The organism is Agromyces binzhouensis (genome assembly GCF_042672355.1).
Classification (GTDB): Bacteria; Actinomycetota; Actinomycetes; order Actinomycetales; family Microbacteriaceae; genus Agromyces; species Agromyces binzhouensis.
Genome location: NZ_JBHXVJ010000007.1, coordinates 165,999 through 221,889, shown reverse-complemented (window position 1 = coordinate 221,889; position 55,891 = coordinate 165,999). Strand labels below are relative to the sequence as shown.

Annotated in this window: 49 protein-coding genes, 2 tRNA genes and 1 pseudogene (2 of these 52 only partly in view); 22 read left to right on the top strand and 30 right to left on the bottom strand. The window is 72.7% G+C overall.

All coding sequences use genetic code 11. The features are described 5' to 3' along the window. On the top strand, positions 1 to 337 hold the 3' portion of the coding sequence (locus ACFVHK_RS13885) for a hypothetical protein (RefSeq protein ID WP_376929303.1). Its footprint begins 353 nt before the window's first position; 337 of the gene's 690 nt are visible here — the last part of the coding sequence; its start codon lies beyond the left edge, outside the window; the stop codon is at positions 335 to 337. A 36-nt stretch (positions 338 to 373) separates the two neighbouring features. On the opposite strand, the gene zwf is transcribed toward ACFVHK_RS13885, so the two are convergent. Continuing rightward, positions 374 to 1,777, bottom strand: a complete 1,404-nt coding sequence (gene zwf, locus ACFVHK_RS13880; RefSeq protein ID WP_376929302.1) for a glucose-6-phosphate dehydrogenase — start codon at positions 1,775 to 1,777, stop codon at positions 374 to 376. 111 nt (positions 1,778 to 1,888) lie between these two features. Between zwf and ACFVHK_RS13875 the strand changes: the two genes are divergently transcribed. Continuing rightward, a tRNA-Leu gene (locus ACFVHK_RS13875) sits at positions 1,889 to 1,970 on the top strand. A 55-nt stretch (positions 1,971 to 2,025) separates the two neighbouring features. Here ACFVHK_RS13875 and ACFVHK_RS13870 read toward each other — a convergent pair. Further along, positions 2,026 to 2,244, bottom strand: a pseudogene (locus tag ACFVHK_RS13870) (tyrosine-type recombinase/integrase); the annotation flags it as partial. Positions 2,245 to 2,421: 177 nt separating this feature from the next. Between ACFVHK_RS13870 and ACFVHK_RS13865 the strand changes: the two are divergent. The 4 genes from ACFVHK_RS13865 (at position 2,422) to ACFVHK_RS13850 (ending at position 4,745) form a co-directional block, all read left to right on the top strand. Continuing rightward, a complete protein-coding gene (locus ACFVHK_RS13865) occupies positions 2,422 to 2,754 on the top strand; it encodes a hypothetical protein (protein WP_376929301.1) in 333 nt (110 codons plus the stop codon). A gap of 386 nt (positions 2,755 to 3,140) precedes the next feature. Further along, on the top strand, positions 3,141 to 3,377 hold the full coding sequence (locus ACFVHK_RS13860; RefSeq protein WP_376929300.1) for a DUF1653 domain-containing protein: 237 nt from the start codon (positions 3,141 to 3,143) through the stop codon (positions 3,375 to 3,377). A 157-nt stretch (positions 3,378 to 3,534) separates the two neighbouring features. After that, the gene (locus ACFVHK_RS13855; RefSeq protein WP_376929299.1) at positions 3,535 to 4,347 is read left to right on the top strand and encodes a DedA family protein; all 813 of its coding nucleotides are present in this window, start codon (positions 3,535 to 3,537) and stop codon (positions 4,345 to 4,347) included. A gap of 149 nt (positions 4,348 to 4,496) precedes the next feature. Beyond that, complete coding sequence (locus ACFVHK_RS13850) at positions 4,497 to 4,745, top strand: hypothetical protein (protein ID WP_376929298.1); 249 nt, start codon at positions 4,497 to 4,499, stop codon at positions 4,743 to 4,745. 13 nt (positions 4,746 to 4,758) lie between these two features. Here ACFVHK_RS13850 and ACFVHK_RS13845 read toward each other — a convergent pair whose 3' ends face one another. From ACFVHK_RS13845 to ACFVHK_RS13815, 7 genes are all read right to left on the bottom strand, one after another. Next, positions 4,759 to 5,661: a hypothetical protein gene (locus tag ACFVHK_RS13845; protein WP_376929297.1), complete on the bottom strand. Its 903-nt coding sequence runs from the start codon at positions 5,659 to 5,661 to the stop codon at positions 4,759 to 4,761. Beyond that, positions 5,661 to 6,026 carry a PadR family transcriptional regulator gene (locus tag ACFVHK_RS13840; protein WP_376929296.1) on the bottom strand — a complete coding sequence of 122 codons (366 nt, stop codon included), beginning with the start codon at positions 6,024 to 6,026 and terminating at the stop codon, positions 5,661 to 5,663. The genes ACFVHK_RS13845 and ACFVHK_RS13840 overlap by 1 nt, the downstream gene beginning before the upstream one ends. A gap of 89 nt (positions 6,027 to 6,115) precedes the next feature. After that, positions 6,116 to 7,045: a cation diffusion facilitator family transporter gene (locus ACFVHK_RS13835; protein WP_376929295.1), complete on the bottom strand. Its 930-nt coding sequence runs from the start codon at positions 7,043 to 7,045 to the stop codon at positions 6,116 to 6,118. A gap of 71 nt (positions 7,046 to 7,116) precedes the next feature. Next, positions 7,117 to 7,737, bottom strand: a complete 621-nt coding sequence (gene rdgB / locus ACFVHK_RS13830) for an RdgB/HAM1 family non-canonical purine NTP pyrophosphatase (protein WP_129234784.1) — start codon at positions 7,735 to 7,737, stop codon at positions 7,117 to 7,119. 14 nt (positions 7,738 to 7,751) lie between these two features. Then, positions 7,752 to 8,528 (bottom strand): ribonuclease PH, encoded by a 777-nt coding sequence (gene rph / locus ACFVHK_RS13825; protein ID WP_129234783.1) that lies wholly within the window; start codon positions 8,526 to 8,528, stop codon positions 7,752 to 7,754. After that, a complete protein-coding gene (gene murI / locus ACFVHK_RS13820) occupies positions 8,525 to 9,418 on the bottom strand; it encodes a glutamate racemase (RefSeq protein ID WP_376929294.1) in 894 nt (297 codons plus the stop codon). Before murI ends, rph begins: the two co-directional genes overlap by 4 nt. A gap of 16 nt (positions 9,419 to 9,434) precedes the next feature. Further along, positions 9,435 to 10,325 (bottom strand): LysR family transcriptional regulator, encoded by an 891-nt coding sequence (locus ACFVHK_RS13815; protein ID WP_376929293.1) that lies wholly within the window; start codon positions 10,323 to 10,325, stop codon positions 9,435 to 9,437. 68 nt (positions 10,326 to 10,393) lie between these two features. Between ACFVHK_RS13815 and ACFVHK_RS13810 the strand changes: the two genes are divergently transcribed. After that, positions 10,394 to 11,332, top strand: coding sequence for an EamA family transporter (locus ACFVHK_RS13810; protein WP_376929292.1), 939 nt, complete (start codon positions 10,394 to 10,396; stop codon positions 11,330 to 11,332). 22 nt (positions 11,333 to 11,354) lie between these two features. Next, the gene (locus ACFVHK_RS13805; protein ID WP_376929291.1) at positions 11,355 to 12,674 is read left to right on the top strand and encodes a nicotinate phosphoribosyltransferase; all 1,320 of its coding nucleotides are present in this window, start codon (positions 11,355 to 11,357) and stop codon (positions 12,672 to 12,674) included. A 22-nt stretch (positions 12,675 to 12,696) separates the two neighbouring features. On the opposite strand, the gene ACFVHK_RS13800 is transcribed toward ACFVHK_RS13805, so the two are convergent. The 3 genes from ACFVHK_RS13800 to ACFVHK_RS13790 are packed head-to-tail and all read right to left on the bottom strand — an operon-like array spanning position 12,697 to position 16,589. Further along, entirely contained in the window at positions 12,697 to 12,984 is a 288-nt protein-coding gene (locus ACFVHK_RS13800) for a DUF3039 domain-containing protein (protein WP_129235326.1), read from the bottom strand. A gap of 21 nt (positions 12,985 to 13,005) precedes the next feature. Next, on the bottom strand, positions 13,006 to 14,580 hold the full coding sequence (locus ACFVHK_RS13795) for a hypothetical protein (protein ID WP_376929290.1): 1,575 nt from the start codon (positions 14,578 to 14,580) through the stop codon (positions 13,006 to 13,008). Next, positions 14,556 to 16,589, bottom strand: coding sequence for an ABC transporter ATP-binding protein (locus ACFVHK_RS13790; RefSeq protein WP_376929289.1), 2,034 nt, complete (start codon positions 16,587 to 16,589; stop codon positions 14,556 to 14,558). The genes ACFVHK_RS13795 and ACFVHK_RS13790 overlap by 25 nt, the downstream gene beginning before the upstream one ends. A 330-nt stretch (positions 16,590 to 16,919) precedes the next feature. Here ACFVHK_RS13790 and ACFVHK_RS13785 point away from each other — a divergent pair, with 330 nt between their 5' ends. The 4 genes from ACFVHK_RS13785 (at position 16,920) to ACFVHK_RS13770 (ending at position 20,498) form a co-directional block, all read left to right on the top strand. Further along, on the top strand, positions 16,920 to 17,612 hold the full coding sequence (locus ACFVHK_RS13785) for a phosphocholine cytidylyltransferase family protein (protein WP_129235602.1): 693 nt from the start codon (positions 16,920 to 16,922) through the stop codon (positions 17,610 to 17,612). Positions 17,613 to 17,749: 137 nt separating this feature from the next. Beyond that, on the top strand, positions 17,750 to 18,562 hold the full coding sequence (locus tag ACFVHK_RS13780) for an ABC transporter permease (RefSeq protein ID WP_376929342.1): 813 nt from the start codon (positions 17,750 to 17,752) through the stop codon (positions 18,560 to 18,562). Then, a complete protein-coding gene (locus ACFVHK_RS13775) occupies positions 18,562 to 19,302 on the top strand; it encodes an ABC transporter ATP-binding protein (RefSeq protein ID WP_376929288.1) in 741 nt (246 codons plus the stop codon). The genes ACFVHK_RS13780 and ACFVHK_RS13775 overlap by 1 nt, the downstream gene beginning before the upstream one ends. A 74-nt stretch (positions 19,303 to 19,376) precedes the next feature. Continuing rightward, positions 19,377 to 20,498: a hypothetical protein gene (locus tag ACFVHK_RS13770; protein WP_376929287.1), complete on the top strand. Its 1,122-nt coding sequence runs from the start codon at positions 19,377 to 19,379 to the stop codon at positions 20,496 to 20,498. A gap of 6 nt (positions 20,499 to 20,504) precedes the next feature. Here ACFVHK_RS13770 and ACFVHK_RS13765 read toward each other — a convergent pair whose 3' ends face one another. From ACFVHK_RS13765 to ACFVHK_RS13740, 6 genes are all read right to left on the bottom strand, one after another. Further along, a complete protein-coding gene (locus ACFVHK_RS13765) occupies positions 20,505 to 21,098 on the bottom strand; it encodes a hypothetical protein (RefSeq protein ID WP_376929286.1) in 594 nt (197 codons plus the stop codon). Between the two features lie 51 nt (positions 21,099 to 21,149). Further along, entirely contained in the window at positions 21,150 to 22,454 is a 1,305-nt protein-coding gene (locus ACFVHK_RS13760) for a CDP-glycerol glycerophosphotransferase family protein (RefSeq protein ID WP_376929285.1), read from the bottom strand. A gap of 42 nt (positions 22,455 to 22,496) precedes the next feature. Continuing rightward, on the bottom strand, positions 22,497 to 23,342 hold the full coding sequence (locus ACFVHK_RS13755) for a glycosyltransferase family 2 protein (protein WP_376929341.1): 846 nt from the start codon (positions 23,340 to 23,342) through the stop codon (positions 22,497 to 22,499). 49 nt (positions 23,343 to 23,391) lie between these two features. Continuing rightward, positions 23,392 to 24,204: a CDP-alcohol phosphatidyltransferase family protein gene (locus ACFVHK_RS13750; protein ID WP_376929284.1), complete on the bottom strand. Its 813-nt coding sequence runs from the start codon at positions 24,202 to 24,204 to the stop codon at positions 23,392 to 23,394. A gap of 2 nt (positions 24,205 to 24,206) precedes the next feature. Then, positions 24,207 to 25,262, bottom strand: a complete 1,056-nt coding sequence (locus tag ACFVHK_RS13745; protein ID WP_376929283.1) for a glycosyltransferase family 2 protein — start codon at positions 25,260 to 25,262, stop codon at positions 24,207 to 24,209. A gap of 137 nt (positions 25,263 to 25,399) precedes the next feature. Continuing rightward, complete coding sequence (locus ACFVHK_RS13740; protein ID WP_376929282.1) at positions 25,400 to 27,037, bottom strand: S1C family serine protease; 1,638 nt, start codon at positions 27,035 to 27,037, stop codon at positions 25,400 to 25,402. A 153-nt stretch (positions 27,038 to 27,190) separates the two neighbouring features. Here ACFVHK_RS13740 and ACFVHK_RS13735 point away from each other — a divergent pair, with 153 nt between their 5' ends. Continuing rightward, complete coding sequence (locus ACFVHK_RS13735) at positions 27,191 to 28,390, top strand: aminotransferase class I/II-fold pyridoxal phosphate-dependent enzyme (protein ID WP_376929340.1); 1,200 nt, start codon at positions 27,191 to 27,193, stop codon at positions 28,388 to 28,390. Positions 28,391 to 28,403: 13 nt separating this feature from the next. Here ACFVHK_RS13735 and ACFVHK_RS13730 read toward each other — a convergent pair whose 3' ends face one another. Both ACFVHK_RS13730 and ACFVHK_RS13725 read right to left on the bottom strand, forming a co-directional pair. Continuing rightward, positions 28,404 to 29,231 carry a carbon-nitrogen hydrolase family protein gene (locus ACFVHK_RS13730; protein WP_376929281.1) on the bottom strand — a complete coding sequence of 276 codons (828 nt, stop codon included), beginning with the start codon at positions 29,229 to 29,231 and terminating at the stop codon, positions 28,404 to 28,406. A 28-nt stretch (positions 29,232 to 29,259) separates the two neighbouring features. Further along, positions 29,260 to 31,143, bottom strand: coding sequence for a KUP/HAK/KT family potassium transporter (locus ACFVHK_RS13725; protein WP_376929280.1), 1,884 nt, complete (start codon positions 31,141 to 31,143; stop codon positions 29,260 to 29,262). Between the two features lie 158 nt (positions 31,144 to 31,301). Between ACFVHK_RS13725 and ACFVHK_RS13720 the strand changes: the two genes are divergently transcribed. Further along, complete coding sequence (locus tag ACFVHK_RS13720; protein WP_376929279.1) at positions 31,302 to 31,487, top strand: hypothetical protein; 186 nt, start codon at positions 31,302 to 31,304, stop codon at positions 31,485 to 31,487. 11 nt (positions 31,488 to 31,498) lie between these two features. Next, a complete protein-coding gene (locus ACFVHK_RS13715) occupies positions 31,499 to 31,780 on the top strand; it encodes a hypothetical protein (protein WP_376929278.1) in 282 nt (93 codons plus the stop codon). A 109-nt stretch (positions 31,781 to 31,889) separates the two neighbouring features. Here ACFVHK_RS13715 and ACFVHK_RS13710 read toward each other — a convergent pair. The 4 genes from ACFVHK_RS13710 to ACFVHK_RS13695 form a co-directional block, all read right to left on the bottom strand. After that, positions 31,890 to 31,966 (bottom strand) — tRNA-Met (locus tag ACFVHK_RS13710). An 88-nt stretch (positions 31,967 to 32,054) separates the two neighbouring features. After that, positions 32,055 to 32,915: a class I SAM-dependent methyltransferase gene (locus ACFVHK_RS13705; RefSeq protein ID WP_376929277.1), complete on the bottom strand. Its 861-nt coding sequence runs from the start codon at positions 32,913 to 32,915 to the stop codon at positions 32,055 to 32,057. After that, positions 32,915 to 35,878: a UPF0182 family membrane protein gene (locus ACFVHK_RS13700; protein WP_376929276.1), complete on the bottom strand. Its 2,964-nt coding sequence runs from the start codon at positions 35,876 to 35,878 to the stop codon at positions 32,915 to 32,917. Before ACFVHK_RS13700 ends, ACFVHK_RS13705 begins: the two co-directional genes overlap by 1 nt. Before the next feature lie 145 nt (positions 35,879 to 36,023). Next, positions 36,024 to 37,166: a YlbL family protein gene (locus tag ACFVHK_RS13695; RefSeq protein WP_376929275.1), complete on the bottom strand. Its 1,143-nt coding sequence runs from the start codon at positions 37,164 to 37,166 to the stop codon at positions 36,024 to 36,026. 200 nt (positions 37,167 to 37,366) lie between these two features. Between ACFVHK_RS13695 and ACFVHK_RS13690 the strand changes: the two genes are divergently transcribed. After that, on the top strand, positions 37,367 to 38,716 hold the full coding sequence (locus ACFVHK_RS13690; protein ID WP_376929339.1) for a zinc-dependent metalloprotease: 1,350 nt from the start codon (positions 37,367 to 37,369) through the stop codon (positions 38,714 to 38,716). A gap of 806 nt (positions 38,717 to 39,522) precedes the next feature. Here ACFVHK_RS13690 and ACFVHK_RS13685 read toward each other — a convergent pair. Both ACFVHK_RS13685 and nudC read right to left on the bottom strand, forming a co-directional pair. Then, complete coding sequence (locus tag ACFVHK_RS13685; RefSeq protein WP_449224252.1) at positions 39,523 to 41,433, bottom strand: ATP-dependent helicase; 1,911 nt, start codon at positions 41,431 to 41,433, stop codon at positions 39,523 to 39,525. Then, the gene (gene nudC, locus ACFVHK_RS13680; RefSeq protein ID WP_376929274.1) at positions 41,385 to 42,398 is read right to left on the bottom strand and encodes an NAD(+) diphosphatase; all 1,014 of its coding nucleotides are present in this window, start codon (positions 42,396 to 42,398) and stop codon (positions 41,385 to 41,387) included. Before nudC ends, ACFVHK_RS13685 begins: the two co-directional genes overlap by 49 nt. An 85-nt stretch (positions 42,399 to 42,483) precedes the next feature. Between nudC and ACFVHK_RS13675 the strand changes: the two genes are divergently transcribed. After that, complete coding sequence (locus tag ACFVHK_RS13675) at positions 42,484 to 43,731, top strand: phosphotransferase (RefSeq protein ID WP_376929273.1); 1,248 nt, start codon at positions 42,484 to 42,486, stop codon at positions 43,729 to 43,731. A 28-nt stretch (positions 43,732 to 43,759) separates the two neighbouring features. On the opposite strand, the gene ACFVHK_RS13670 is transcribed toward ACFVHK_RS13675, so the two are convergent. Then, positions 43,760 to 47,125: a UvrD-helicase domain-containing protein gene (locus ACFVHK_RS13670; RefSeq protein ID WP_376929272.1), complete on the bottom strand. Its 3,366-nt coding sequence runs from the start codon at positions 47,123 to 47,125 to the stop codon at positions 43,760 to 43,762. Then, a complete protein-coding gene (locus tag ACFVHK_RS13665) occupies positions 47,122 to 50,226 on the bottom strand; it encodes a PD-(D/E)XK nuclease family protein (RefSeq protein ID WP_376929271.1) in 3,105 nt (1,034 codons plus the stop codon). The genes ACFVHK_RS13670 and ACFVHK_RS13665 overlap by 4 nt, the downstream gene beginning before the upstream one ends. Before the next feature lie 93 nt (positions 50,227 to 50,319). Between ACFVHK_RS13665 and ACFVHK_RS13660 the strand changes: the two genes are divergently transcribed. Together ACFVHK_RS13660 and ACFVHK_RS13655 are read left to right on the top strand one after the other, a co-directional pair. Further along, complete coding sequence (locus ACFVHK_RS13660) at positions 50,320 to 50,544, top strand: DUF3107 domain-containing protein (protein ID WP_129235487.1); 225 nt, start codon at positions 50,320 to 50,322, stop codon at positions 50,542 to 50,544. Beyond that, positions 50,544 to 50,849: a hypothetical protein gene (locus ACFVHK_RS13655; protein WP_376929270.1), complete on the top strand. Its 306-nt coding sequence runs from the start codon at positions 50,544 to 50,546 to the stop codon at positions 50,847 to 50,849. The genes ACFVHK_RS13660 and ACFVHK_RS13655 overlap by 1 nt, the downstream gene beginning before the upstream one ends. A 21-nt stretch (positions 50,850 to 50,870) precedes the next feature. On the opposite strand, the gene ACFVHK_RS13650 is transcribed toward ACFVHK_RS13655, so the two are convergent. Then, positions 50,871 to 51,536 carry a ferritin-like fold-containing protein gene (locus ACFVHK_RS13650; protein ID WP_376929269.1) on the bottom strand — a complete coding sequence of 222 codons (666 nt, stop codon included), beginning with the start codon at positions 51,534 to 51,536 and terminating at the stop codon, positions 50,871 to 50,873. Positions 51,537 to 51,716: 180 nt separating this feature from the next. On the opposite strand from ACFVHK_RS13650, the gene ACFVHK_RS13645 reads away from it, so the two are divergent. Next, positions 51,717 to 53,222 carry a DEAD/DEAH box helicase gene (locus ACFVHK_RS13645; RefSeq protein WP_376929268.1) on the top strand — a complete coding sequence of 502 codons (1,506 nt, stop codon included), beginning with the start codon at positions 51,717 to 51,719 and terminating at the stop codon, positions 53,220 to 53,222. A 93-nt stretch (positions 53,223 to 53,315) separates the two neighbouring features. Here ACFVHK_RS13645 and ACFVHK_RS13640 read toward each other — a convergent pair whose 3' ends face one another. Continuing rightward, entirely contained in the window at positions 53,316 to 54,182 is an 867-nt protein-coding gene (locus ACFVHK_RS13640; protein WP_376929267.1) for a PHP domain-containing protein, read from the bottom strand. A 105-nt stretch (positions 54,183 to 54,287) separates the two neighbouring features. Between ACFVHK_RS13640 and ACFVHK_RS13635 the strand changes: the two genes are divergently transcribed. Further along, entirely contained in the window at positions 54,288 to 55,310 is a 1,023-nt protein-coding gene (locus ACFVHK_RS13635) for an endonuclease/exonuclease/phosphatase family protein (RefSeq protein WP_376929266.1), read from the top strand. A 47-nt stretch (positions 55,311 to 55,357) separates the two neighbouring features. Continuing rightward, positions 55,358 to 55,891 carry the beginning of an aminopeptidase P family protein gene (locus tag ACFVHK_RS13630; protein ID WP_376929265.1) on the top strand. Its footprint extends 1,044 nt past the window's final position, so only the first 534 of its 1,578 coding nucleotides appear in the window; it begins with the start codon at positions 55,358 to 55,360; its stop codon lies beyond the right edge, outside the window.

Sequence of the window (55,891 nt, the reverse complement as noted above, 5' to 3'; positions counted from 1 at the left end):
CTCGTGCAGGGTGTGCTGGCCGAACCCGACGGGCGGCGAGCCCCGACCGCTCCGTCGGTTGTCGGCCAGGAGTCTCGGGCCCCAGCACGTCGGCCACGTCCTCGCCAGGCCGGACGGCGAGCCGATCGGGACGATCGTCCGCTGGGGCGCCCGCACGGGCGCCGACCTGTTCGGGATCGAACACGACGAGATCGAGATCGTGACGTCGACGGGCGTCGAGACGGTCGGGCCCGACGACCACGTCACGATCTGGGACCTGCCGACCGACGAGCAGGCGATCCGCCGCAAGGCGCAGCTCGTCCAGCGGTTCGCGGGCGACGACCGCGCGGCGGGCTGAGGTCGGCTGCGGGTCGGAGTCGGCGGCCGGTCGGCGTCACCCGTCGAGCCAGGGCTCGCGCCATCCGCCCCGCCCTTCGACGAGTGCGTCGGCGGCCGACGGCCCCCACGTACCCGGCTCGTACGGATGCACCTCGGGCGGCGCATCGAGCAGGGGCTGGATGACGCGCCACTCGGCGTCGATCGTCCCCTGGCTGGCGAACCGCATCCCGCCGCCGGCGAGCGCCGCCTCGAACAGCACCTCGTACGGGGTCGGCGCCTCGCCGGGCGCCGCGGCGAACCCGACGTCGAGCTCCGCGAGCTCGGGGTCGGCGGCATCCACTCGTTGCGCCACGAGCGCGACGCGGACGCCGAAGGTCGGACCGAGCCGCACGACGAGCTCGTTCGACGGCGGGTGGTCGCCGCGCAACCCGAACCCCAGCGACGGAGCCTCGCGGAAGACGATGCGCACCTCGGCCTCGGTGACGTGGAGCCGCTTCCCGGTGCGGATGAAGAACGGCACGCCCGCCCATCGCGGGTTGTCGATCCGGAGCTCGAGCGCGGCGAACGTCTCGGTCGTCGAGTCGGCGGCGACGCCGTCGACGTCGCGGTAGCCGTCGTACTGCCCGCGGACGTACCGCGCCGGGTCCGCCGGCACGATCTCGCGCAGCAGCTCGGTCCGCCGTCGACCGATCGACGAGCGGTCGCCCGGGTCGGGCGCCTCCATCGCGACGGCGACGACGACCTGCAGCAGGTGGTTCACGACGACGTCGCGGAGCGCGCCGACGGGATCGTAGAAGTGCCCGCGATCGTCGACCCCGAACGCCTCGGTCATCGAGATCTGCACGTGGTCGACGTGGTCTCGGTTCCACGCGGGGGCGAGCATCGTGTTCGCGAAGCGCAGGAACGGGATCTCCTCGAGCCCGACCTTGCCGAGGTAGTGGTCGACGCGCAGCAGCTGCGACTCGTCGACGACGGAGTGCAGCTCGTCGGCGAGCGCCTTCGCGGAGGCGAGGTCGTGCCCGAACGGCTTCTCGATCACGAACCGCGCGTTCGTCGCGAGCCCCGCGCCCGCGACGCCCTTCACGACGGTCGCGAACAGGTTCGGCGGCACCTCGAGGTAGAAGAGCGGATGCTCCGCCCCGCCCATCGCCTTCCCCACGCCCTCGTACGTCTCGGGCCTGCCGAAGTCGCCGTGCGCGTACGACATGCGATCCATCAGCCGGCCGAGGACGGCGTCGTCGACCTCGCCCTCCGTCGCCGCGATGCTCTCTCTCGCACGCTCGGCGAGCTGGTCCTTCGTCCAGTCCTCGAACGCGACCCCGACGATCGGGCAGTCGAGGAGACCCCGCCGCTCGAGCCGGTACAGCGATCGGAAGGTCATCACGCGGGCGAGGTCGCCGGTGATGCCGAAGATCACCAGGACGTCGCGGCGCGCGGTCGTGTCATCCGTTGCCCCCATGGGCGGCAGTCTGGCCGAGATGCGGCGACGCCGACAAGGGGCGGATGCCTCGGCGATGCCGGGCCCCTGCCGGGCCGGCGCCTCATCGCCGCCTAGACTGAACGGGCACTCGCGGGAGTGGTGAAATCGGCAGACACGCAGGATTTAGGTTCCTGTGCCTTCGGGCGTGTGGGTTCAAGTCCCACCTTCCGCACTCGGAGATCAGAGGCCCCGACTTCCCAGCAATCACGCGGGAGTCGGGGCCTCGCTCATGCCCCCGAGGCGGCGCGTGCCCACACTCTGCCCACACCAGCACGCGCAGCGCCGTCGTCCAGACGGGTCGCGGCGCCGTCCAGATCGTCGTCGAACAGGTCGGCGTAGACGTCCAGCGTCATCGCCGCCGAGGCGTGCCCGAGCATGCGCTGCACCGCCTGGACGTGCGCCCCCGAGGCCACCGCGAGCGCGGCCGCGGTGTGCCTCAAGTCATGGATCGGTTCCATCTCGACTCGGGGAAGAAGGGCGACGGCGCATGGAACGAGTCCCCCCGGCGAGTGGAACGCACGGGGGTCTCGTCACGTCGCACCGAGGGACACGCGGCCAGTCGTAGGCGGTGACGCTTCCGCTGGCGCGCTAATTTGACGCCTGTGGACGAAGACTCTTATCGGATGGCGACCTTCTGGACCGTCGCACTCGATATTGCGCTGCTGTTTGGCGCGTTCGTGATCGTCGCGTTCGGCCAAGCGGGCTTTGGGAAAAGGCGCGATCTATGCGACCCGCTGCTCGGTTGCGGCGCGGACGATTTCGCTATTGCCAGCGGCTCCAACGTGATGTTCTTGGGAGTCATCGCACTCTTTCTCGTCGCGGTCTACCTCGGAATCAGACTCCTCAAGACCAGACGGGGGAAGCCGTACTACATGGTCGCTGTGATTCCCCTCGCGGCCTTCGCAGCGATGTTCGTCCCGCTTTTCGGCGGACTCGCCATCGCGGGCTGGGTTTAGGTTGATTGGTGGTCGCATCGCCTCGACCGATCGCGAGGCTGGCGCGACCTGCGCCGTCATCAGGCCGGCGGCCTCGCGCCCTTGCTCTGGATCGACTCAAGCGCGCTCGATGGCCTCCAGCCGTGCGTGGTCGGCCACGAGCGACGCCTGACCGCACATCTGCCCACACCCTGTGGGCACTGAACAGCATCGAACGCGATCGAAGGGAATCGAGGATTGGACGCCTGATCAGGCGATCGAGTCAACTCCCCCGTGATCGCTGGAGGGTCGAGGAGATTTCAAGTCCCACCTTCCGCGCTCGGCTCGATTCGGTCTCGACCGGCGCCACGCGAACGCCCGCCGGCGGACGCGTCGGGGTGGACGTCCAGGCTCCGTACGATGTCCCCATGCCGCACGTGCCCGAACCGCCCGCCGTCTCCCCCGGCACCTACGAGCACGTCAAGGGCGGCCGCTACGAGGTCCTCACGCTCGCCCGGCACAGCGAGACCGAGGAGTGGGTCGTCGTCTACCGACAGCTGTACGGCGATCGGGGCGTCTGGGTGCGGCCGGCCCACATGTTCGCCGAGCAGGTCGAGGTCGACGGGGCGCTCATCCCCCGCTTCCGCCGCGTCGACGAGCGGTGAACGGATGCCTCGGCCCGGCCTCCGACGTGCGCGTCCTGCTCACGGCGGATTCGGGGGCTGCCCCGATCGCCGCGAGGCATCCGCTCGCTAGACTGCTCGAACACCCCAGCCGACCGGGACCGGCCGCGGCCGAGTCCGACGACAGGAGCACCACGCCGTGATCCACACCGCGCTCATCCCGTGGCTCGACCCGGAGACGATCATCCAGGGCGCAGGGCCGTGGGCACTGCTCGTGGTCTGCTTCATCGTCTTCGCCGAGACCGGCCTGCTCGTCGGGTTCCTGCTGCCGGGCGACACGCTGCTCGTCATCTCGGGCCTGCTCTCGAACTCCGAGCTCGTGCCGCCGGCCGGCGTGTTCGGCGTCACGGTCTGGATCGTGGCGCTGCTCATCGGCGTCTCGGCGTTCGTCGGCGGCGAGGTCGGCTACGAGATCGGCCATCGCGGCGGCCCCAGGGTGTTCGAACGCAAGGAGAGCGGGCTCTTCAGCGTCAAGAACGTCGAGCGCACGAACGCGTTCTTCGAGCGCTTCGGCGGGCTGACGATCATCCTCGCGCGCTTCGTGCCGATCGTGCGCACCTTCGCGCCGGTCGCCGCGGGCGTCGGCCACATGAACCGCGCGCGCTACACGCTCTACAACTTCATCGGCGCGGTGCTCTGGGGCTTCGGACTGACGATGTTCGGCTACGCCGTCAGCTTCATCCCCCCGATCGCCTTCCTCGTGCGCGAGTACATCGACCTGATCCTGCTCGTGGCCGTCGGCGGCACCGCGCTCGTCACCGCGTGGCACTACTTCAGCGAGCGCCGCAAGGCGAAGAAGGCCGAGGCCGCCGGAGAGGACGTGGTGACCGACGAGGAGGAGGCCGAGGAGCTCGTGCTCGACCCCGACGTGTTCGACCGCCCGCCGCACCTCGACGGCGACCACCCGCACCACGGCGACGCGCACGGCGAGGATCGCCCGCCGCACGACTGATCCGCCGGCGAACCACCCCGTCGCGCCCACGGTCTCGCCCTCACGCGCGCACGATCCTCGGTATGTATCGCATTGCGATATAACGCTGGGCGTCATACACTGCGACAAGACCCGAGACGCGGCATCAGCCCGCAGTGGAGGTGGTCGGGATGGACGAACGCAACGGACGCACATGGTGGATCGCCGGCGCGGTCGCCGCTCTCGCGGTCGGCACCCTGTCGTGGGTGCAGTCGATCGGCTACTGGGTGCAGCGCGGGACCGGCGCCGCCGAGCCGGCGTTCATGTTCATCGACCACGACGGGCCGAGCGTGACCGGGGCGCTGCTCGGCACCGTGTTCCTGGCGATCGGCGCGCTCTGCGCGGCCATGGCGGGGCGCCGCTCGCGGCGCCGAGCCTGAACCGGCGGCCGGGTCACGCAGGGTGGGGTTCGCGCCCTCGCGCCCGAGCTCCGGACGGGGCAGGCGTGAGCGCGAGCCCGGCGCCGAGGAGGACCGACGTCACGGGCACGAGCCACACCGCGATCGCCATCGCGGGTCCGCGGAGGAACACCTCCATCGGTACGCCGCTCGCGAATCCGAGGAGCGCGACGCCCAGCAGCAGCCCGAGGCTGCCCACGACCGCGAGGGGCGTGAAGCTGAGGGCACCGAGGGCACGCGTGCGGACCGAGATGACGCCGGCGACGATGAGGACGCCGAGGATCGCGAGGAACCCCGCACCGAGCAGGATGCTGCCGACGAGGTCGAACGCGCCACGCCACGGCGAGGCCGTCGGCAGCGCGTAGCTGAGCATCGAGACGCCCCCGAGGCCGACCATCGCGCTGCCGACCACTGCCACGACGCGGAGCGTCGACAGGGTCGCCGCCGCGGCGGCGGAGAGGCGATGCACGAGCGCGAGGAGGCCGATCGCGGTCAGCACGGCCCCGACGAGCACGATCGTCGGATGGACGGCGACGTCGGCCGAATCGAATCCGACCACTGCGCCGGTCTGGCGGACGAGCCCCCAGAATCCGTAGCTCGAATAGCTCGCCACGATCATGGGCAGGCCGATCGCGGTCGCGATGCCGGCTCCGAGGCCGGCGAGGTTGACGTGCATGACGGACTCCTTCCGTGCGTGTTCGCGCATCGCCGCCAGCACCAGGTCGACGACGATCCGCACCCGCGCCGATCGCGCGGAGCGGGCGCCCTGCGACTGCGCCTCGCGGACGGTGTCGCGGGCCAGCACCCGGATCTCCTCGCCGTACTCGGAGCGGAACTCACCGGGCAGCATCAGCATCGCGGCGCCGAAGAGACGCCCCTCGATGCCGGGCGTGGACATCAGACCTCACCCCACCCCGTGAGCAATCGCTTGAGCACCGCCTGCCGGGCGAGGGCCGCGACGCGGGCGGCCTCGGCCGCGGCGACGCGTTCACCGAGACCGGTGATCCGGTAGTACTTGCGCCGCTCGTCGTCGAGCTCGGGGTCGACCCGCGCGGCCGCCTCCTCGATCAGCCCCAGCGCACGGAGCCGCTTGATCGCTCCGTAGAGCGTCCCGGGTGCGAGCACGATCGATCCCTCGGTCCGATCGCGCACCTCGCGCATGATGCCGTACCCGTGCCGCTCCTCGTCGGCGAGCGAGAGCAGGATGTGGAAGACCGGCTCGCTGAGCGGAAGCAGGTCCTTCGGCTGGGTCTCGGCGCTCATCGTCCCTCGATCGTCGAATGTATCGAACTGCGGTATATCGCGTCACGATACATCTGGTGCGCGCAGACGTCAAGGCTGCGCCCACGGGCTCAGGCGTGCGTCGCCGACTCGCGGCGCCCGCGGCCCGACGGCTCGAGCTGGAAGGTCGAGTGCTCGACGTCGAAGTGCTCGTCGAGGCATCCGCCCAGTTCATCGAGCAGTGCACCGACCCGCCCCTCCGCGAACACGGCGGGCTCGACCTCGACATGGGCGCTGAACACGTGCGCACCGGTCGTGATCGCCCACACGTGCACGTCGTGCACGGCGACCACGCCGTCGGTGTCGAGGATGTGATCGCGGATCTCCGCGACATCCGTCTCGGCGGGCACCGACTGGCTGAGCACGCGCATCACGTCGCGCAGCAGCACGACCGCGCGCGGCACGATGAGCCCCGCGATGAGGAGCGACGCGATCGGGTCGGCCGCGTCCCAGCCCGTGACGAGGATCACGATCGCCGCCGCGATGACGAGCACCGAGCCGATCGTGTCGCCGAGCACCTCGAGGTACGCGCCACGCAGGTTGATCGACTGCGACACCCCGCCGCGGAGCACGAGCAGCGCGGCGACGTTGGCCAGCAGGCCGACGATCGCGATGACGAGCATGGGACCGCCGGCGACCTCATGGGCCTCGCCCGACGCGCCGGAGGCGAGCCGGCCGATCGCACTCGCGGTCACCGCGACCGCGACGACGACGAGCAGCACGCCGTTGAAGAGGGCGCCGAACACCTCGAACCGGCGGAAGCCGTAGGTCTGCCGGTCGTTCGCTGGCCTGGCGGCGACGATCGCGGCGCCGAGCGCGACCACGAGGCCGAGCAGGTCGCTCGTCATGTGGCCGGCGTCCGCGAGCAGCGCGAGCGAGCCCGTCAGGACGCCGCCGACGACCTGCACGACGACGAACGACGCGATGATCGCGATCGCGATCGCGAGGCGTCGGCGGCCGGCGGCGTGCGCGTCGGCGGCGTGGTCGTGCGAGTGTCCCATCCCCTCCAGCGTAGGCACGGATGCCGCCGCTCGCCGGTGATGGGAATGAGTCCCGTTCTCGCGGCCCGGGTTCAGCCGAACCGTGCCACGCGTTCCAGCTCGGGCAGCAGCGCCCGGAACGCGCGCGCCCGGTGGCTGTGGGCGTTCTTCACGTCGGGCGCGAGCTCCGCGGCCGAGACGTCGAAGCCGTCGGGCAGGAAGATCGGGTCGTAGCCGAAGCCGTTGACGCCGGCACGCTCGGTCGCGATGCGCCCGGGCCACGCGCCGACCGCGGCGAACTCGTGCGGCTCGCCGCCCGAGGCATCCGGCACCACCAGGGCGATCGTGCAGTGGAAGTGCGCGGTGCGATGCGGGTCGCGGATGTCGCCGAGCTGCGCGAGCAGCAGCTCGAGGTTCGCCTCGGCGCCGCGCCCGGGCCCCGCCCAGCGCGCCGAGAAGATGCCCGGTGAGCCGCCCATCACGTCGACCGCGATCCCGGAATCGTCGGCGAGCGCGATGCGACCCGTGTGGGATGCCGCGGCACGCGCCTTGATGAACGCGTTCTCGTCGAACGACGTGCCGTCCTCGACAGGCTCGGGCCCGTCGTACGGCAGCACCGTGATGCCCGGGAACTCGGCCCCGAGGATCTGCTGGAACTCGGCGACCTTGTGGGCGTTGTGCGTGGCGAGGACGACCTCGAGCGACTGCGGCATCCGTCGGCCCCCGATCAGCCCGCGGCGCTCGCGTCCGCGCCCGCGAGCGGCGCCTCGAGCGCCGCCCGCTGGATCGCGGTGAGCTCGGTCGTGCCGGCGAGCGCGAGGTCGAGCAGCTGGTCGAGCTCGCGACGGTCGAACGGCGCGCCCTCGGCGGTTCCCTGCACCTCGACGAAGAGGCCCCGGCCCGTCGCGACCACGTTCATGTCGGTCTCGGCGCGGACGTCCTCGACGTAGGCGAGGTCGAGCATCGGGGTGCCGTCGATGATGCCGACCGACACCGCCGAGACGGTGTCGATGAGCGGCGTCGCCTTCTGCGCGATGAACCGCTTGCCGCGCGCCCACTCGATCGCGTCGGCGAGCGCGACGTACGCGCCCGTGATGGCCGCGGTTCGCGTGCCGCCGTCGGCCTGCAGTACGTCGCAGTCGATCTGGATGGTGTTCTCGCCGAGCGACTTCATGTCGACCACGGCGCGGAGGCTCCGGCCGATGAGCCGGCTGATCTCGTGCGTGCGGCCGCCGATGCGGCCCTTGACCGACTCGCGGTCGTTGCGCGTGTTCGTGGAGCGCGGCAGCATCGCGTACTCGGCGGTCACCCAGCCCTTGCCCTTGCCGGTCATCCAGCGCGGCACGCCGTTGGTGAAGCTCGCGGTGCAGAGCACCTTCGTGTTCCCGAACGAGATGAGCGCGCTGCCCTCCGCGTGCGCGCTCCATCCGCGCTCGATGACGACGTCGCGCAGCGCGTCGGGGGTGCGGCCGTCGGCACGCACGAGGTCGGGGGTCTCGGTCACTGGGTTCTCCTGTCGGTGACGGATGCCGCGGGCGCGGCGGTTCCGGATGAGGTGGTGGGCGCGGCCGGCGATGCGACGGGGAGCGTGAGCACGCCCGTCTGCACGAGCTCGACCTGCGAGATCTCCGGGCCGATGAGGCGGTGCGCGAGGTCGAGGAACGCCGCGCTCGATCCGCCCGTCGCCTCGAAGCGGTGCACGGGCGGTTCGGGCGAGCGTCGCTCGAGGCCCTGGGAGACGAGCACGCGGTAGACGTCGTTCGCCGTCTCGACGTCGCTCGAGACGAGGCTCACGCCCTCCCCCATGACGTACGAGATCGCGCCCGTGAGGAAGGGGTAGTGCGTGCAGCCGAGCACGAGCGTGTCGACGCCGCCGTCCCGGAGCGGCGCGAGGTACTCCTCGGCGACGGCGAGCACCTCGGGGCCCGTGGTGACGCCGGACTCGACGAACTCCACGAAGCGCGGGCAGGCCGCCGACGAGAGGTCGAGGTGCGGCGCGGCGGCGAAGGCGTCGTCGTACGCGCGCGACTGCACGGTGCCGGCGGTGCCGATCACGCCGACGCGGCCGGTGCGGGTCGTTGCGACCGCGCGCCGCACCGCCGGCTGGATGACCTCGACGACCGGCACGTCGTAGCGCTCGCGCGCATCGCGCAGCATCGCCGACGACGCGGTGTTGCACGCGATCACGAGCATCTTCACGCCCTGCGCGACGAGGTCGTCGAGCACGGCGAGCGCATAGCGGCGCACGTCGGCGATCGGCTTCGGCCCGTAGGGCGAGTGCTCGAGGTCGCCCACGTAGAGGATCGACTCGTTCGGGAGCTGGTCGCGCACCGCGCGGGCGACGGTGAGGCCGCCCACGCCGGAGTCGAAGATCCCGATCGGTGCATCACTCACGAGCCACCAGCCTAGATCAGCCGTGCGCGGCGCCGGCCTCGTCGGCGGCCGCCGACGTGTACGCCGCGCGCACGGCGCGCGCGATGCGCCCGGTCGACGGATGCCGGTGGTTCCGGTGCCAGGCGATGCGCACCTCCATCGGCGGAGCGTCGTCGATCGGCACGAACACCACCCCCGGCCGCGGGAGGTGGTGCGCGGTCGCCTCGGAGGTGACGCCGATCGCGTCGCCTGCGGCGATGAGGTCGAGCCACTCCTCCACGTCGCCGCTCGACGTGAGGCGCGGCGACGCGATCCCCCGCGACTCCCAGAGCTCGGCCGTCGTCGTGCCGGCCCGCAGGTCGACCGCGACCTCCCACGGCGTCAGGTCGGCGAGGGAGACGGTGTCGCGGTCGGCGAGCGGATGGTCGACGGGCAGCGCGGCGACCCGCTGCTCGCGGCCCACGACCTCGGATCGCAGGTCGGGCGGCAGCACCGGGTGCCGCACGACGGCGAGGTCGACGTGCCCGTCGAGGAGCCCCGCGTCGCGCGAGTTGATGCGCACGAGTCGGATCGGGTCCTCGGGATGCGCGCGGTTCCAGGCGCGGAGCACCGACGTGGTGTGCGCGCCGAGCGCCGCCCAGGCGTACCCGATCCGGATCACGGCGCGCTCGCCGCGCAGGGACGCGACCGCCCGATCGAGCTCGGCGAGGACGCGGCGCGCGGTGCCGGCGAGCGCGGTGCCGGGTTCGGTCGGTTCCACGCGCCGGGTCGTCCGGTGCATCAGCGTCGCCCCGACCGTGCGCTCGAGTGCGGCGAGCGACCGGGAGACGGCGGCCTGCGACATCCCGAGCCGGTCGGCCGCGGCCGTGAACGATCGCTCGTCGTCGACGGCGACGAGGACGCGAAGGTGCCGCAGCTCCATTTCCATGCGTTCAGCGTATCAATGTGCGTGCATTGCATTTCTCGGCGCGTCAATACCGACGTAGCGTGAATCGCATGGCGCGAATGAGCGGAGACGGGATCGGCGGCGGGGTCGCGGTCGTCGGCGGCGCGACGTCCGTGCAGGTCGGCGCAGCGATCGGCGCGACGATCTTCCCCCTCGTCGGCCCTGCGGGCGCCGTCGCGCTCCGCCAGCTCGTCGCCGCCGTGGCACTGCTCGCCATCGCCCGCCCGCGCCGACGCGACCTCACCTGGCCGGCGGTGCGACCCGCGATGCTCCTCGGCGGCGTGCTCGTCGTCATGAACCTCACGCTCTACGCCGCGATCGAGCGCATCGGCCTCGGTCCGGCGGTCACGATCGAGTTCCTCGGGCCGCTCGCCCTCGCCCTCCTCGGCTCGCGCCGCCGGCTCGACCTCGTCGCCGCGATCCTCGCGGCCGCGGGGGTCGTCCTCCTCACCGGCACCGTGCCGGGGATCGACCTGCTCGGCGTCGTGTTCGCGCTCACGGCGGGCGCCGCGTGGGCCGCGTACATCCTGCTCAGCCAGCGCGCCGGGCGGTCGCTGCCGGGCGTGCAGGCGACGGCGATCGCGACCGCCGTCGCGGCGATCCTCACCGCGCCGCTCCTCGTCGTGGTGCTCCTCGGCCTCGAACCCGGCGCGATCGCGCTGGTCCTCGGCGTCGGCACGATCGCGGGGCTGCTCTCGTCCGCACTCCCCTACTCGATCGACCTCGTGGTGCTGCGACGGATGCCGCGGCAGCGGTTCGCCGTCCTGCAGAGCGTGCACCCGGCCTCCGCCGCCCTCGCCGGACTCGTGATCCTCGGCCAGGCGATCGCGCCGTGGCAGCTCGCTGGCCTCGCCCTCGTCACCGCTGCGAACGTGCTCGCGGTCGGATTCCGCGCCCGCACCCCCGCTCGCACGAGGACGCGCGCCCGTCGGCCCGCCGCCCCGCCGAGCGCCGCCGCCCCGCCGAGCGCCGCCGCCGCGACATCCTGACCCCGCGCACTAGGCTGGCCGGGTGACCGGGTCTGCTGCGCTGTTCACCGACCGCTACGAGCTCACCATGGTGGATGCCGCGCTCCTCGACGGCACCGCCCACCGCGAGAGCCTGTTCGAGGCCTTCGCCCGGCGCCTGCCCGACGGGCGACGGTACGGCATCGTCGCGGGCACCGGGCGCATGCTCGACCTGATCGAGCGCTTCCGATTCGAGGACGCCGAACTGGAGTTCCTCCGCGAGCAGCGCGTCGTGCGCGACGAGACGATCGACTGGCTCGCCGACTACCGCTTCCATGGCGACGTCTGGGGCTACCGCGAGGGCGAGGCCTACTTCCCGGGCTCGCCGCTCGTGACGATCCAGGCGCCGTTCGCCGAGGCGGTCATGCTCGAGACCCTCGTGCTCTCGGTGCTGAACTACGACTCGTCGGTCGCGAGCGCCGCCGCACGCATGGTGTCGGTCGCGCTCGGCCGGCCGATCGCCGAGATGGGCTCGCGCCGCACGAACGAGGGCTCCGCCGTCGCCGCCGCACGCGCGGCCTACATCGCCGGGTTCGACGCAACGAGCAACCTCGAGGCCGGTCGCACGTGGGGCATCCCGACCATGGGCACCGCCGCGCACGCGTTCACGCTGCTGCACGACAGCGAGGAGGACGCCTTCCGCGCGCAGGTGAACGCCATGGGCCCCGGGACCACGCTCCTCATCGACACGTACGACATCCCCACCGGCGTCGAGACCGCGGTCCGCGTCGCCGGCACCGGACTCGGCGCGGTCCGCATCGACTCGGGCGACCTCCCGACCGTCGTCGCCGCCGTGCGCGAACAGCTCGACGGACTCGGCGCGGTGAACACGCGGATCACGGTGACGAGCGACCTCGACGAGTTCACGCTCGCGGCGCTCTCCGGTGCGCCGGTCGACGCCTACGGCGTGGGCACGTCCGTCGTGACCGGCTCGGGCTTCCCCGCCGCCGGCATGGTGTACAAGCTCGTCGCACGGCGCGGCGGCGACGGCGAGTGGGTCAACGTCGCCAAGGCGTCCACGAAGAAGACCAGCATCGGCGGCCGCAAGAACGCGGCCCGCCGCATCGACTCCACGCGCACCGCACGCGAGGAACTCGTCTTCGTCGGCGACGGCCCCGACGGCGAGGACGAGTTCGCGGCCGACGACCAGCTGCGGCCGCTCATGGTGCGGCTCATGCACGAGGGCCGAGCAGATGCCTCGTACACGGGTCACGCGGGCGTCGAGGCCGCTCGCGCGCACCGCGCCGAGGTCATGCAGGAACTGCCGATCGAGGCGTTCCGCCTCGGCCGCGGCGAGCCGGTGATCCCGACGACGTACCGTTGAGCGGTCCGTCGCAGCGGGGGCGTCAGCCCTTCTTCATCCGCTCGTAGATCTCCTTGCACGCCGGGCAGACCGGGAACTTCTCCGGGTCGCGGCCGGGCGTCCACTTCTTGCCGCACAGCGCGCGGACCGGCTTGCCGGTCATCGCCGACTCGAGGATCTGCTCCTTCTTGACGTAGTGCGAGAACCGCTCGTGGTCGCCGGGCTCGATGTGCTCCTCTTCGAGCAGCTTCTCGAGTTCGCGGTCGAGGACCGAGGTGCCGCCGCCGGGCGCGTCGGGGTCGGCGATGCTCGCCTGCGCGGGTCGGATCATGCCGAGAAGTCTACGCCGCCGTCAGGCCCGGACGGCCGCCGCGACGATCTCGGGAGCCCGACGCTCGAAGACGCGCCCGCCGCCGAACACGCCGATGACGAGCACGAGCACGCCGAGCCCGGCGCCCGCCGCGAGGGAGACCATGTGCCACGACGGATCGTCGAAGATGCCGAGTGCGGCGAACCAGATCGCGGGCGCGGCGATGAGCAGCGCGGCGAACATCGCGAGCGACTGCACCAGCGCGGTGATGCCGCCGGTCGACTGCGGCTGCTGGAACGGGCTGTCCCCGGGCTTGACCACGGGGTAGGGCATCGCCGCCGACGTGATCGACCCGACGCCGAGCCCGGCGAGCAGCAGCGCGGTGCTCACGCCGAGCAGCGACGGCAGGAGGCGCCAGTCGTCGAGCACGAACACGGTGACGGCGCTGCCGAGTCCGATCACGAGGATGCCCGCGACGAGGACGGGCACGAGGCGACCGAAGCGGTCGGCCGCGCCGCGCACGCCCGAGGCGACGTGCAGCCAGATCGCGGTGTTGTCGTAGGCGGTGTCGTTGTGGAGGCTCCAGCCGAGCAGGAGACACACGAGCGGCACGGGGATGAGCCCCAGGTACATGGACGGCACGCCGGCGATGCCGAGCGGAAGCATGACCAGGACCGGCGCGATGGGCACCATCAGCAGCGACACCCAGTAGCGCGAGTCGCGGAACCAGTACGTGGTGCTGCGCGCCGCGATCGCCCCGGTCGGGCCGCTCGTCGTGCGGCCGAACCAGCCGAGGCCGTGGTAGCTGCGCACGCTCGCCTCCCGGCCCGGCGTCACGAGCATCTTCGCGACGAGCGCCTTCCAGGCGAGCCAGCCGAGCCACACGCTCGCTCCGGCGATCAGGAGCTTCACGAGCGCGACTCCCCACGCGCCCGATGCGGCCTCGCCCGGCACGGCGAACGCGGCGCCGAGGGGGGTCCACGACAGCGGACCCGCGATCGCGCCGATCGCGAGCCGACCCGATGCCGCCCAGTCGACCGTGGTCAGTGCCACGGCAAGGGGCGCGATCATGACCACGAACAGCACGCCGAGCACGGTGCCGACGTCTCGCGCCCGCCGGGTCTCGAGGAGGAGCCCGGCGATGCCGGCCGTGAGCCTGGCCGCGAGGAGGCACGTCGCGAACGCGAGCAGCGCGCCGAGGACCGCGAACACCGTCGAGCCGAACCCGCGCGACCAGGTCACGACGGTGCCCGTGAGCACGATCGCGAGCGCGACCGCGGGCACGCCGATCATGGCCGACAGGGCGAGCCCGAGCGCGATCGTCCGGTCGGGGATGCCGAACAGCGCGAAGCGCCGAGGGTCCATGGTGTCGTCGACGCCGAACACGAGCGGCACCACGAGGAATCCGACCACGGTCGCCGCACCGCAGACCACGAGCACGTCGCGCACCAGCGCGACGTCGTCGACCGAGCGGAGGCCCACGAGGATCAGGAGGAGCAGCGCGGAGATGCCGAGCCCGTAGACGATCGCGACGGAGAGGCCGACGACCTGCCATGCACTCCGCTTGAAGATGTTCCCGAGCAGCCGCAGCTTCAGTCGGAGAAGCTGTGCAACCATTCCATGCCCTCCGCTGCCTTGCGTCCGCCCGCGAGCTCGACGAACCGGTCCTCGAGCGTGTCGCCGCGGCGAACCTCGTCGAGCGTGCCGGATGCCAGGACCCGCCCGCCCACGATGATCGCCGCCGAGTCGCAGACGCGTTCGATGAGGTCCATGCTGTGGCTCGAGAGCAGGACGGTGCCGCCGCCGGCGACGTAGCGCTCGAGGATGTCGGTGAGGTTCGCCGCCGAGACGGGGTCGACCGACTCGAACGGCTCGTCGAGCACGAGCATGCGCGGCGAGTGGATCATGGCGCAGGCGAGGGCGATCTTCTTCGTCATGCCTGCCGAGTAGTCGGCGACGAGCCGGTCGAGGGCGTCCTCGAGGCCGAACGCGTCGGCGAGGTCGGCGCTGCGATCGAGCACGGTGCGATGGTCGAGTCCGCGCAGGGATCCGGCGTAGTAGAGCATCTCGGCGCCCGTGAGCCGGTCGAACAGGCGCAGCCGGTCGGGCAGGACGCCCGTGATGCGCTTGGCCGCCCGCGGCTCCTTCCAGACGTCGATGCCGTTGACGTGCACCGACCCGCCGTCGGGTCGGAGGAGCCCGGTGATCATGGAGAGCGTCGTGGTCTTGCCCGCGCCATTCGGTCCGACGATGCCGTAGAACGAGCCGGCGCGGATGCCGAGGCTGATCGCGTCGACCGCCGTGGTGTCGCCGAACCGCTTGACGAGTCCCTCGATCGAGAGGACGACCGGCACGTCGGACGCGGGTGCCTCGCGAGCCACGCGGATCGTCCGCTGCTTCCGGGCGGCCGGGGTCGTGATGGCGGCGACACCCCCGAGCGGGATGACCGCGACCCCGCGCTCGCCCTCGTGGTCGTCGCCGCCGGGCGCCGGCTCGGGCGCGTCGGCGAGTTCGGCGAGCTCTGCGTCCGTGGGCTCGGCGAGCTCTGCGTCCGTGGCGGGCTCGGCGGCCTCGGCAGGCCCTTCGGCCGCGGTGGTGGAGTCGTCACCGACCAGCAGGATGGCGTCGCCGGTCAGGTCCGTGCCGACGACGGCGGCGTCGGCGTCGGCGTCGACCGCCGGGTCCGCCTCGAGGTCACCGGCGTCGTCGGTAACCACCTCGACGGAGGAGTCCGCGTCGCCGGGTTCGTCGGTCGCCGCCGGAGTCTCGTCGGGTCCGCCCGGATGCCAGGTCCGGGTCACCTCGGCCGCACGCACGACGTCCGCCGACTCGTCTGCGGTCGTGGCGACGACGTCGTCGCGCTCGGCCGGCGCCTCGACGGGCGCCGACTCCGCGGGGGACTCCGCAGGGGCCTCGTCGGCGATCGGCTCAGCGGCGACGTCCGTCGGGGCGGCGGGTTCCGGGGTCGAGCGTCGCTGCCTGGGCTCGGCCTCGGTCGTCTCCGTCGTGACCGAGGCGGCCACCCGCTCACGAGCCGATGCCGCGGCCTTGCGTGCCTCGGCCGCGCGAGACCGTGCGGCTGCCGCCGACGCGGCGCGCGCCGACTTGGCGGACTTGCCTCGCGCTGCGGACGTGGTGGCCGACTCGCCACGTGCGGCGGCCGCCCGCTTCGGAGCGGAGCCGGAGGCCTCGGCCCCGCCGTCTCCGGAATCGGACGCACGCGCGTCGGCGGATGCCTTGGCCGACGCGCGCTTCGCAGCGGCCGCGGATGCGGGGCGCTTGGCGGCGCCTGAGGATGCGGCCGGCTTCCGCGCGCCCGACGAGCGCTTGGCAGCGGGCTTGACCGGTTCGGCCGCCGTCGTGTCCGTCGCATCGTCGGCGGCGGTCGTGGCGCGGGCGGCGGACGCCCGCTTGGCGGCGGTCGAGCGCGTCGCAGCGGACTTGGCCGCGGTGGACTTCGTCGACGACTTGGTGGCCGCCGACTTGGATGCCGCGACCTTCGCGGCGCTCGAGCGCGCGGCGGCGGACTTGGCCGCGGTGGTCCGGCCCGCGGACTTCCCGCCCGCGCTGGCGGATCCGTCACGCCCCTGTTCGGACGCGACGGATTCCCCCCGACGATCAGACACCCCCGTGCCCGTGCCTTCGGGAGTCTCGTCGTCAGGATCTGATCGCGAAACGGAAGTCACCACGACAACCTACCAACCCCCTCGCCCGCAGCCGTGGACCTCTCACAGCGAATTCACGTCGGAGCGGGCGGAACCGTCCGAACGGGGCGTGTTCCCCTCGTCGCATCACAATCGCACTACGGCTCGAGCGCAACCCCCAGCAGGGACTCCGGCCGTCCGGTATCCTGTGACTCGGCATAACGGCGTGTCCAGAAGTGAACTTGCGGATGAATCCCCGGTGAACTCGAACAGAATCGAGTGCTCCGGCATCCGATCGACGAAGGAGATGTCATGACCACGCAGATCGTGATCCTCGCAGCCGGCATGGGGAGCCGGCTCGGGCGTTCCCTCCCCAAACCGCTCACCGAGCTCAGCGACGGACGCACGATCATGCGCCAGCAGTTCGACAACATCGAGCACGCGTTCGGCCGCAACGCCGTCGTGACGATCGTCGTCGGCTACAAGCTCGAGCACATCATCGAGGCGTTCCCGCAGGCGTCCTTCGTCTACAACGAGGAGTACGACCAGACGAACACCTCGAAGTCGCTCATGCGCGCGCTCCAGGCGTCGCAGCAGGGCGGCGTGCTCTGGATGAACGGCGACGTGGTCTTCGATCCGGCGATCCTCGACCGCGCGCTCGCCTTCATCGCCCGCGACCAGTCGTTCGTGACCGTCAACACCGCGAAGGTGTCCGACGAAGAGGTGAAGTACACGACGACGGCCGAGGGCTACATCAAGGAGCTCTCCAAGACCGTCAAGGGCGGTCTCGGCGAGGCGGTCGGCATCAACTACATCTCCGGCCGCGACAAGGCCACGTTCCTCGCGCACCTCCAGCGCGTCGGCGACCAGGACTACTTCGAGCGCGGCCTCGAGCTCGCGATCGAGAAGAACGGCCTGCTGGTCGAGCCCATGGACGTCTCCGACCTGTACGCGGTCGAGATCGACTTCGCGGAGGACCTGGAGCGCGCGAACCACTTCGTGTGACCTGCGCACCACCCACAGCGTGAGAAGCGGATGCCGGTCGCGGCATCCGCTTCTCGCATCTGCGGTCGATGCCCGCCGCGACGCGGCCCTGCACCCGGTTCGGAGGGTCGCCTCCGGGCATCTACGATGAGACCGTGATGAGCTACGCCGACTCGCATCCGTTCACGCGGACGCCATGGGACGGCTACCGGCATTCGCTGTGGCTGCTCACCACGCGCGACCTCAAGGTCCGGTACTCGACGTCGGCGCTCGGCTACCTCTGGTCGGTGCTCGACCCGCTCGTCATGGCGGGCATCTACTGGTTCGTCTTCACGCAGGTCTTCCAGCGGCCGGTCGGCACCGAACCGTACATCGTCTTCCTGCTCGCCGGGCTGCTGCCCTGGATGTGGTTCAACGGCGCGGTCTCCGACTCGACCCGAGCGTTCCTGAAGGACGCCAAGCTCGTCCGATCCACGAAGCTGCCACGGACCATCTGGGTCAACCGGATCGTGCTCTCGAAGGGCATCGAGTTCCTGCTCTCGATCCCGGTGCTGCTCCTGTTCGTGCTGCTCGCCGCCTGGTTCGGCGAGGACATCCGCATCGGCTGGGAGGTGGTCCTGTTCCCGCTCGCCATCATCCTGCAGGCGATCCTGACCGCCGGCCTCGGGCTCATCGTCGCGCCGCTCGTGGTCTTCTTCCGCGACCTCGAGCGCGCGACCAAGCTCATCCTGCGCTTCCTCTTCTACGCCTCGCCCATCGTCTACGGAACGACCAACCTGCCCGAGTCGCTGCAGTTCTGGGCCGCCTTCAATCCGCTCACCGGGATCTTCGGCCTGTACCGTTCCGCGATCTTCCCGGGCGAGCTCGACTGGTTCGCCGTCGGCGTCGCCGCCGCCATGTCGCTCGCGTTCCTCGGCCTCGGCCTCTGGGTGTTCCGGAGCTCCGAGCGCCAGGTGCTGAAGGAGATCTGATGCCAGAGGCAGCCATCCGCGCGAACGACCTCGGCGTGCGATTCCGGCGCAATCGCCGCGGTCGCAAGTCGTTCAAGGACCTCCTCTCCCGACGGCGGCGCCGGATCCGGCCCGACGAGTTCTGGGCCCTCCGCAACGTGTCGATCGACGTGCGCCCGGGCGAGGCGATCGGCGTGGTCGGGCGCAACGGGCAGGGGAAGTCGACCCTGCTGAAGCTCGTCGCCGGGGTCATGCTGCCCGACGAGGGAGCGGTGATCGTCGAAGGCGGCGTCGCGCCGCTCATCGAGATCACCGGCGGGTTCGTCGACGACCTCACCGTCCGCGACAACGTGTACCTCACGGCAGGCCTGCACGGCATGACACGTGCGCAGATCGACGACAAGTTCGACGAGATCATCGAGTTCGCCGAGATCGGCGACTTCCTCGACACGCCGTACAAGCACCTCTCGAGCGGCATGAAGGTGCGCATCGCGTTCGCGGTGATCTCGCAGCTCGAGGAGCCGATCCTGCTCGTCGACGAGGTGCTGGCGGTCGGCGACAAGGCGTTCCGCGAGAAGTGCTATCGCCGCATCGAGGAACTCCTCGAGGGCGGGCGCACGCTCTTCTTCGTCTCCCACAACGAGCGCGACCTGCGCCGGTTCTGCACGCGCGGCCTCTACCTCGACAAGGGCGCGCTCGTCCTCGACGCGGGGATCGACGAGGTGCTCGACCGCTACAACGCCGACTACGGCACGCGCTGACGCATCGTCAAGCCCCCTGCCCCGAAGGGCGGGTTCCCGCGACGTTCCCATCCGCGCCGCCTAGGATCGTCGCCATGTCCGAACGCGTGCACCGGATCACGACACTGGGCCGCGGTGCGCCCGAGGAGGCTCCGCCGGCCGGGCCCGACGTGTCGGGCGACGCCGACGCGCCGGGCGGCAGGAACGCATCCGCCGACCCGAACGCATCAGGCCGCCCCGAGCACGGCCCCGCCGGCGCGCAGACCGATCCCGCCGACCGGGCCGTCGGCCTCGAGCGGGGGTTCGACCGGCTGCTGTCCATCCAGCGACCGATCGTGCTCGCGCACCTCCGCGCCATCCGCCGGAACCACCCCACGGCGAGCCCAGAGGAGCTCGTCCGCGTGCTCGAGCGCCGGTACCTGACCGCCGTCACGACCGGCGGCGCCGCCGTCGGCGCGACCGCCGTCGTCCCCGGCATCTCGACCGGCATCACGCTCGCACTCTCGGGTGTCGAGACCGCGGGCTTCCTCGAGGCGACCGCGCTCTTCGCGCAGTCGGTCGCCGAGGTGCACGGCCTGCACGTCGAGAACCCCGATCGCGCACGCGCACTCGTGATGACGCTCATGATGGGTCGCGAGGGCGCCGACCTCGTCCGGCACTTCGCCGCGCAGGCGACCGGGAAGGGCGTGCCGCAGAACGCCTACTTCGGCGAGATCATCACGAGCACGCTCCCCCGCGCCGTCATGGGCTCGGTCGTCGACCGGCTGCGGCACGTGTTCGTCAAGCAGTTCGCCGTCCGGGGCGGCGCCGGCATCATCGGGCGGGCCATCCCGTTCGGGATCGGCGCCGCGATCGGCGGCATCGGCAACCACATGCTCGGGCGCCGGGTCCTGCAGCAGTCCCGCCTGGCCTTCGGTCCCGCGCCGTACGCGCTCCCCGTCGAACTTGAGCCGCGCGGCGACGAGACGGCGATCACCTCGGCCGGACGGCGTCTCGCTCGAGCGGTGACGACCGCAGGGCGCGTCGCGAGCCGGCCGTTCGGACGACTGACCGCCGGAGGGTCGAAGGGCGATCGCGCGGATGCCTCGGACGAGGACGTCGCCCCGGGCGGCGATGACGCGACGAACGGGCCCATCGGCCGCGGTGAACCCGGTGGACCCGGTGGACCCGACGAGCCCGGCGCGGAACGGCGCGCCGACCCGGCCGGGACCGCCTGAGGCCGCCTACGCGATCGGCTCGTACCCGAGCAGCTCGCGCAGTTGGCTGGACTCGGCGTCGAGCACGTCCTCCGGCTTGCCCGCGTCCCGCCGCACCCGGAACCGCCCGCTCAGCGCGATCAGTCGATCGGCGACGTCGTGCTCGGGATCGCGCTCGATGAGGCGCAGGGTGATCACGAACCACCGTTCCGCGAGCTCGAGCTCGTCGGCGAACTCGAACGACTCGGCGACGTGGAGGTGGCGCCACCACTGCCCGCTCCCCGACCCGCGCAGCGCGTCGGCCGTGTGCAGCGCCGCATCGCGCTCGCCGAGCGCGAGCAGGATCGCGACGAGCCGGCCGGTCGCCTCATGGGGCTCGGCGTCGGATGCCTCGGCGGCGCGCCTCGCCACGGCCAGCGCCCGGTCCAGCTCGCCGGCCATCTCGAAGTGCTCCGCCGCGACGAGGAGGAGGTGCGCACGCCGCACGCCCGCAGCCAGCTCGAACGCCGCGTCGTCCGTCGCCCACCGCTCGAGCAGGTCGGCCCGCGCGACGTGCCCGCGACCATCCGCGACGCGGAGCTCCAGCTCGTCGAGATCGTCCTCGGTGATCAGCTGCGCCATGGCCCGAGCATACGTTCCGGGCAGGCGGATCGCATCGGGTCGCGCGCGGTCTCAGTCGACTTCGATCTCGTCGGACTGCTCGGCCGCCTCGCCCTCCGCATCGTGGTCGTCGACCTCGGGATCGGTCGCGTGCAGCGCCGCGAACCGCTCCCACTCCACCATGAGGTGGTCGACCGCGTCGTGGAAGCGACGGGTCGTGACGCCCGGCGTCGTGTCGCCGAAGTAGCGCTCGACCCAGTAGCCGAGCCGCTCGAGCGCCTGCGCGTCGTGCGCGACGTCGTCGACCCGCTCGAGCATCGTCGCGCCGTCGGCCCGGTCGAGCCACTCGCACGCGGAGAGGTAGCCGCCCGTGTCGACATGCGCATCGGGGTTCGCCGGACGCGTCACCAGCAGCGGCTTGCCGGCTGCGAGGCGGTCGTAGACCATCGCCGAGATGTCGACGATCGCGACGTCGGCGGCGGCGAGCTGCCAGCCGAGGTCCTTGCCCTCGTCGACGACGTGATGCGCGGACGGGTCCGCCGCGTTCGCCTGGTCGAGCAGGCGCTTGATCTCCTGGTTCGCGGTGCCGTACTCGTGGTCGACGACGCCCGAGCGCGGATGCGGGCGGTAGATCACGCGGTGCCGGCCGCTCGCGATGAACGCGCGGACGAGGTCGACGCCGTGCGAGGCGATCGAGCCGTACGCGGCCGCACCGCGATCCCCCTCCCACGTCGGTGCGTAGAGCACCACCTCACGGCCGTCGTCCGGGTACGGCAGCACACTGCCGTCGAGGTAGTGGTCGGCCTGCGGGCGCCCGATGGGGATGGCGCGCTTGTCGAAGTCGTAGTCCCAGAGCACCTTCTCCAGTCGCGCCCTCGCCGCATCGCCGGCGATGAACGCGTAGTCGTACGCCTTGAACTGGTTGGTGGTCATGTACATCTTGTCGGACTCGCCGTGGTTGATGAACACGTGCCAGCGGCGACCGTAGCGCATCATCTGGAAGTTCTTGGCGTTCTGGTTGACGTAGAAGATGACGTGCAGGTCCTGCTCGTGGATCACGTGCTCGAGATCCGCCACCCGGCGGACGTACGCCACGGGCACCGGTGACTCGTCGAGGAGCGCGAGCGCCGCGCCCGACGCGCGACTGAGCACCAGCACCGGGTGCCGCTCGGCGAGCCGCGCGAGCGGCCGGTACCACTGGCGCAGCTGGTAGAGGTTGACCTTGCCGTCGGCGAAGTAGACGCCCACCCGGAACCGGTGCGGCTCGAGCGTGCCCTGCTCGGCGAGCTTGTCGACCAGCTGCCGCTGCGCACGTCGCGAGCGGATGACGTTCTGCACGAGCTTCACGGCGCGGCGCGCGTCTCTCCTCAGTTCCACCGTCCAAGGGTAGCCGCCGTCGCGCGTCGCTCATGACGTGCGTCAGACGACGGGGGGCCGCCCGGCGAGGGTCATCCGCCACACGGTGCGCCACCGCATCGGGCGTCGCTCCCCCGCGTCCTCGCGCCAGCCGGCGCGCCACCCCGCGAACCACGCGCGGAGCGCCACGGGCTGCCGGAACCACCGCAGCACCTGGATCGCCGTCCAGGACCCGACGTAGCACGGGACGAGGAGCGCCGGCAGGTTGCGGCGCGCGAGCCAGACCCGGTTCCGGGCGTTCAGTCGGTAGTAGTACTCGTGGCGCGCCGGGTCGATCACCGGATGCGCCGCCTCGAGCTCGCCCGCGTACCAGGCGCGGTAGCCGGCATCCCAGACCCGCCAGGCCAGTTCGATGCCCTCGTGCGCGTAGAAGAACGGGTCGGCCCAGCCGCCGGAGGCATCGAACACGTGCCTCGGCATGAGCACCGCGCCCTCCCAGCAGGAGAACACCGGGCCCGAGTGCGCCGGATCGCCCTTGCGGATGCGCGGGATCCAGCGCCGAGGCGAGGCGAGCCCGGTCGGGTCGACCACGCGAGGCTGGACGAGCCCGACGTCGGGCTGAGAGGCGAGCATGCGGCATCCGTCGGCCAGGAACGACGGACTCGGCAGGTAGGCGTCGTCGTCGAGGAAGAACAGCACGTCGCCCGCCACCTCGGGGACGCCCCGGTTTCGACCGGCCGGGATGCCGAGGTTCTCCGGCAGGTGCAGCGTGCGCACCTCCGGCGGGAGCGGCGGGTCGGCGGTCGCCGGGTCCCAGCCGTTGCCGACGCAGGCGATGTCGACGTCGACGTCCACCTGGTCGAGGATGCTCCGGATGCCGCGCGCGAGCTCGACGGGACGTCGGCCCATCGTCAGGACCACGACCCCGACGCGGGGCCGCCCGGTCGTCGACGTCGGATCAGGCACGGACACGGCGAGAGGCCATGATCGCGATGAAGTGGCCGAAGAGCGCGAGCACCGCGAGGGGCAGCAGCGCGGCGACCACGACACGATCCACCAGCGGTTGGCCGACGAAGAGGCCCACGACCGCCGCGGCGAACGCGATGAGCGTCAGTTCGACTGAGTGGTAGAGGCGGTGGAACGGCACGAAGCGCGCCGCCTTGCGCAGCGTCGCGACGAGGCCCCCGCGCGGCGCGGTCTCGCCGTGCGTGTCGGCCAGCTTCGGCAGGCCCGCGTTGGCCCGGGCGACGTGCACCATGTCGTTGAGCGCCTTGTTCAGCACGATGACGAGCGCCAGCAGGGCCGCGATCGTCGTCCACAGGAAGTCGGCGGGGAACTCCAGCGGGTAGGCGGCGGCGCGGATGCCGAGGGCGATCGGGATCAGCGCCTCGGTCGAGTAGTGGCCGACCTTGTCGAGGAACACGCCGGCCGGGCTCGACGTGCGGCGCCAGCGCGCGACCTCGCCGTCGCAGCAGTCGACGAGCATCTGCAACTGGCCGAGCACCACCGCGAGCAGCGCGCCCCAGATGCCGGGGATCAGCAGCGCCGCGGCGGTCGACCAGCCGACCAGGATCATGAGCCCCGTGACGCCGTTCGCCGAGATCCGCGTGTGCAGCAGCAGCCACGTCAGGTAGGGCGAGAGGTCGCGCAGGTACAGCGAGGCCGTCCAGTGCTCCGCGTTCCGGCGGCCGCGGACCTCGGGAGGCTGGGTCACCGCGCGCTGCTCGGCGAGGCTCGACGGGATCCCCCGGTCCGGCATGGGCTCCGACATGCTCACCTTCCCGTGTGCGTGGCGATGTTGGTCGTGAGCGAGAGGTACCCGAGCACGAAGCCCGCACCCCACGCGACGTGGATGCAGGGCAGGACGGCGAGGAACCACGCGGCCGTGGCGGCGCCGCGGCGGCGCGCGTACGCGATCGTCGCCACGACCACGAAGAGCACGTAGACGAGCGGGACGACGAAGCCCACGAGCAGCCACGGCGCCTGGCCCGTCATCGCCTGCAGGATGCCGACGACGCCGAGGATGAGGCCGAGCAGCACGCCGACGACCATGGCGGGCGGGACGAAGTACCGGAGGCCGTTCGCCGCGGGGAACCGGCGGGCGAGCTCCCCCCGCCACAGCCCGGTGGAGAACATCTGGCGTGCCAGTCGCTCCAGGCTCGAGCGCGGGCGATAGGTCACCGCGAGCTCGGGCGTGAACCAGACCGTCCCGCCCGTCTGGCGCAGTCGGCGGTTCAGCTCCCAGTCCTGGCCGCGCTTGATCGTCTCGTCGAAGAGGCCGACGCGCTCGAGCGCGCTCCTGCGGAACACCCCGAGGTAGACCGTCTCGACCGGCCCCTCGTGGCCGCCGACGTGGAACGCCGAGCCGCCGAGGCCGACGGGGGTCGTGTAGGCGAGCGCCACCGCGCGCTCGAACGGCGTCTCGCCGCGAGCGTCCATGATGCCGCCCACGTTGTCGGCACCGGTGCGCACGAGCGTCTCGACGGCGAGGCGCGTGTAGTCCACCGGCAGCATCGAGTGGGAGTCGACCCGGACGATGACGGGGTGCACGGCCGCGCGGATGCCGATGTTGAGGCCCGCGGGCGTGGACCCCACGTCGTTCTCGAGCACGTGGACGCGCGCATCGCGCGACGCGAGGTCGGCGACCAGTTCGTTCGTGCCGTCGATCGAGGGACCGAGTGCGATCAGCACCTCGACCGGGCCGTCGTACTCCTGCGCGAGGATCGACTCGACCGCGGCGCGCACGTGCGACGCATCGTTCAACACGGGCATGACATACGAGACGCCGATCGGCGGCGACAGGTCCGCCGGATGGGGCTGGTCGGGCATGGTCCTCACTCGTGCACTGGGTCGATCGAGCCTAGCAGCAGGGACCCCCGCGACCGCGGTGCCGACGCGGGGGTTGCGCGCACGAGGAACGGGGGCCGGACCAGCGGTCCGGCCCCCGTCTGAGCGATCGCCCGGGATCAGCCTTCGAACGTGCCGAGGGTCACGGTCACGGTGTTCGACTCGCCGTCGCGCGTGTAGGTCAGCTCGGCCTGGGCACCGCCCGCGAGGGCGCGCACCTGCGCGGTCAGGTCGGTCTGGTCGGTGATCGGGATGCCGTTCAGCGCCGTCACGACGTCGCCGGACTGCAGGCCCGCCGCCTCGGCGGCGCCGCCCGCGCTCACCTCGGAGATGAGCGCGCCGACCGTCGAGCTCTCGCCGCTCGCCTGCGCCGAGGTCACCGTCGCGCCGAGCAGGCCGTGCGTCGCCGAGCCGTTCTCGATGATCTCGCCCGCGATGCGCTCGGCGAGGTTCGAGGGCACCGCGAAGCCGACGCCGATGTTGCCGGCCTCGCCCGAGCTGCCGCCGGCGGAGAGGATCGCGACGTTCACGCCGATGAGCTTCCCCTCGCCGTCGAGCAGCGCGCCGCCCGAGTTGCCCGGGTTGATCGCGGCGTCCGTCTGGATCACCGGGATGGAGATGAGGCCGCCGCCGCCCGACGAGCCGTTGCGCTCCTGGCCGTCGAAGTTCCAGAAGTCGAACGGGCTGTCGCCCGACCCGCCCTGGTCGCCCTCGCCGCTGTCGGGCGCGGTCTCGGGCGCGGCCGAGGACTCCACGTCGATGCTGCGGTTCAGGGCACTGACGATGCCGTTCGTGACGGTGCCGGAGAGGCCGAGCGGTGCGCCGATGGCGATCGCGGTGTCGCCGACGTTGAGCTCGCTCGAGTCGGCGAACTCGATCGGCGTGAGGCCCGAGGCACCCGCCAGCTTGATGACCGCGAGGTCGCTCAGCGGATCGGTGCCGATGAGCTCTGCCGAGTAGAGCGAGCCGTCGTCGGCCTTGACCTGGATCGACGGGTCGCCGGTCGCGCCGTCGAGCGTGACGACGTGCGTGTTCGTGAGCACGTACCCGTCCTCGGAGAGGATGATGCCCGAGCCCGTTCCGCCCGACTGGCCGCCGCTCACCTCGATGGTGACGACGCTGGGGCTCGCGGCCGCGGCGACGGCAGCGACCTGGTTCACGGAGCCGTCGTCGTTCACGACGATGCGCTGCGTGCCCGACGAGGTCTGCTCGACGGCGCTGTCGCCGTCGTTCGTCATGAGCGCCGTGATGCCGGCGCCCGACGCGCCGCCGATGAGGGCGGCGGCGACGATCGCGGCGGCGACGCCGAAACCGACGCGGCGCTGCTTCGGCGCGGGCTCCTGGGCCACGGTCGGGGCGCCGCCGAAGGCGGGCGGGACCGTTCCCGAGCCGTCGGGCCGAGGGGTGCCCGGCGCGGCGTATGCCGCCGGCGCGCCGGCGACGGGCGCGGTCGGCTGCGTCTGGCCCGGGGCCGGTGCTGCCGGGTCGTGGCGGTACTGGCCCGCGATGTACGGCTGCGGGGCCTGGCCGGGCGCGTAGACGGTGCCGGTCGGGCGCGGTGCGGGCTCGGCGGCCGGCGCAACCGCGGCGGCCGGGGCGGCCGTGGGAGTTTCAGCGGGCGCCGTGGGCGCGGCCGGCGCGTGGGCGCGCGGGGTCTCGACCTGGGCGGCGGCCTCCGCGGCGTCCGCACCCTCCGCCGTCGGCGCGGGGTGGTTCTCCGGGATCTGCGCGTTCCCGCCGGTGTTGGTCTCGGTCATCTTCGCTCCTTCCAGCGGATGCCAGCATCCCGCTCCAAGCTGTGCGGCGAGTCGGCGGTCCCTATGTCGAAGCTATGTCGCCCCCGTGAACCGCCCGAGCGCCGCAGTCAGCGTAGCCGCCGCACCGTGGCATACGGTGTGAGCGTGGATGCCATGCCCGAACGACCGCTCGCACCGTGGCAGCGGACCGCAGCCGGAGCGGGGCTGCTCGCCCCCGACGGCGGCGTCGCGCCGACCGTCTTCGCCGAGATGAGCGCGCTCGCCGTCTCGACGGGCGCCATCAACCTGGGGCAGGGCTTCCCCGACGAGGACGGCCCCCGCGAGGTGCTCGACGCCGCCCGCGAGGCGATCGCGACCGGCGTGAACCAGTACCCGCCCGGCCCGGGGATGCCCGTGCTCCGAGAGGCGATCGCCCGCCACCAGCACCGCTGGTACGGACTGACCGTCGATCCGGCGCGCGAGGTGCTCGTCACCGCGGGCGCGACCGAGGCACTCGCCGCGACGCTGCTCGCGTTCGTCGACGACGGCGACGAGGTCGTCACGTTCGAGCCGTCGTACGACGCGTACGGGGCGATCATCGCGCGCGCCGGAGGCATCCACCGCACCGTGCCCCTGCGATTCCCCGACTGGCGGCCCGACCACGACGAGCTGCGCGCAGCGGTGACCGACCGCACGCGCGTCATCCTCGTCAACTCGCCGCACAACCCGACCGGCATGCTGCTCGACGAGGCGACGCTCGACCTGGTCGTCGAGCTCGCGCACCGGCACGACGCCCTCATCGTCACCGACGAGGTGTACGAGCACCTCGTGTTCGACGGGCAGCACGTGCCGATCGCGACGCGCCCCGGCGGTTGGGACCGCACGATCTCGATCTCGTCGGGCGGCAAGACCTTCAACACGACCGGCTGGAAGATCGGCTGGCTGACCGCTCCCGCGCATCTCGTGACGGCCGTGCTCGCCGTCAAGCAGTACCTGACGTTCGTCAACGGCGCGCCGTTCCAGCCCGCGATCGCGACCGGGCTCGACCTGCCCGACCGGTTCTTCGCAGATGCCGCGGCCGAGCTCGCCGCACGCCGCGACCTGCTCGTCGCAGGCCTGCGCAGTGCCGGCTTCGCGCCGTCGGTCCCGGCGTCGGGCTACTTCGTGGTGGCGGATGCCGCGCCGCTCGGCGCGCGCGACGGCGACGCGTTCTGCCGCGAGCTCCCCCACCGCGCCGGGGTCGTCGGCGTGCCCGTCACGGCGTTCGTGCACCCGGAGCGCCGTGACGACGTGCGGAGCCTCGTGCGGTTCGCGTTCTGCAAGCGACGCGAGGTGCTGGAGACCGCGGCGGAGCGGCTCGCGGCGATGGGCTGATCCTCGCGAGGGCTCAGCGCGTCTCGCGCTCGACGACCGCGAAGCGGCGGAGCGCGAGCGCCGGGTTCCGCGTCCGCACCTCGGCGATGCGGTCCGCCGACAGCCACGCGAGCGCGACATCCGTCTGCTCGCCGATCGTGGCGACCTCGACGCCCATCGGGTCGACGATCATGCTGTTGCCCGCGCCGACGGGCGGGGCGTGGTCGGCGGCGAGCACGTAGGCGGTGTTCTCGATCGCGCGCGCGGTCGTGAGCGTGCGCCAGTGCGCCTCCTTGAGCGGCCCGCGCACCCACTCGGCCGGCATGCAGATGACGTCGGCGCCCGCGTCGACGATGCGGCGCGAGACCTCGGGGAAGCGCGCGTCGTAGCAGGTCTGCAGGCCGAAGCGGATGCCGCCGACCGCGAACGTCTCGGGATCGCCGATCACGCCGGGGGCGACCCACTCGCTCTCGCGCTGGCCGAACGCGTCGTAGAGGTGCAGCTTGCGGTACGCGGCGACGACGCCCTCGCCCGGCGCGATCGCGACGACCGTGTTGGCCACGCGGCGCTCCTCGCCGGCGGGGCGCTCGATCATGCCGGCGACGAGGTGCACGTCGAGCCGATCGGCGAGCGCCGCCAGCGCGGTCGTGAACGGCCCGTCGATGGGTTGCGCCGCCTCGACCCAGGCCGGGCCCGGCTCGGGCGTGAAGAAGCTCGAGTACTCGGGGAAGACGACGAGTCGCGCGCCGCGCGCGACCGCCGTGCCTGCGAGGCGTTCGACCTCCGCGAGGTTGGCGTCGGGGTCGTCGCCGGGCGCGAACTGCGCAACCGCGACGGCGAGGGGCGCGGCATCCGTCTGCATGCAGCCAGCCTAGGCCGCCCGACCGTGCTCACACGGGGAGCTCGCGGCCGACGATGAGCGTCCGGCGCGCTGGCAGCTCCGCGAGGTCGACCGGGGAGCCCTGAGCCCGCTCGAGGCCGATGAACAGCCGTTGCTGCCACCTCGGGAGCCTCGAGTCGGCGTCTGCCACGGGCGAGTCCGACGAGACCACGTACGTCGCATCCTCGAGTTGCTCAGCCGTGAAGCCGGAGTCCGCGCGCGTGGCCGCGCGCGCGAGCGCATCCGCCACCCGCAGCCGTTGGCGGTAGCCGAAGCCGGCATCGATCACGGTCACGCCCGGCGCCAGGGAGCGGGTCTCGACGTCGAGGCCGAACGGCGAGGTGGTCGTCCGCATGGCCAGCACGATCACGTGCTCGGACAGCACCCCGTACCGTTCCAGGAGCGTGGTGAGCGCGACCGGGGCGGTGTCGCTGCTGCGAGCCAGGTACACCGTGGTCCCGGGAACGCGAGGGGCGGCGTGGATCCGGTCGGTCATGGCCGAGAGCAGCGGTTCGTCCCTCCTTCGGGAGATGGTCATCCGGAAGGACCCGCGCCACCAGGTCCACATGGACACGAGCAGGGCCACGCCGACCCCGAGTGGCACCCATCCGCCGCTCACGACCTTGGTCAGGTTCGCGGCCAGGAAGGCGAGCAGCACCACCAGGATCGCGGCGATCCCGACGGCTCGCAGCACCGACAGCCCGCCGCGGACTCGCAGCAGCAGGAGGAGGAGCGTCGTCGTCGAGCTGAGGGTCACGGTGACCGCGATGCCGTACGCCGACGCGAGCGCCGACGAGCTCTGGAACGCCACGACGAGCCCGATCACGGCTGCGGCGAGCAGCAGGTTGACCGCGGGGAGGTAGAGCTGTCCGCGATGCGTCGCCGAGGTGTGGATGGCGCGGACGGACGGGATCAGGTCCAACCGCCCCGCCTGGTGCACCGCGCTGAACGCGCCGGAGATCACCGCCTGCGACGCGATCACGGTCGCCATCGTGGCGAGGATCACGACCGGGACGGTCGCCCAGCCCGGCACCAGGAGGAAGAAGGAGTTGGGTCCGGCCGCACCGGCCGCCAGCACCGCGGCCGCCTGGCCGAGGTAGGCGAGCAGTAGGCACGGGAAGACGACCGCGAGCCACGCGATCGTGACCGGGCGACGGCCGAAGTGCCCCATGTCGGCGAACAGCGCCTCGGCGCCCGTGATCGCGAGCACCACGCCGCCGAGGGCGAGGAAGGCCGTCCACGGGTGCGCGGCGACGAGCAGCACGATCCAGTGCGGCGAGAGCGCCACCAGCACCTCGGGACCCCGGGCGACGGCGAACGCGCCGAGCACGGCGAGCAGCAGGAACCACACGAGCATGATCGGGCCGAAGACCCGTCCGATGCGCGCCGTCCCGAACCGCTGCACGACGAACAGCCCGACGAGGATCGCGACCGTGATCGGGACGACGAGCGCCCCGAGGTCGGAATCGATCGTGGTGAGTCCCTCGACGGCGGACAGCACCGAGATCGCGGGCGTGATCATGCTGTCGCCGAGGAACATCGCGGCGCCCAGGATCGCGACGCCGGTGGCCAGCGTCCGCATCCTCGCAGTCGGGCGGGCGCGGCGGATCTGGGCGAGCAACGCCAGCAGGCCGCCTTCGCCGTCGTTGTCGAAGCGCATCAGGACGGTGACGTAGAGCACCGTCACCACCAGCGTGATCGACCAGACGACCATCGACGTCACGCCGTAGACGAGGGTGTGGTCGATCCTCCCGCCCGGCGCGAGCGCCGCGCTGAGCGCGTAGAGCGGGCTGGTCCCGATGTCCCCGAAGACGACGCCGAGCGCCCCGATCGCCGCCAGTGCCGTGGGCCCCGAGGAAGGGGTGCGGGGCGGGTCCGTCACATCCGCGGGCATGCCCCGAACTCTACGGACCCTCGTCGTCCGGCCGCACCTCCCACACCGGGAACCCGCCCCGTCCATCGCCTCCGGGAACGCGAGTGAGCGACGCGGTGGACCAGAATAGGCAACCACTACTCAGGACACCGTGGTGCACCGTCCGTAGCGTCCTCGACATGAGCACCCACTTCCTCGCCTCCCGCACGCACCGCAGGAGGGTCGCGATCGCCGTCGTCCTCGGAATCGTCGCCCTCGCCGTCGCCCTCGTCCTGACGGAGTGGTTCGTCACCGGCGACCTCTCGGCCGTCTTCGAGGGCATCGAGAACGGTCTCACCGGCCGGCAGGCCCGCCGGCGACTCTGAGGGGCTCGACCATGGACACCACCATCGAAGTCACGGGAACCAACGGCGACCGACTCGTGTACGACGGCGCCTCGGTCGCGAAGTTCCGGCACAACGGGCTGCAGGAGTCCGTGCGCAACCCGGTCTCGACCTACCGGGAGATCCGCGTCACGCACCGGCCGGGCAAGCGCGGCCGGCCCGACAGCTACGAGGTCCTCCTGGCGATGGCCGCATTCATCTCGCTCACCGTCGACGAGTCGCAGAAGGCGCGACTCGACGCGCTCGTCGCGGCGCTCGAACGATCGTCGGCGTGAGGGCCTGAGCGGCGCGCCGGAACCACGACCCGGGCCCTGAACCGCCGTGGCATGCGCCGGCCCGGACAAGCGAAAGGCCCCGGTCCGACTGGACCGGGGCCTTCCTATCTGGTTGCGGGGGCAGGATTTGAACCTACGACCTCTGGGTTATGAGCCCAGCGAGCTACCGAACTGCTCCACCCCGCGGCACAAGAGATAACACTAGCACGGGTTCCGAGGGCGGTCGAATCGAGGCCGCATCCCGGGCGGGTCGGCGTCGATCGGCCGCCTGCGGCTACTCTTCGACCCGTCGTGAGGCGACGAGTTCGTAGCCGAGCGGCAGCCACTGGCGGTCCGGCCAGCCGAACATCCCGTCGCCCTTGGGCACCGTGATCGGGAACATCCGCCAGGGCAGTTCGTAGTGCTCGGCGAAGCCGTCGACCGTGAGCCCGGCGTCGCGGAGCGCGCCGAAGACCTCGCCGAGCGGATGCATCCACTCCCAGGTCCGGGCGTTGACGAGCCTCGCCTCGGGGTCGGCGTAGTCGCTCGGGTCGTCGATGATGTCGGGACCCGTGCCCACGTACGGGAAGGCGAACGCCGGCAGGCCGCCCGGCCCGGCGTCGCCCTCGAAGACGTACGCCGCCGGGTGGCCGTCGGCGAAGAACAGCCGGCCGCCGGGTTTGAGGAACCACGCGATGATGCGTGCCCACTCCGCGACGTCCGGAAGCCAGCCGATCGTGCCCCAAGTGGTGAAGACGAGATCGAACGACTCCGGCTCGGGCAGGCGATGCCGAGCGTCGTAGACGTTCGCCTCGATGAAGCGCGCGCGATCGTCCACGCCGAGCTCGCCGGCCATCCTCCGCGCCTCCTCGACGGCCGGACGCGAGAAGTCGATGCCGATCGCGGTCGCACCGAGGTTCACGAGCGACAGCGTGTCGGAGCCGAAGTGGCACTGCAGGTGCAGGGCGCGGACGCCGTCGAGGCCGCTCGGGAACATGCGGTCGATGCCCGCCTGCGCGATCGGATCGAGCACGCTGCCGCCCGCCCGGAGACGCGACCGGTCGTAGAACGGCGACGCGACGTGGAGCGCGACGCGCTCGTCCCAGTTCGCGCGGTTCTCCTCGAGCCAGTCGCCCGAGCCGAGCTCGACGGACATCAGCCGTTCGAGGGTTCCTCGGTCGACGGCGCGTCGGTCGACGGGGTGTCCGTCGTGCTCGCGCCGTCGTCCGCGAGGACGATGAGCTCCGAGATGATCTCGGCGAGCTCGGCGTCGGCCGCACCGTAGGCCACCCAGTCGCCGTCCTGCAGCGCCTGCTGCTTGTCCTCGATCGCCTGGCGGGCGCGGTTGAGCAGCGACTGCAGTTCGGTGTCGGTCGTGGTGGGCGGCGTCTCGCCCTCACCACCGGTCTCACCGCCGTCTGGTGTCGTCGGCTCGACCTCCTCGTCGCCCGCAGCCGCACCGGAGTCGCCGCCGAACAGCACGTTCAGCGCCTCATCGAGCGTGTCCTGGAACGCGATCTCGTCGCCGAAGGCGACCAGCACCTTCTGCAGGAGCGGGTAGCTCGTCTCACCGGTCGACTGCACGTAGACCGGCTGCACGTAGAGCAGGCCGCCGCCGACGGGCACCGTCAGCAGGTTGCCGTTGATCACGTCGGACTGCCCCTGCTTCAGCAGGTTCAGCGACTGCGACACGGTCGGATCGGAGTTGAACGTGTTCTGCACCTGACCGGGGCCGGGAACGTTGTCGTCCTCGGGCAGTGAGAGCAGCCTGAGCTTGCCGTAGCCCTCGGCGCGCTCGCCGTCGGTCGACCCCGCGTCGGAGTCGACCGCGAGGTAGCCGCGCAGGACGTTGCGGCTCGCGCTGCCGCGCGCCTCGGGGATGAACGTCGAGTAGATCGAGTACGTCGGCGCCTCCTGGCCGGGCATCTGCATCGTCAGGTAGTAGGGCGGCTGCAGGAACGAGGTCGCCGCGCCCTGCGTCGGATCGAGGGGCGTCGTCCACGCGTCCTCGCGCGAGTAGAACGTCACCGGGTCGGTCACGTGGTACCGGCCGAGCACGGCACGCTGCATCTTGAACAGGTCGGCCGGGTAGCGCACGTGGCTCATGAGCTCGCCCGACATCTCGCTCATGTCCTTGAGCGCACTGGGGAAGACCTTCTGCCAGGTCTGCAGGATCGGGTCCTCCTCGTCCCAGGCGTAGAGGGTCACCGTCCCGTCGTAGGCGTCGACGGTCGCCTTCACCGAGTTGCGGATGTAGTTGACCTCGTCGAACGCGAGCGGCTGCTGCACGGCCTCGCTGTCGGAGATGGCCTCGCTGTAGCTGACCTTGTTCGAGTACGGGTACTGGTCGGACAGCGTGTAGCCGTCGACGATCCACACGATCCGTCCGTCGACGATCGACGGATACGTGTCGCTGTCGAGGGTCAGGTACGGTGCGACCTTCTGCACGCGCTCGATGGGGTTGCGGTCGTAGAGGATCTGGGACTCGTTCGAGACCTGGTCGGAGAGGAAGATCTGCTCGGACTGGAACTTCAGCGCGTAGACGAGCTTCGTGAACACGTTGTCGAGCACGGGCCCGCCGTCGCCGGTAAACGTCGTCTGCTGCGGCTCGCCCTCACCGCCGGCCGGGTAGTCCAGCTCGATGGGCGGCGCCCCCTCGGGCGCGCCGACGATCGAGTAGTCGGGCGAGTTCTCCCCGAAGTACACGCGCGGCTCGAACTCCGGGAGCGTGCCGCTCGACGGGATGCCCGACTCGAGGAACACCGGTTGCCCGTCGCTCGACCGCTGGTTGCCGGCTGCGGCCACGAGGCCGTAGCCGTGGGTGTAGACGAGGTGAGAGTTGAACCACGTCTGGGCGTCGTTCAGGCCCTCGAGGTTGAGGTCGCGGATCGCGACGACCGTGTCCTGCGACTCGCCGTCGATCTGGTACCGGTCGACGTCGAGCGTCTCGGGGAACTGGTAGTACTGGCGGAACTGCTCGAGCTGGCGGAACGCCGGGCTGATGACGGCCGGGTCCATGAGGCGGATGCTCGCGGTCGTCCCCGCATCGGCACGCAGGGCGCCCGGCTCGGCGTCGGTCTTCGCCTCGTAGGGGATCTCCTCGATGTCGGCGACGCCGAACGCGTCACGCGTCTCGTCGATGTTGCGGTCGATGTAGGGCGCCTCGAGCGCTCGCGCGCTCGGGTCGACCTGGAAGCGCTGCACGACCCACGGGTAGAGCGACCCGATGAGCAGGCTCGACACGATGAGCAGCACCGCGCCGACGAGCGGCAGGCGCCAGCGGCCGAGGATCGCGGTGATGAGGAACAGCACGGCCACGACGGCGGCGATGACCGAGAGGATCTGCCGGCCGGGGATGGTCGCGTAGACGTCGGTGTACGAGGCGCCCGTGATCAGCGAACCGGTCTCGGTGACGGTCGCGTACTGGTCGAACCAGATGCTCACCGCCTGGAGGAGCAGGTAGAGGCCCGCGGTGATGGCGATCTGGATGCGTGCGGCCTTCGAGATGACGACCTCGCGCCCGCTCACGCGGATCGCGCCGTAGAGGTAGTTGGTCGCGATGACGAGCAGGCCCGAGAGCAGCACGACCGCCGAGGCGAAGCCCACGATCGATCGGTAGAAGGGCAGCTCGAAGACGTAGAAGCCGATGTCGAACCCGAACTGCGGGTCGACCGAGCCGAACGGGGTGCGGTTCAGCCAGGCGAGCACCGAGTCCCAGCGGCTCGCCGTCGAGACGCCGGCGAAGATGCCGAGCACGGCGGGGATTCCGTACATCGCGAGTCGCCGCAGCGGCTCGAAGATCTCCTGATAACGATCCAGTTGCGAATTGAGCTTCGCGTACACGGGGCGGGTCCGGTAGGCGATCTGGATGGACAACCACACGGGCAGCGCCATCGCGATGAACCCGATGAAGAAGAGCACGATGCGCGAGATCCACTCGGTCGCCAGCACCTCGAGGAACCCGAGCTGGTCGTACCAGCGGATGTCCGCGTAGATACCGGCGAACACGAAGAACGCGACGACGAGGGCACCGACGATGCCGATCGTGATCGCGATCGGCGCGCGGCGGCGCGTCGTCCTCGGTTCCTGCGACTGTGCTGTGGACACTCTCGGCCTCATTCGGGTCGGGACGGGATCGGATTCCCATCCTACGGTCGGCTTTCTTGGAAACGGCTGGCGGGGAGGGCCGCGCGGCTCCGCTCGGGGCGAACGCGCCGCGGCATCCGCCATTTCGGACCCCGGCGGACGGCCGGGGGCGCGGAGCTCAGCCGACGACGCTCTCGCAGCTGCGGAACGCCGACGTGTCGCCGCCCTCGCCGATCGTCTCGACGACGCTCCGCGCCTCCTCGAGCGTGCCGACCGCGAACACCTCGAGCCCATCGGGCACGTTGCCCACGACCTCGTCGCAGTTGGCCTCGGGCGCGAGGAACCACTCGGCCTCGGCGTCGACCGCGCCCCAGAGCTTCTGGCGGATGCCGCCGATGGAGCCGACGGTCCCGTCCGAGTCGATGGTCCCGGTCCCCGCGACGTTCTCGCCGCCGGTCATCGCGCCGGGCGTCAGCGTGTCGACGATGCCGAGGGCGAACATCATGCCCGCGCTCGGTCCGCCGACGTCGTTCAGCTGGATCTCGACGTCGATCGGGAACTCGTACCGCATGCGCACCCCGACGCCGAGGACGGCGTTGCCGCCGTTCTCCGCCGGCGTCGCCTCGACGGTGAGCGCCTCGCCGTCTCGGACGATCCCGATCTCGGCAGGCGACTCCGTCCCGTGCACGCCGAGCGCGGTCCGCAACTCGTCGACCGAGTCCACCTCGGTGCCGTCGACCGACCGGATGACGTCGCCCTCCTCGATCACGCCCTCCGCGGGCGTCCCCTCGCCCACGCCCTGCACGACCACGTCGCGCGGGAAGTCGTATCCGAGCTCGACGAGCGCGGCCGCGATCGCGTCCTGCTGCGAGTCGACCATCTGCGCCTCGTTCGCCGCGTCGCGGTCCTCGGTGCTGATGCCGGGCGGGTACAGCACCTCGACCGGCAGGGCGGCGCGGCGCGGGTCGATCCACGCCGCCGCCACATCCAGCCACCCGGGGGTCGCACCGGGACGCCCAATCGCCGACACGGTGAGGAGGTCGAGCGATCCCTCGGTCGGGAAGGTCTCCTCGCCGGGGACCTCGATCAGCGGGACCTCCTCGCCGTCGACCTCGGTCGTGCCGAGCGTGTCGTACACCGGCCCGGCCTGCTGGATGACGTACGGGCTCGGCAGCAGTGCGAGGCCGAGGCCGATGACGGCGGCGACCGCGACGGCCGTCCAGCCGATCCGCTCGCGACGCGAGCGCCGCGCGAGATCGGCGCGCTCGGGCGTCGGATCGGGTGCCGACCGGTCGTCGCCAGGGCCGCCGAAGAGCGTCATCCGCCGTGGTCCTTCCCGAGCGCCCGCGGGGAACCCGGCGCTGTTCGCGACGGGCGGACACCCGAGGGGTCAGCCTAGGCCATTTCCCGGCGAGGACGCAGATGAGCGGCGGTAGCGTGGACCGCGAAGCGAGGGAGGTGGCCCGAGTGGCCGAACGCGACCAGGAGCCCGACCGCGACCCCGAGGACGAGTTCCGCGACATGCTGCGGGAACTGCTGTCCGGCTCGGGCGGCATCGACCCGTCCAAGCTCGCCGGCGCGGCCGGGCTGCCGAACGATCCCGCGAGCCTCGCGGCGCTCTTCAGCCAGCTCCAGCAGGCGATGCAGCGCTCGGAGGAGGAGGGCATCGACTGGTCGCTCGCGCTCCGCCAGGCCGAGCAGCGCGCCTCGACGGGGCAGCGCCAGATCGCCTCCGCCGAGACCGAGCGACTCGACCGGGCCTTCGACCTCGCGGCGCTGTGGCTCGACGAGGCCGTCGAGGTCTCCGCCCTGCCGGGCACGCCCGAGCTGCTCACCCGCCGCTCCTGGGCTGCGGCGACGATGCCCATCTGGACGCAGCTCGCCGAGCCGGTCGCGCTCAGCATCGCCGACTCGCTCACGCGCGTGATGAGCGAGCAGGCGCCCGAGGAGCTCCGCTCGATGATCCAGGGTGCGAGCCGCATGATGCGCGGCATCGGGGGCGCGATGTTCGCGATGCAGCTCGGCCAGGTCGTCGGCCAGCTCTCGACCGAGGTCGTCTCGGGCGGCGATGTCGGGCTCCCCCTGCTGGAGGACGGCCGGGCCGCCCTCCTGCCCGAGAACGTGGTCGAGTTCGGCGAGGGCCTCGACATCCCGACCGACCAGGTCGAGCTCTACCTCGCGGTGCGCGAGCTCGCGCACGCCCGGCTGTTCCGCCACGCGCGGTGGCTGCGCCTGCACCTCATCACGGCGATCACCGCGTTCGCTCGCGGCATCGACGTCGACGTCGAGCGCCTCGAGCAGCTCGCCGAGGGCTTCGACCCGTCCAACACCGACGAGCTGCGCGACGCCGTCGCGAACGGTGCGCTCCTTCGACCGAAGAGCCCCGAGCAGGAGGCGGCGCTCGGCCGACTCGAGACGATGCTCGCGCTCGTCGAGGGCTGGGTCGACGTCGTGACGGCGGATGCCACGTCCCGCCTGCCGAAGTCCGACGCCGTCGCCGAGACGATCCGCCGTCGACGTGCGACGGGCGGACCGGCCGAGTCGGCGCTCGCGACGCTCGTCGGCCTGGAGCTGCGCCCTCGCCGCCTCCGCGACGCCGCGGCCATGTGGCGCGCCGTCACCGACGCGGTCGGCGTCGCCGGACGCGACGCCCTGTGGGCGCATCCCGACCTCCTGCCGACGGCGGCCGACCTCGACGACCCGGCACCGCTCGCGGCGCGCCTCGCGTCGGGCGGCGAGGCCGGCGGCGACGCCGACGCGGAGTTCGACGAAGCCCTCGAGGCGCTGCTGCGCGGGGACTTCCCGCCGGCGGATGCCGCGGACGACGACGCCCCCGGCGATGCCCCCGACGGCGGGCCGCGCCCGGCCTGACGGTTCGCCGATCGCCTCGCGGCGGTCGCGCCGGCGCCGGGTCCGCACCTGTGGACGCTCGGCGACGCACGGTCGACCCCTGCGGCATGCTTCCCCCATGACGCCCCGACTCGACCCGGCACTCCCCCTCGTGTGGCGCTCGCCGCGCGCGTTGCAGCTCGGCGGAGTCCGGCCGGTCGTCGTGCTCGACGACCCCGCCGCGCTCGAGACCGGCATCCTGGGCGCACTGGCGGCAGGCGCCTCGCGCGCCACGCTGCTCACCATCGGTGCCGCGCTCGACGGCGACCCCGCCCGGATCGACGCGCTGCTCGACCGCCTCGGACCGGCCTGCATCGACGAGCCGCCGCCCGCGGCCTCCGGCGTGGTCGCCCTCGCCGGACCCGCCGAGTTCGTCGACGACCTCGGTACCGCCCTCCTCCGGCTCGGGCATCGACCGGTGACCGCTGCCGACGCCGATCCGGCGACGACCGACGCCGCGGTGCTGCTCGCCGCGCGCGTCATCGCGCCGGCGACCCACCTGCCCTGGCTCGCGGCCGACGTCCCGCACCTCACCGTCGTGTTCGACGAGCGCGGCGCCGAGGTCGGCCCGTTCGTCCGGCCCGGTTCCGGGCCGTGCGTGCGCTGCCTGCACCTCTCGCGCCGCGATGCGGATGCCGCGTGGCCGGCGATCTCGGCCCAGCTCGCGGTCGCGCCGGCGCCTCCGCAGCGTGGACGGGCGAGGCACGAGGCGCTGGCGCTCGCGGCATCCGCCGTCGACGACCTGCTGCGGGCAGGGCGCTCGGCGCTCGACTCGGCGACGGTCGTCGTCAGCGACGCGCCCGCGCCGGAGCCCCCGCGGCCGACGCCGGTCGGGATGCATCCCGAGTGCGGGTGTCGAGCTCCCGGAGGAAGCGCGACGGCTCCCGTTCCGCTCGGCGTCCGGCCGACCATCGCGAGAAGCTCATCGACAGCCGTCGCCGTGCCCGCGTGATGCCGACGTAGAGCAGTCGGCGCTCCTCGTCGATCGCGTCCAACCCGGTCGCGTACGCGATCGGGAGCATGCCCTCCGCGAGGCCCGGCAGGTGGACCTCGTCCCACTCGAGGCCCTTCGCCGAGTGCAGGGTCGCGATGGTGACCGCCGCGACCGCCGGCTCGTGATGGGTCTCCGCACGCGTGCGGAGGTCGTCCGCGAACGTGCGGAAGGTCGTGCCTGCGGGCTGGTCGTCGACGAGCCGGGCGATCGCGTTCAACGACTCCCACCGGTCCCGCACGGCGCCGGGACCCGCGGGCGGCTCGACGGTCCAGCCGAGCGAGCGGAGCACGTCGCTCACCGACTTGAAGAGCGGCTCGTCGGCGATCGCGAGCGCCGCGGCACGGATCGCGTGCACCGCCTCGCGCACCTCCGGGCGATCGAAGAAGCGCTGCGCCCCGCGCACCCGCACGGACACGCCGACCTCGCCGAGCGCCTGCTCGAACAGCGCGGACTGGGAGTTCACGCGCAGCAGCACCGCGATCGACTCCGGTGCGACACCGGCGTCGATGCGCTGCCGCACGCGGGTGGCGACCCCGCGCGCCTCGGCGAGCTCGTCCGGGAACTCGAGCACCTCGGGCACGGGGCCGTGGGCGACCCGCGCGCGTCCGTCGCGGCTGCCGCGGTCGGGTGCCGGCTCGACCGCCGTGGCGACCGCGGCCTCCTCCGGCGAGGGCGCCGACTCCCCCGCCTCCGGGCCGGATGCCGCGGGGTCGCCGCCGTCCGGCGCGGCGGCCGCGAGCCGCAGCGCTCCGGGCCGTCCGCGCATGAGCCGGTTGGCGACGTCGACGATCTCGGGCGTCGACCGGTAGTTGCGCTCGAGCCGCACGATCGTGGCATCCGGGTAGTGGCGCTCGAAGCCGAGGAGGTACTCGGCGCTGGCGCCGGCGAACGAGTAGATGGTCTGGCTCGCGTCGCCGACCACGCACACGTCGCGGCGCCCGCCGAGCCACAGCTCGAGCAGGTGGTGCTGCGCGGGCGAGACGTCCTGGTACTCGTCGACGACGAAGTGACGGTACGCCTCGCGCACCTGCATCGCGACGGCCGGCTCCGACTCGATCATGCCCGCGGTGGCGAGCAGGACGTCCTCGAAGTCCATCGCACGGCGCTCGTCCTTGAGCTCCTCGTACGCCTCGACCAGCGCGAGCATCTGCTCCGCCGTGAGCGCACCGGGCGCGCCGCGGGACGCGAGCCTCACGCGGTACTCGTCCATGCCGACGAGGCCGACCTTGCGCCACTCGATCTCGGCGGCGACGTCACGGAGCGTCGCGGTGTCGACCTTCACCTTGCACCGTTCGGCGGCGAGCCCGAGCAGGCGGCCCTTGAAGTCGAGCACCCTGGGCGCGGGGCCGCCGACGACGATCGGCCAGAAGTGGTTGAGCTGGGCGAGCGCAGCCGCGTGGAAGGTGCGGGCCGCGACGGCGCCCGCGCCGAGCGCGCGGAGCCTCGTGCGCAGTTCGGCGGCCGCTCGAGACGTGAAGGTCAGCGCCATGACGCGCGCGGGGTCGTACGAGCCGGACGCGACGCCGTACGCGATCCGGTGCGTGATCGCACGCGTCTTGCCCGTGCCGGCGCCCGCGAGCACGCAGACCGGCCCGATCAGCGCCTCGGCGGCGACGCGCTGCTCGTCATCCAGTGCGGCGAGGAGCGGGTCGCCCGTCACGACGTCGACCACGGCATCGACGAGGCGAGCGGCCCGCCGTACCACTCCTCGAGCATCCAGCGGGCGATCGAGGTCTCGCCCGGCAGCGCGACGCGGCCGAGCGCGTCGCGCAGTCCGTCGCGGTCGAACCAGCGGAGCTCGAGGATCTCCTCGCCGTCCGGCACGGGCATCGTCGAGGCGCCGTGCGCCACCCGCGCGCGGAACGCGCACATGAGGCTGGCCGGGAACGGCCACGGCTGGGAGCCCAGGTACTCGACGCGGTCGACGGCGAGCCCCGTCTCCTCGACGAGCTCGCGCACGACGGCCGCCTCGAGCGACTCCCCCGGTTCCACGAAGCCCGCGAGCACCGAGAACCGGTCCTGCTCCCACATCGCATTCGAGCCGAGGAGCACGCGATCCTCGTCGTCGGTGACGAGCACGATCACCGCCGGATCGGTGCGCGGGAACCGCAGCCGGTCCTCCTCCAGGCATCGGCGCGCCCACCCGGAGCTGACGACCTCGGTCGGGCTGCCGCAGCTCGGGCAGAACGCGTGGGTCGCGTGCCAGTTCGCGAGGGCCACCGCCTCGATCGCGAGTCCGGCGTCGCGGTCGTCGAGCGAGGTCGCGATCGTTCGGAGTCCGGCCCAGCGGGTCTCATCGGCGATCGCGGCCGAGGCGTCGGCACCGTAGGTCCACGCCTCGATGGGGCTGCCCGCGGGCAGCGCGTCGCCCGTGGCATCCGCTCCCGCATCGAGCGTGCGCCCGAGGTAGGCGCGCACGTCGGGCACGGGCAGGGTCGACGGATGCCGCAGCTCGAGGCGCACCGCCCCGTCGGGCGCCACCGGCTCGAGGACGAGCACGCGGCCGGCGTGCACCGCGAGCACCCGCGCGTTCGCGTCGGCGTCGAACGCGGCGGCGCGCTGATCGTCGGCCCGCGACACGGCGTCGCGGTCGAGGTGCTCGCGTGCGAGCGGCGGCGCAGCGGCCGCGCGCACGACGTCGGCAGGATTCGGCGCGTCGGGGTGGAGCACGGGTGCACCTCTCGTCGGAGCCGGAGTCGTCGGGAAGGCGTGGCGGTCGCCGGGCAGGCCGGATGACCTGCTTAGGCTGTGTGCCATGGCCAGACCCCCACTCACTCTAGCCGCGTTGGCCACGGCCGCGGTGGCCGGACTCGAGGTGCGGGCGGCCCGGGCGCACTCCCGCGGGGCGGGTGGCGCGTTCGATGCCGTCGAGCTCCACTCCACCGACGGACGGCACCTGCTGATCCGCGCGCCGCGGTCGCAGACGGCCGAGTCCGAGCAGTCGTCCGACCTCGTCGCGTTGCGCGCGCTCACGCCGGGCATCCGCTCGCGGCTGCCGTTCGCGGTGCCGCAGTTCGTCGGGCAGGCGCCGATCGGCCCGACCCGCGCGGTCGTGACCGAGTTCATCCCCGGGGCCGGGCGCACGGCCGAGGAGCTCACGGGTTCCCCCGAACTCGCGGCCGACGTGGGGCGTGCGATCGCCGCCATCCACGCGCTGCCGTCGGGGTTCGTCGGCGATGCGGGACTTCCCCGCCGTTCGGCGAACGAGGCGCGCGAGGCCGCCGTGGCGATCATCGACCGTGCATCCGACGCGGGCCGACTGCCGGCGGCCCTGGTCCGCCGGTGGGAGGAGGCGACCGACGACGACACCCTGTGGCGGTTCGCGCCGACGGTCGTCAACGGCCAGCTCGGCGCCGACTCGTTCCTGGTCGACGGCGACCGCGTGACCGGGGTGATCGGCTGGTCCGGGCTCGCCCATGACGATCCGGCGCACGACTTGCACTGGGTGCTCACGTCGACCGGGGCATCGGCCGAGCAGACCCTCGGCGCGTACCTGGAGGCGCGCGCGGGCGGCGCCGATGCCGAGGTCGCGCGCCGGGCGCTCCTCTACGGCGAGCTCGAACTGGCGCGTTGGCTCCTGCACGGCGTCGACACGCACGACGACGAGGTGATCGAGGATGCCGTGGGGCTCCTCGACGGGCTGGTGGCGAGCGTGCATGACCACTCGTCCGAGTCGCTCACGACCGACACCGGACCGGTGCTCGCCGTCGCGGACGTCGAGCGGATGCTCGACGAGACCCCCCGGGAGGGGCTGCCGCGCGAGTCGGGCGCGACGATGCTGACCGACAGCTACGACGTGTCCGAGTTGCGCCGGCACCTCGCGGAGGGCGACGATGCGGAGCACGACGAACGCGACCTCGGCCTGACTGCGCCCATCCCGCTCGATCTCAGCGACTGGGGCGACGCGGCGCCAGGCGCACCCGACGCGGCCGAGTCCGCATCGGGATCGCCCGACGGCACCGGCACCGGCACTGGCACCGGGGCTCGCGACCGCTCCGCGTGACGACCGACGCGGCGATCCGAGCCGGCGGTCAGGCGCGCGAGATCGCCGTCCGGACCTCCTCCGGGACGGTGGACGTCTCGCCGCCCGCCGATCGCGACCCGTCGCGCTCCACGCCGGCCTTCGCGGCCACTCCGGCCCAGGCCCGGCGCAGCGTGGCCTCGTCGTAGAGCTCGTCGGGGCGCAGGACGAGGTCGTCCTCCACGTAGTAGAAGACGGCGTCGATCTCCTCCGGGCGCAGGCCCGACCAGCGCGCGTACGCGAGCCGGTACAGCGCGAGTTGGGTCTGCCGGAGCTCGAGCTCACGCGTATCGCGCGGCGCGGCGCCCGTCTTCCAGTCGACGACCTGTGCGCGGATGCCGGTGCGACCGAGCTCGGAATCGGGCCCGACGTCGTACACCGCGTCGAGCTTGCACACGAAGACCTGCTCGTCGAGCGGCAGGTGCAGTTCGAGTTCCACGGCGACGGGCCTGCGGTCGCCCCACTCGGAGGCGGCGAAGGTCACGCGAAGGCGCTCCAGGCGGGCGTCGACGGGATCGACCAGGATCTCGTCGACCTCCGCCGCGTCGTCGAACGCGAAGTCGAGCGCGTCGAGGTCGGTCGTCGCGTCGGCCGAGCCGGCCGCACCGGACCCGCCGGCCGGCCCCGAGGGCCGAGCGGTCGTCCCGCCGGAGCGCTCCTCGACCCACGCGTGGAAGAGCGTGCCGATCCGCGTGGCCCGATACGGACGCTGCGGCATCGGCCTCGCGAGTTCGGCCGCGACGGCGTCGGGGTCGTCGACGTAGTCCTTGAAGCGCGACGCGGGAACGCGCGTCGGGACTCCGGCACCGCCGCGCGACTCGCTCCGCCGCCGGCGTTCCTCCAGCAGCATCCGCAACTCGTCGGCCAGCGCCGGGCCGATCCCGGCGCCGGTCGGCAGGGCCGCCGCCTCGCGCACGGCGTCGGCGGCGCGCACGACCGCCGGGCGGCGCGCGCCCAGCGGATCGAGCGGCCAGCTCACGCGGGCCGCCTCGGACGATCGCGGGTTCTCCGCCTCGGCCGGGGTCGACGGCAGCGCCGCGGCATCCACCACCCCGGCCATGACGAGCTCGCGCAGGAACGGGCTCGGCGACCGCGGTGCGCGCTGCGTCGCCCACCACGATCCGGCGAGCAGCAGCTCCGCCCGTGCGCGCGTGAGGCCGACGTAGGCGAGCCGGCGCTCCTCCTCGGCGTGCCGTTCCCGGTTCTCCTCGGAGTAGGCCTTCACCGCCTCATCGAACTCGGCCTGGCTCTGCACGCCCCGCCATGCCAGCTGCGGGATCTCGTCGGCATCGCCGCGGAACTCGTCGGGCAGGGTGCCGAACGACAGCCAGCCCCGGTTGCTCCGGGGCTTCGACGGGAGTTCGTCGTCGACCATGCGCGGAATGGCCACCACGTCCCACTCGAGTCCCTTCGAGCCGTGGATCGAGAGCACCTGCACGGCTCCCGGCTCGGGCTCGTCCTGTCGGGGGCTCAGCCGATCTCGCTGCTCGGCCTCGGTCAGCCACCCGAGGAACGCGCCGAGCGTCGGGTGCTCGGCGGAGTCGACGAAGCTCGTCACGAGGTCGTCGAACGACTCGAGGCTCGCCGAACCCAACGGCTGGGCCGGGTTCGCGGCCACCTCGATGTCGAGCAGGAGCTCCTGCTGCACCAGGGTCACGAAGTCGACGAGCCCGAGCCCGGCGCGGCGCCGGAGCGCCTGCAGCTGGGCGCCCGCCCGGCGCATGCGGGCGAGGCCTTCCTCGCTCATCCGCGCGAGGGCACGGTGGTCGTCGGGCGCGGTGAGCACGAAGTCGAGCGCGTCGACGATCGACGGCGACTCGTCCGGGGCGATCGACCCGCGGATGCCGCGGCGCACCTCGTCGGCGAGGCGCCGCGTCGACAGGTCGCGGTCTGCCAGCCACTTCCCGAGCGCCCCGAGCGCGGCGAGGTCGGCGGGGCCGACGCGCCACCGCGCCCCGCCGAGGAGTCGGAGGAGCTCCGACCCCGCGGTCGGATCGTGCACGACGCGCAGTGCGCAGACGAGGTCGGCGATCACCGGCTGGTCGAGCAGGCCGGCGACCCCGAGCACGTGCACCGGGACCCCGCGCTCGCGGAGCGCCGACGCGAAGAGGTCGACGTGGGCGAAGGTGCGGCAGAGCAGCGCGCCGGTGCGCCCGCCCGGACGCATCCGTTCCGCCAGCCAGTCGGCGACGCTCGCCGCCTCCTGGTCGATGGTCTCCGACCACGAGACCTCGAGTCGCCCCTCGCCGGCGAAGGGCGACGGCCGGAGCGGCGCCTTGGGGATCCCGCCGTCGAGTGGCGCGATGAGCGCGTTGGCCGCGTCGAGCACGATCACGGGGTTGCGCCAACTCGTCGACAGGTCGTAGGCGACCGCCTCGCCGGACTCGGAGAAGTCGCGGCCGAAGCGGGCCAGGTTCGCGGCACTCGCCCCGCGCCATCCGTAGATCGACTGGTCGGGATCGCCCACGGCCATGACGGCGTGGTCGCGGAACAGCGTCGAGAGCAGGCGCGTCTGCACGACGCTCGTGTCCTGGTACTCGTCGAGCAGCACGGTCGCGTACCGCTCGCGGTGCTCGGCGACGACCTCGGGATGCGCGGTGCAGATCTGCAGCGCGAGCGCGACCTGGTCGGAGAACTCGACGACGCCCCTCCGCTGCTTCTCGGCCGCGTAGGCGTCGGCGAGCTCGAGCAGGGGCGGCAGCGCCTCGACGACCCCGAGCGCCGAGACGAAGGTGTCGAACGGGGTCCGCTTGCGCGGCGCCTCGATCGGCAGGTCGTGCATCGCGAGGAACTCGCGCGTGAACGCGCGCACGTCGCGGCTGTCGGTGACGTTCTCGGCGAGCGCGCGGCTGAGCGTGAGCACGGCGCCCGTCACCCGGTCGAGCGACGCGTCGAGCTCGACCAGTCGCGGGTCGGCCGACGCCGACACGATGCCGCGAGCGAGCTGCCATGCGGCGGCCTCGCCGAGGATGGACGCGTCGGGTTCGCGCCCGATCCGCAGTGCGTGCTCGCGGTAGATGGCGCCCGCGAACGCGTTGTAGGTGAAGACCGCTGCCGATTCGAGCGGATCGAGGCGCACGTCGGCGATCCCCTCCGCGACGAGCTGGCCCACGCGTTCGCGCACGCGTTCGGCGAGCTCGCCCGCCGCCTTCCGGGTGAAGGTCAGGCCGAGCACCTCGGGCACGTCGACGGCGCCGTTGGCGAGGAGCCAGACCACGCGGTTGGCCATGGTCTCGGTCTTACCGCTGCCGGCGCCCGCGACCACGATGCTCCGGCCGCGCGGATCGGCCTCGATGACGGCGCGCTGCTCGGGCGTCGGGGAGTGCAGGCCGAGGCGAGCGGCGATCTCGTCGGCGCCGATCCCGACCGCGCTCACGCGCACACCGCCGGCACGAGGTGGACCCGGTAGTGCCAGTCGCCGAACCTCGACCCGTGCGCGAACTCGACCGGCGAGTCGAACCGGGCCCCGGCCATGACGCGGGCCACCTCGTCGAGTCGCTCGCGGAACGCGGCCTCGGCGTCGTCGTCGAACGGCTGCTGGGCGCGCTCGGTGTACAGCCGCCCGCCGACGGGTCGCGCGACGTAGACGAGCTTCGCCCCGCCGAGGCGCCCCTCGTTGGGCAGTGCGCCCGCTCGCGCCGCGAGCTGGTACGCCGCGAGCTGCGGGTGCTCGGCAGTCTTCGCCGCGGTGGGCGGGGTCCGCCCGGTCTTCAGGTCGACGATCACGGTCGTGCCGTCGGGCGAGGCCTCGACGCGGTCGATCGTGCCCGTGATGCGCACGCGCCCGCTGACGAGCGTGAACCGCCCCTCGGCGCCGAGCACCACGACGCCGTCGTCCTCAGCACCGCGGAGGTAGTCGGCGGCGCCCTCGGTCATCCTGCGGGCACCCCGGCGCTCGCGCTCGGCGACCCATCCGGCCTCGAACCGGAGGTCGCGCCAGCGGCGCTCGACCGACGCCCAGAGCGCCTCGACGTCGATGTCGCCCGCCTGCTGCGCCGCCTCCTCGACGACGGCGTGCACGATCGTGCCGATCGACGCGGCGAGCCCGGACGGCGGCTGGGCGACGTGGTCGACGAACCAGCCGAGCGGGCTCTCCTCGACGCGGTCGATCTGCGACGGGGACACGGGGACCAGGGCCTCGGGATCGCCGTCGAGGTCGACGAGCGGCGCAGTCGTGGTCGGCTCGCCCAACCCGTACCACTCGTCGGGATGCGCCCCCGGCACGCCCTGCTCGGCGAGCAGCGCGATCGCCGCGGCGGCCTCCCGGTCGCCCGCACCCGCGTCGCGCCGGAGGGCGCCGACCATGCCGCGCAGGTGCAGCGGGCGCCTGCGGCGTGCCGGCAGGCGGACGGGCGCGAGCCCCATCAGGACCGAGGGCTGCTCGTCGTCGTTCGACGTGCACGCCAGGACCACCTGCCGGGACGCCCGGGACACCGCGAGCGCGAACAGGCGCAGTTCGTCGGCGCGCACGGCGGCGCGGACGGATGCCGGGGTCTCCTCGTCGCGCAGCGGGACCCCGGCACGCGCAGCCGCGACCGCACGCGGGAGCGACCCCGCGTGCAGCAGCGTGCCGCGCGGGCGGAGGTTCGGCCACACGCCCTCCTGGAGCCCGGCGACGACGACCACGTCGAACTCGCGACCGATGAGCGCGGGCGGGGTCGCCAGCACGACCGACTCGGCCCCGCGCTCCGGGGCGAGCGAGTCCTCGGGCAGCGCGTTCTGGAGCACGTCGTCGACGAACCGACGAGCGGGGGCGCCCGGCTCGCGCTCGACGAAGCGCCGCGCGGCGGCGAAGAGCGCGACGACCGCGTCGAGCGATCGGTTCGCCTCGTCGGCGAGGACCCCGGACCCGGCGGCCTGGCCCGCCCACTCGGCCTCGAGCCCGCTGTCGTGCCAGAGCAGCCACAGCAGTTCCTCCACCGTCGCGCCGCGCCCGGCCGCCCGTCGGGCCGAGTCGAGGAGTCGCGCGAGGCGCGACGCGCGCCGCCCCGACGGCGCGTCGATCGTCGCGAACCCGCCCGCTGCGCCGAGCGCCTCGACCAGCAGCTCGTCGGCGCTCCGCACGCCGCCGGAGGCGAGTTCCTCGTGGCGGAGTGCCAGTCGGAGGCGGCGCAAGCCGACGCGGTCGAGCCTGCCGAGCGGTCCGGTCAGCAGCGCGGTCGCGGTCTCTGGGTCGAGCGGATGCAGGTCGAGCACGACGGCCGCCGCCGCGATGAGCGCCGCGGAGCCCGGAGCGTCCCGGAGCGCCGTCCGCCCGGCGCCGCCGGAGACCGGCACCTCGGCCGCCGCGAGCGCCCTGGCGAGCGCCGGCAGCTCGGAGCCGGACCGCACCGCGATCGCCATCGAGGACCAGGGGATGCCGTCGAGCAGGTGGCGCTCGCGCAGCAGGCCGGCGATCTGCGCTCCCTCGGCGCCGGGCGATGGCGCCTCGATGCCGAGGACGGGGTCGAGCGGATCGTCGTCGCCCGCCTCCGCGACCGCGGCCGACCGGTGGAGCCCGCCGAGCGCCGCGCCGATGTGCGCGGTGACCTGCCCGAGCAGGGCGCGGTGCGCGGGCCGACCGCGATGCACGACCGGCAGCTCGATGCGCCGGACGACGCCACCGCCGAGCACCTGGCCGAGGGAGCCGAGGAGATCGGCGCGGCCGCCGCGGAACCCGTTGCTCGCGACATCCGGATCGCCCAGGGCGACGACCTCGACGCCCCGGGCGGCGAACGCGCCCAGCAGCGCCGCGGTGGCCTCGGTCGCCTCCTGCGCGTCGTCGACCACGAGGAGCTTCAGCCCGGCGAGCACCCCGAGCGCGCGCTCGTCGTCGGGATCGTGCACGCTGCGCCGCACGATCGAGGCCGCGTACGCGCCGAGTTCGGCCGAGTCGAACTGGGTCGGTCGCAGCTGCTCCTTCACCTCGGCGTACTCGGCGAGGAACGTGGCGGCCGCGGTCCATTCGGGGCGGGACGCGGCACCGCCGAGTCGCGCGAGCCCGTCGGGGTCGATCCCCTGCTCGACCGCGCGCATCATGAGGTCGCGGAGCTCGGAACGGAATCCGCGCAGCTCCCGGACGTCGGGCGCGAGCGCCTCGGGCCACTCGGGCCCGCCGCCGTCGATCGCCTGCGCCTCGAGCAGCTCGCCGATCACCTGGTCGTGCTCGGCACCGGTGAGGAGCGTCACCGATCGTCCGGTGCGCGCGCGCACGAGGTCGTAGGCGACCGCGCTCGCGGTCCGTGCGAGCGCGCCGCGCGTGGTCCGGTCGAGCCGGAGCGCGATCGCGTCTCGCATCGCCGCCGCCGTGCGCCTGGTCGCCGCGAGGACGAGGACCTCGGCCGGGTCGAGTCCGTGTTCGACCCGGTGCGCGACGAGCTCGATCGCGAGACGGGTCTTGCCCGACCCGGGAGCCCCGAAGACCGCCGCGTGGCCGCCCGCCGCGAGGGCCGGCACGAGGTCGACGACGGCGGGTGCGGTGGTCGCTTCGTGCTGCATGCGGCCCACGGTATCCGTGTCCGCCGACAGTGAACGAGTCCGGCCGCGACGTCCGCGTGTCGTAGGGTTCTGTCAACGACAGAAAGGCGCAAAGTGGACCTTCGCATCGGCATCCAGAACTCCCCCCGCGAGCTCGGCTTCGAGACCTCGCTGACGGCGGCGGAGGTGGAGCAGGCCGTCTCGGCGGCGCTCAGCGGGCAGTCGCCCGTGCTGCGCCTGACCGACGCGAAGGGCGCGGTCTACGTGGTCCCCGCGGCAGCCCTCGCCTACGTCGAGATCGGCACGGAGGAGTCGCGCAAGATCGGCTTCGTCGGCTGATGGAGCTGCTCTTCATCACGCTCGGCGGCGCCATCCTCGGCATCGCCGCGCGGTATGCGGTCCCCCGTCGCGAGTTCCACGGCGTCGTGCTCGTCCCGGCCGTCGGCGCCGCCGTCGCCGCGGTCGTGTGGGTCGCGCTGACCTGGCTCGGCATGCCGTGGGACGGCGGATGGATCTGGGTGATCGCGCTCGTGGTCTCCGGTGCGGCGGCGGCCGGCACCGCCTACCTCATCGGCCGCCGACGGGAAGAGGACGACGCGCGGACGTTCGCGCGCCTCGCGCGGTTCGGCCTCGCCCGCGGCTGAGCCGTCGGGTCGGCGCGCGGCTCAGGCGGTCAGCCCGAGCGCGTCCATCCGCCGCGTGTGGGCCGCGATGAGCTCGGTGAAGACCGGCTCGACGTCGGCCCCGTGTTCGCCCGACCCGGCCGCGCGCACCGCGGAGCGCGCGATGAGCAGCGTGTCCCCGACGAGGCTCCGCCCCCAGAGGGCGAGCCGGTCGTCGAGCGTCGGGTCCGCCGCGATCGCCTCCTCGAGCTCGTGCTCGATGACCTCGGCCGATCGCGATTCGCCGAGGATGGCCCGCACGCGGGTGCGGAGCTCGTGCGGGAGTCCCTCCGCGAGCCGGATGAAGTAGTCGTCGAGCATCCCCGACGTGATGTGGATGCCGAGGAGCAGCTCGTACCAGTCGGCTCCCGAGGTGACCTGCCGGAACCGGTCGGCGGCGGGCGCGAAGGGCGCCATGACCTCGGCGGGCTCCGCGCCGAGCCGGCGAAGCTCCGCGATGAGCTCGTGGTGCTTGCGCAGCGCGACGCCCGCCGCCGCGCTCAGCCCTTCCTTCGACGTCAGGTCGGGCGCGGTCGCCACGGCCTTCGCCAGGCTCTCGAAGAACTCGAGCTGGAGGTACGCCGCCTGGCCGAGGAAGGGCACGGGCTCGGGCGTGAACTCGGTGAAGTCGATTCGCGTGAGGTCGGTCGGCGCGACCCTCGGCCGCATCCTCGGGGTCTCCGGACGGGGACGGCGCGACATCGACCAATTGACCACGAGCACAGCATATCCGGGGCCTCCCAGCGCGCTCCGATAGGCTGGTGGCCGCCGCGGGCGATGGATCCGCGGCCGTGCGCCTGTCGATCGGAGCAGGGCGCACCCATTCCGCATCACGGACAGGCAGACATCTTGACCACGTTCACCGAACTCGGCATCGAGCCCGACATCGTCGAGGCCCTCGCCGGGAAGGGCATCATCGATGCCTTCCCCATCCAGGAGCAGACCATCCCCCTCGCCCTCACCGGGCAGGACATCATCGGCCAGGCGAAGACCGGCACGGGCAAGACCTTCGGCTTCGGGCTGCCCATCATCCAGCGGCTCGGCGACGCCCCCGAGCCCGGCGTCAAGGTCCTCGTGGTGGTGCCCACCCGCGAGCTCTGCGTCCAGGTGACCGAGGACCTCGAGCTGGCCACCTCGAACCGCCCGACCACGATCGTCTCGATCTACGGAGGCAAGGCGTACGAGGGCCAGATCGAGCAGCTCAAGGCGGGCGCCCAGATCGTCGTGGGCACCCCCGGGCGACTGCTCGACCTCGCATCGCAGCGACTGCTGTCGCTGAAGGACGTCACCGAGATGGTGCTCGACGAGGCCGACAAGATGCTCGACCTGGGCTTCCTCGCCGACATCGAGAAGCTGTTCGCGCAGACGCCGCCGACCCGGCACACGATGCTCTTCTCGGCGACCATGCCGGGCCCGATCGTGGCCCTCGCCCGCCGCTTCATGGTCCGCCCGATCCACATCCGCGCGACCGACCCCGACGAGGGCCTCACGCAGGCGAACATCAAGCACCTCGTCTACCGCGCCCACTCGCTCGACAAGGACGAGGTCATCTCGCGCATCCTCCAGGCCGAGGGCCGCGGCAAGACCGTGATCTTCACGCGCACCAAGCGCGCCGCCGCCAAGCTCGTCGAGGAGCTGAACGACCGCGGCTTCAACGCGGCCGCGGTGCACGGCGACCTCAACCAGGACCAGCGCGAGCGCGCCATGGCCGCCTTCAAGGCAGGCAAGAAGGACGTGCTGATCGCCACGGACGTCGCGGCCCGCGGCATCGACGTCCTCGACGTCACGCACGTGATCAACCACACGATCCCCGACGACGAGAAGGCGTACCTGCACCGCGTCGGCCGCACGGGCCGTGCGGGCAAGACCGGCATCGCGGTGACGTTCGTCGACTGGGACGACCTGCACAAGTGGGCCCTCATCAACCGCGCGCTCGAGTTCGGCCAGCCCGAGCCCACCGAGACCTACTCGTCGAGCCCGCACCTCTACACCGACCTCGACATCCCCGAGGGCACCAAGGGACGCCTGAAGCCGGCCGCCCCGACCGCGGCGCCGTCGCGGTCGAGCACCGCGGGTCGACGCGAGGGCGACGGGCGGGCGGATGCCTCCTCCGAGCGCAGCTCGCGCTCCCGTCGCCGCACGCGTTCGGGCAAGCCCGTCGGCGCGGGCGCCGCGACCGACGGGGCCCCGGAGTCGGGCGCACCGCAGGAGAAGGAGCCGGGCGCGGGCACCCACGACGGCAAGGGCAAGGAGCACCACGACGGCAACGCGGCTCCGCCTCGCCGCCGCCGCCGCCGCGGGGGCCGCTCGGGCGGCAGCGCGGCCGGCGCGCCGTCGGCGGCGCCCACCGCCTGACGGACTCGGGCCGCAGCACGCGCGGGAACGGGCCGGATGCCTCATCGCGAGGCATCCGGCCCGTTCGCGTGTCCGGGGCGCCTCAGGCGGCCGTCACGGCAGGATCGGCGCGCTCCCCCGACCCTCGGCGAGGATGCGCGCGACGATCTCGGGCGCGGTCGTGTACTGGCCGAGGCGGTTGACCTTGCCGCGACCGTGGTAGTCGCTCGAGCCGGTGATTGCCAGCCCGTGACGACGTGCGAGCTCGCGCAGGCGCGGCTTCGCGGCATCCGTGTTCTCGGGGTGGTCGACCTCGAGGCCGAACAGGCCCGCGTCGGCGAGGCGGGCGAGCCGGCGGTCGGGGACCACGTCCTCCGCGCCGCGCGTGCCCGGGTGCGCCAGCACGGGCACGCCGCCCGCGGCGCGGATCAGGCGGATGCCGGTGAGCGGGTCGGGCGCGTAGTGCGGCTGCGCGTAGCCGGAGCGCCAGTGCAGGATGCCCGCGAAGGCGTCGGACCGCGTCGAGGCGTGACCGCGCGCGACGAGGGCGTCGGCGATGTGCGGGCGGCCGATGGTGGTGCCGTCGCTCGTCTGGGCGAGCACGTCGTCCCAGGTGAGGTCGTAGTCGGCGGCGATGCGTCGCACGATCGCCTCCGCACGGGTGAGCCGGGAGTCGCGGATGCGCGCGGTCTCGGCGAGGAGCGCCTCGTCGGTCGGATCGATGAGGTAGCCGAGGACGTGCACGCTCGTGAACTGCTCGCGCGTCGAGAGCTCCATGCCCGGGATGAGGGCGATGCCGTGCCGACGTGCCGCCTCCGCCGCCTCCGCCCACCCCGCGGTCGAGTCGTGGTCGGTGAGGGCCAGCGCCGCGAGGCCGGCCGCGGAGGCCGCGGCGACGAGCTCCGCGGGCGTGTCCGTGCCGTCGGAGACCGTGGTGTGCGCGTGCAGGTCCGCTGCGGCGGCGAACAGGGCGTCGGCCATGCCCTTATCGTAGGCGCGCGGAGTCAGCCGGTTCCCCGCGGACTCCCAGCCGACGCCCTGTGGATGCTCCGCCCGGCGGTCGCCCACTCGCCTACGCTGTGGTGAATGCTCCCCCGCATCCTCGGCTGGGCGATCGCGCTCGGCACCACGGCCCTCGCCGCGGCCTTGCTGTGGCCGCAGGCGTTCGGGCTGCAGAACCAGTGGATCGCCGCGCACGTCGTCGCGCTGCGGGGGGTCGCCGCGGCGGGCGCCGGGCTCCTCGCCGCCGTGCTCGCGATCGCCCTGCTCCTCGGGCCCGGGCGACGCCTCATCGGGGCGGTGACCGCGATCCTCGTGCTGTTCGCGCTCGGCAACCTCGGGATCCTCGCGGTGCGCGGGTTGAGCGGCGGCGAGGCGGTCGCGGCGAGCGATTCGGTCACGGTGCTCTCGTGGAACACGCTCGGCGAGGTCCCCGACGCGTCGACGATCGCGGGCCTCGCGCTCGAGCAGGAGTCCGACGTCGTGGTGCTGCCGGAGACCACCGCGTCACTCGGCGAGGAGGTCGCGATCGCGATGCGCGAGGGCGGTCGGCCGATGTGGGTGCACACGCAGTCCTTCGGCGAGGTCGCCAAGGCGCGTTCCACGACGATCCTGATCTCCCCCGAGCTCGGCGACTACGACGTGGTGAACGACCCGTGGCCGGGTCCGCCCGGCAACACCAACACGCTGCCGTCGGTCGTCGCCGAGCCGACGAGCGGCGACGGCCCGAGGATCGTCGCCGTCCACGCAGTCGCGCCGATCCGGTGGGAGCTGCGCAACTGGCGGAGCGACCTCGACTGGCTGGCCGAGCAGTGCGCGGCCGACGACGTCATCATGGCGGGCGACTTCAACGCGACGGTCGACCACTTCGCGGGTCGCGGCGTCGACGGCGGCGACCTCGGCCGATGCGCGGATGCCGCGACGGCGGGCGGCGCGGGCGGCATCGGCACGTGGCCGACGAGCCTGCCCGGGATCCTCGGCAGCCCCATCGACCACGTGCTCGCGACGCCCGGCTGGTCGGTCGACTCGTTCCGCGTGCTCGACGCGCTCGACGACGCGGGCAGCGATCATCGCCCGATCGTCGCGACCCTCTCCCGGGCTGGCGGGTGATCCTCCACCGACCGCAGCGACGACGAGGCGGTGCGAGAATGGAGACCATGACGAACACCGGCGACGCGACCGCGACGGCCCACGAGGCCCCAACCGACGAGACCACTGCCGAGGAGACCGGCCGGAACGCGAACCGTTCGACCACGCCGGGGTCCGAGGGCTTCAAGAGCTTCATCGGCGGCGGCTGGGCGGAGCGCGACGAGCGCCTGCCCGAGGCTCGCCCGCAGGCCGCGCACGCGGCCGCCCGTCGCGCGACGGTCTCGGCCGCGTTCCCCGGGCAGCGACTCGTGATCCCCGCCGGCGACATGAAGCAGCGCGCGAACGACACCGACTACCCGTTCCGCGCGCACTCCGCGTTCGCGCACCTGACGGGCTGGGGCTCGGACTCCGAGCCGGGCGCGGTGCTCGTGCTCGAACCCGCCGGCGACAGCGCCCACGAGGCGACCGTCTACTTCCGCGAGCGCGCCGGGCGCGACAGCGAGGAGTTCTACGCCAACCCCGCCATCGGCGAGTTCTGGATCGGCCCGCGTCCCTCGCTCGCGCACGTCGCCGCCGACCTGCAGCTCGGTACGCGCGGCATC

What these genes read in the sequence shown, in the direction of transcription:
- zwf (WP_376929302.1), bottom strand. Translation starts at nt 1,777, where the DNA reads ATGGGGGCAACGGATGACACGACCGCGCGCCGCGACGTCCTGGTGATC.
- ACFVHK_RS13865 (WP_376929301.1), top strand. Translation starts at nt 2,422, where the DNA reads ATGGCGACCTTCTGGACCGTCGCACTCGATATTGCGCTGCTGTTTGGC.
- ACFVHK_RS13860 (WP_376929300.1), top strand. Translation starts at nt 3,141, where the DNA reads ATGCCGCACGTGCCCGAACCGCCCGCCGTCTCCCCCGGCACCTACGAG.
- ACFVHK_RS13850 (WP_376929298.1), top strand. Translation starts at nt 4,497, where the DNA reads ATGGACGAACGCAACGGACGCACATGGTGGATCGCCGGCGCGGTCGCC.
- ACFVHK_RS13845 (WP_376929297.1), bottom strand. Translation starts at nt 5,661, where the DNA reads ATGTCCACGCCCGGCATCGAGGGGCGTCTCTTCGGCGCCGCGATGCTG.
- ACFVHK_RS13840 (WP_376929296.1), bottom strand. Translation starts at nt 6,026, where the DNA reads ATGAGCGCCGAGACCCAGCCGAAGGACCTGCTTCCGCTCAGCGAGCCG.
- ACFVHK_RS13835 (WP_376929295.1), bottom strand. Translation starts at nt 7,045, where the DNA reads ATGGGACACTCGCACGACCACGCCGCCGACGCGCACGCCGCCGGCCGC.
- rdgB (WP_129234784.1), bottom strand. Translation starts at nt 7,737, where the DNA reads ATGCCGCAGTCGCTCGAGGTCGTCCTCGCCACGCACAACGCCCACAAG.
- ACFVHK_RS13815 (WP_376929293.1), bottom strand. Translation starts at nt 10,325, where the DNA reads ATGGAAATGGAGCTGCGGCACCTTCGCGTCCTCGTCGCCGTCGACGAC.
- ACFVHK_RS13810 (WP_376929292.1), top strand. Translation starts at nt 10,394, where the DNA reads ATGGCGCGAATGAGCGGAGACGGGATCGGCGGCGGGGTCGCGGTCGTC.
- ACFVHK_RS13800 (WP_129235326.1), bottom strand. Translation starts at nt 12,984, where the DNA reads ATGATCCGACCCGCGCAGGCGAGCATCGCCGACCCCGACGCGCCCGGC.
- ACFVHK_RS13795 (WP_376929290.1), bottom strand. Translation starts at nt 14,580, where the DNA reads ATGGTTGCACAGCTTCTCCGACTGAAGCTGCGGCTGCTCGGGAACATC.
- ACFVHK_RS13785 (WP_129235602.1), top strand. Translation starts at nt 16,920, where the DNA reads ATGACCACGCAGATCGTGATCCTCGCAGCCGGCATGGGGAGCCGGCTC.
- ACFVHK_RS13780 (WP_376929342.1), top strand. Translation starts at nt 17,750, where the DNA reads ATGAGCTACGCCGACTCGCATCCGTTCACGCGGACGCCATGGGACGGC.
- ACFVHK_RS13775 (WP_376929288.1), top strand. Translation starts at nt 18,562, where the DNA reads ATGCCAGAGGCAGCCATCCGCGCGAACGACCTCGGCGTGCGATTCCGG.
- ACFVHK_RS13770 (WP_376929287.1), top strand. Translation starts at nt 19,377, where the DNA reads ATGTCCGAACGCGTGCACCGGATCACGACACTGGGCCGCGGTGCGCCC.
- ACFVHK_RS13765 (WP_376929286.1), bottom strand. Translation starts at nt 21,098, where the DNA reads ATGGCGCAGCTGATCACCGAGGACGATCTCGACGAGCTGGAGCTCCGC.
- ACFVHK_RS13755 (WP_376929341.1), bottom strand. Translation starts at nt 23,342, where the DNA reads ATGGGCCGACGTCCCGTCGAGCTCGCGCGCGGCATCCGGAGCATCCTC.
- ACFVHK_RS13750 (WP_376929284.1), bottom strand. Translation starts at nt 24,204, where the DNA reads ATGTCGGAGCCCATGCCGGACCGGGGGATCCCGTCGAGCCTCGCCGAG.
- ACFVHK_RS13745 (WP_376929283.1), bottom strand. Translation starts at nt 25,262, where the DNA reads ATGCCCGACCAGCCCCATCCGGCGGACCTGTCGCCGCCGATCGGCGTC.
- ACFVHK_RS13740 (WP_376929282.1), bottom strand. Translation starts at nt 27,037, where the DNA reads ATGACCGAGACCAACACCGGCGGGAACGCGCAGATCCCGGAGAACCAC.
- ACFVHK_RS13735 (WP_376929340.1), top strand. Translation starts at nt 27,191, where the DNA reads ATGCCCGAACGACCGCTCGCACCGTGGCAGCGGACCGCAGCCGGAGCG.
- ACFVHK_RS13730 (WP_376929281.1), bottom strand. Translation starts at nt 29,231, where the DNA reads ATGCAGACGGATGCCGCGCCCCTCGCCGTCGCGGTTGCGCAGTTCGCG.
- ACFVHK_RS13725 (WP_376929280.1), bottom strand. Translation starts at nt 31,143, where the DNA reads ATGCCCGCGGATGTGACGGACCCGCCCCGCACCCCTTCCTCGGGGCCC.
- ACFVHK_RS13720 (WP_376929279.1), top strand. Translation starts at nt 31,302, where the DNA reads ATGAGCACCCACTTCCTCGCCTCCCGCACGCACCGCAGGAGGGTCGCG.
- ACFVHK_RS13715 (WP_376929278.1), top strand. Translation starts at nt 31,499, where the DNA reads ATGGACACCACCATCGAAGTCACGGGAACCAACGGCGACCGACTCGTG.
- ACFVHK_RS13705 (WP_376929277.1), bottom strand. Translation starts at nt 32,915, where the DNA reads ATGTCCGTCGAGCTCGGCTCGGGCGACTGGCTCGAGGAGAACCGCGCG.
- ACFVHK_RS13700 (WP_376929276.1), bottom strand. Translation starts at nt 35,878, where the DNA reads ATGAGGCCGAGAGTGTCCACAGCACAGTCGCAGGAACCGAGGACGACG.
- ACFVHK_RS13695 (WP_376929275.1), bottom strand. Translation starts at nt 37,166, where the DNA reads ATGACGCTCTTCGGCGGCCCTGGCGACGACCGGTCGGCACCCGATCCG.
- ACFVHK_RS13690 (WP_376929339.1), top strand. Translation starts at nt 37,367, where the DNA reads ATGCTGCGGGAACTGCTGTCCGGCTCGGGCGGCATCGACCCGTCCAAG.
- ACFVHK_RS13675 (WP_376929273.1), top strand. Translation starts at nt 42,484, where the DNA reads ATGGCCAGACCCCCACTCACTCTAGCCGCGTTGGCCACGGCCGCGGTG.
- ACFVHK_RS13665 (WP_376929271.1), bottom strand. Translation starts at nt 50,226, where the DNA reads ATGCAGCACGAAGCGACCACCGCACCCGCCGTCGTCGACCTCGTGCCG.
- ACFVHK_RS13655 (WP_376929270.1), top strand. Translation starts at nt 50,544, where the DNA reads ATGGAGCTGCTCTTCATCACGCTCGGCGGCGCCATCCTCGGCATCGCC.
- ACFVHK_RS13650 (WP_376929269.1), bottom strand. Translation starts at nt 51,536, where the DNA reads ATGCGGCCGAGGGTCGCGCCGACCGACCTCACGCGAATCGACTTCACC.
- ACFVHK_RS13640 (WP_376929267.1), bottom strand. Translation starts at nt 54,182, where the DNA reads ATGGCCGACGCCCTGTTCGCCGCCGCAGCGGACCTGCACGCGCACACC.
- ACFVHK_RS13635 (WP_376929266.1), top strand. Translation starts at nt 54,288, where the DNA reads ATGCTCCCCCGCATCCTCGGCTGGGCGATCGCGCTCGGCACCACGGCC.